This is a genomic window from Streptomyces sp. NPDC091287, assembly GCF_044768525.1.
GTDB lineage: Bacteria > Actinomycetota > Actinomycetes > Streptomycetales > Streptomycetaceae > Streptomyces.
This window is the reverse complement of the sequence record NZ_JBIVUV010000011.1, coordinates 175,017-231,878: the sequence shown is the minus strand read 5'-3', so window position 1 is coordinate 231,878 and position 56,862 is coordinate 175,017. Positions and strand designations below refer to the sequence as shown.

Sequence of the window (56,862 nt, the reverse complement as noted above, 5' to 3'; positions counted from 1 at the left end):
CGCCCCCAAGAGCCTCCGACAGGCTCCGGTTCAGGGGGGACCCCCCGGGGCCCGCTGCCCGCCTGGTCCGAGACCCGGGCCGCGCGCGGGGTGCTGCACCCCGACCACTACGACACCGAGCTGAACTGGCCGGAGCGCTGGGACACCCTGCGCGCCCGGGTCGCCAAGACCGGCATGCGCAACTCGCTGCTGCTGGCCATCGCCCCGACCGCCACGATCGCCTCGATCGCCGGGGTGTACGAGTGCATCGAGCCGCAGGTCTCCAACCTGTTCAAGCGCGAGACGCTCAGCGGTGAGTTCCTCCAGGTCAACGCCTACCTGGTGGACGAGCTGAAGAAGCTCGGCGTGTGGGACGCCCGCACCCGCGAGGCGCTGCGCGAGGCGAGCGGCTCCGTGCAGGGCTTCGCCTGGATCCCCGAGGACGTGCGGGCGCTGTACCGCACGGCGTGGGAGATCCCGCAGCGCGGCCTGATCGACATGGCGGCGGCCCGTACGCCGTTCCTCGACCAGAGCCAGTCGCTCAACCTGTTCCTGGAGACGCCGACGATCGGCAAGCTCTCCTCGATGTACGCGTACGCCTGGAAGCAGGGGCTGAAGACGACGTACTACCTGCGTTCACGCCCGGCGACCCGGATCGCCCGTGCCGCGTCCGGCCAGGCGACGGCCGCCGCCCCCATTCCCGTACAGCAGGCGTCGGCTCCCGACGCGGACGCGATCGCCTGCTCCCTGGAAAACCCCGAGTCCTGCGAGGCCTGCCAGTAATGAGCACCAACGACACCAAGAACCTGCTCGACCCGGGCTTCGAACTGACCCTGCGTCCCATGCGCTACCCGGACTTCTACGAGCGCTACCGGGACGCGATCAAGAACACCTGGACCGTCGAGGAGGTCGACCTCCACTCGGACGTCTCCGATCTCGCCAAGCTGTCGCCGGGCGAGCAGCACATGATCGGCCGGCTGGTGGCGTTCTTCGCGACCGGTGACTCGATCGTCTCCAACAACCTCGTGCTGACGCTGTACAAGCACATCAACTCCCCCGAGGCGCGGCTGTACCTGTCGCGGCAGCTCTTCGAGGAGGCCGTGCACGTCCAGTTCTATCTGACGCTGCTGGACACCTATCTGCCCGACCCGGACGACCGGGCGTCGGCGTTCGACGCGGTCGAGGAGATCCCCTCGATCCGTGAGAAGGCGCAGTTCTGCTTCAAGTGGATGGACTCGGTCGAGAAGATCGACCGGCTGGAGACGAAGGCGGACCGCCGCCGCTTCCTGCTGAACCTGATCTGCTTCGCGGCCTGCATCGAGGGGCTGTTCTTCTACGGCGCGTTCGCGTACGTGTACTGGTTCCGCTCGCGGGGTCTGCTGCACGGTCTCGCCACGGGCACCAACTGGGTGTTCCGTGACGAGACGATGCACATGAACTTCGCGTTCGAGGTCGTGGACACCGTCCGCAAGGAGGAGCCGGAGCTCTTCGACGACGCGCTCCAGCAGCAGGTCACCGACATGCTGAGGGAAGCGGTCGAGGCGGAGCTGCAGTTCGGCCGCGACCTGTGCGGCGAGGGCCTGCCGGGCATGAACACCGAGTCGATGCGCCAGTACCTGGAGTGCGTCGCCGACCAGCGGCTCGCCCGCCTCGGCTTCCCGACGGTGTACGGCTCGGAGAACCCGTTCTCCTTCATGGAGCTCCAGGGCGTCCAGGAGCTGACGAACTTCTTCGAGCGCCGCCCGTCCGCCTACCAGGTGGCCGTGGAGGGCTCGGTCGGGTTCGACGACGACTTCTAGACGCGCCGGCCGACGAGGGTCCTCAGACCCTGGCCCAGCTTCTGAGGTGGGGGCGCCGCGCGGCCGGGACCGGTCGCGCGGCGCTTTCCGTCTCCGGGGGTCCGGCCGCGCGCCGCCCGCGTTCCGCCTCCCGCAGCTGGCGGTCGATGCGGCGTTCGCGGGCGACGCCGAGGGCCACGGGCGCGAGGACGAGGGCGAAAAGTGCTACTACGACCAGGTAGTTCAGGAATGTGTTCATGCCTCTACTCTGGACCGCCGGAACGAAAAACATCAGTGGCAGGACTGCCATGGGACATCAAATAGCTGCCACACTCGGACCATGCTGACCAATGTCGCCGCCCTCCTCCTCGACGAGGTCCACCCCTTCGAACTCGGCGTCCTGTGCGAGGTGTTCGGCCTGGACCGCAGTGAGGAAGGCCTGCCGGTGCACGATTTCGCGGTGGTCTCCGCCGAGGGTCCCGTCCTGAACACCCACGCGGGCTTCACCATCTCCACGCCGCACGGCCTGGAGCGGCTGGAGGAGGCCGACCTCATCGCCGTGCCGGCGGGCAGCCACTTCATGCAGCGTGAATATCCCGAGGAGATGCTCGACGCCCTGCGCCGGGCCGTCGCCCGCGGCTCACGGGTGCTGAGCGTCTGCTCGGGGGCGTATGTCCTGGGCGCGGCCGGGCTGCTGGACGGCCGCCGCTGCACCACGCACTGGCGGCACGCGGCGGAGCTGTCCCGGCGCTTCCCGAAGGCGATCGTCGAGCCGGACGTGCTGTACGTGGACGAGGGCGCGGTGATCAGTTCGGCGGGCACCGCCGCCGGGATCGACGCGTGTCTGCATCTGATCCGGCAGGAGTACGGCCAGGAGGCGGCCAACACCCTCGCCCGGCGGATGGTGGTGCCACCGCACCGGGACGGCGGGCAGGCGCAGTACATCAGCCGCCCGCTGCCCCGGAGCTCCTGCGACACGGTCGGCTCGACCCTGGCCTGGATGGAACAGCACCTCGACCAGGAGATGAGCGTCGAGCAGCTGGCGACGCTGGCGCACATGTCGCCGCGCACCTTCGCCCGGCGGTTCCAGCAGGAGACCGGGACCACGCCCTACCGGTGGCTGCTGCGGCAGCGGGTGCTGCTGGCCCAGCATCTGCTGGAGACGTCCGAGCTGACGATCGACACGATCGCGGGGCAGACGGGCTTCGGTACGGCGGCGACCCTGCGACACCAGTTCGTGCGGTCACTGGGCACCACCCCGAACGCCTACCGCCGCACCTTCCGGGGTCCGGCGACCACCTCCGTGCCCGACGTCGCCTGAGCGCGCCGGGCACGGAGGGACCTATGGGGAGGTGTACGGGGAGGTACGGGGAGGTACGGGAAGGTCAGATACCGCAGCTGGGCGCCGACCAGAAGCGGCTGGGGCCCTGGTTGACGTGCACGTGGTCGTTGTGGCCGCTGTAGCCCGGGCCGAGGATTCCCCGGAAGCCGTGGTAGCGGGCCTGCTTGGCCAGCGTGCACAGCGAGTGCGGAGAGGCGCCGAGGTCGACCGCGTCGCCGTACATGTGGCGGCTGTTGGAAGCTCCGCCCACGACCGCGTTGCAGGAGACGGAGCGGAAGCCGCTGGTGACCCGGATGGACTGGTCGCCCAGCGCGTGGCGCAGCGCCTCCAGCTTCCACATGCTGCTCAGCGCGTTGGCCTTGGCCGTGCCCGCGGCGACCTTCCCGCCGGCCCAGGTGCTGTTGCACTTGTTCAGCTCGGGGTACGTGAAGTGGGCCGGGGTGCAGTCGTTGTCCTGGAGCGCGTAGAGCTTGGACTGGGTGGCGGGGCCGGCGACCCCGTCGGCCGCCAGGCCGTAGGCCGCCTGGAACCGCTTGACGGCGGCGGTGGTGGCGGGGCCGTAGGAGCCGTCGATGGCGAGCACCGCGTTGTAGCCCGGGTAGCCGGCCACCCGGATCTGGAGCTGGGTGACATCGTTGCCGGTGGCCCCGGCCTTCAGGGTGCGGGTCCAGGTGTAGCAGCCGTCGGCCTGGGCGGTGCCGGCGGTCAGCACCGCACCCCCCAGAGCGAACGTAATGGTCATGACAAGTCCGAGCAGAACGCGTGCGGTGCGTCTCAGCACAGGGGCCTCCCTCTGAACGTCACGGTCGATGTGCACGCGAGCCTGGCCCAGACAGCTACGCGCGTCAACTGCCCCTGGGGAAAATGCAGTTATCTGCCAGGGGCGGAGCGAGAACGGACAGGGACCCGGCACCGGCGAACCGGTACCGGGTCCCTGCGTGGGCGTCCTCAGGCGTTCGGGACGACCTCGTAACGCGGAGTGCCCTCGTCCATCTGCCGCAGCGCGTCCTTGCGCTCCCGCTTGGAGAGCCGGTCGATGTACAGGTAGCCGTACAGGTGGTCCGTCTCGTGCTGGAGGCACCGCGCGAAGTAGCCGCTGCCCCGCACCTTGACCGGATTGCCCTGCGCGTCCTGCCCGCGCACCACCGCGTAGTCGGGGCGGGCGAGCGAGGCGTACGCGGTCGGGACCGAGAGGCAGCCCTCGTTGGAGTCGTCCAGCACCCGTGCCTCGGGAGCCAGCTCCTCCAGGACCGGGTTGCAGATGACGCCGGTGTGGCGCACCCCGTCGTCGTCGGGGCAGTCGTAGACGAAGACCTTCAGGTCCACGCCGATCTGGTTGGCGGCCAGGCCGACGCCCTCGGCCGTCTTCTGGCTGGCGAACATGTCGTCGATCAGCCGCGCCAGCTCGTCGTCGAACGCGGTGACGTCCTTGCACTCCTTGTGCAGCACCGGGTTGCCCACGACCGTGATCGGACGGGAGGTGCCGCGCTCGCGGTAGGCCGCCTCGCGCTCCTCGCAGTCCTCCGTGTCGACGAGGAACCCCTCGTCGTCCACGCCGATCCGCCCGTCCGTCTCCTGCTGCGACATGTCCGCCGTACGCCTTCCTGCAAAACCTCAAACTCGGTGACCCGAGAGCACCGGGTACCCGGGCGCTCGGAGGAACAGCACCGCGATCGGTGCGCGTACAGCCTACGGGCTGAGGTCAGCAGACTTCTTCGAGATCCCGCCACTCACGGCTGTCCGGGCTGTCGGCGACCCAGCCGTCCAGCAGCCCGCGCACCAGCCCGGCGGGGGCCGCGAGACCGCACTCGCGCTCCGGGACCCACAGATCTCCGGCGCCCGCGGTGCGGTGGCCCAGCGGCCCGGGGTGGCCCGGCTCGCTGTGATCGTGCGGGTCCAGGTGCTCCCCGTCGCCCTCGTCGCTCTCCATGCGGCTCTCCGAGCACGCCCGGCACAGCAGCCGTACGGAGGAGGACCAGTCCTCGGCGGCGAACCCGGCGTCCGAGGCCAGCTTCTCCAGCGCGTCCCGGTCCTCCTCGGTAGCCGCCTCCAGCAGCACCACCCAGGTCGGCACCGGGGACGGGGCCCACAGCTCGATCTCGTCGAACACCGGATACGAGGGCCCGGCCGCGGTGACCCGCTCGCCGTTGGGCACCCCGTCGTGCAGGACGACCTCGCCCCAGCGCCGCCCGGAGGACGGCAGCGGGATCGAGAGCACCTCGATCCGGGCCGGGTCGAGCCGGCGGCCCCAGACCACCTCGGCCTCGCCCTCTGGCGAGAGCCGCACGGCGGCGCTGCCGAGCTCCATACCGGTCGGCTCGGTGGTGGCAGCGCTGTGCTGACCGCCGCCGGGGACCTTCAGGCCGTACGCCTGCCAGGCCCGCCGCGCCAGCGGCCAGTCCTGGAGCGCGGTGGCCGCGATCCCGACGTTCCACCAGTCCGGGGCGCCCGACTCCCGGTCGAGCAGCGCGACGGCCCGCAGGCCCGCCGCCCTCGCCTGCTCCCAGTCGTGCCGGAACTTGTGCAGCAGCGCCAGATTGAACCAGGACTCCGAGAGCCAGGGCTCCAGATCCGCCGCGCGCGTCAGCAGCGCCCCCGCGTCCTCGTACCGGCCGTCGCCGATCAGCGTGAACGCGCGGTCCGTGGCCTGCCGCCAAGAGGCGGACGGCCGATGCCGTACCTTCCCGAAGATCCTCACGATTCCCGCCTGTCCCGACTGGACACCCTCGTCATCCGCTCTGCTTTCGCATCCAACCATGCCCGGCCGGACGCCCGCTCATTACCCATGGGTTACCCAGCTCCGGCCCGGGTCAGACCGCCCGCGCGAGGGCGCGTCCCGGAGCCTTGGCCACCGGCTGCCGGTGGCTCCGCCCGGTGCCGGGGCCGAGCCGCCCCAGCGCTGCCCCGGACATGCGTGGGCCGCTGTGCCCGGGCGATCGGGGCACAGCGGCCGTCCCACCGGACCTCAGGGATCCGCCGGTGCATCTGCGGGTGAACTACTCGGCGGCGGAGGCCGACCGGTCGGTGTCCTGCACGGTCAGATCCTGCTCGGGCACGGCCTCGCCGGCCCGGATCAGGTCGATCCGGCCCATCACCTTGGAGCGCAGGTCGGTGGGGACGTCGTCCTGTCCGCAGCAGCGCTTGACCAGCTTCTTCACGGCCTGTTCGAGGCCGTACTTCTCCAGGCACGGGGAGCACTCCTCGAAGTGCACCTCGAACTTGGTGCAGTCGCCCTCGGGCATCTCCCGGTCGAGAAACTCGTAGAGATGGTCGAGGACCTCCGAGCAATCCGTCTCGTGCGGCTCTCCGCAGCTCATGAGGCCGAGCCCTTCCGATCGTCCGAGTCACCGGCGCCGGCCGCGACGAGCCCGCGCTCACGGGCGTAGTCCTCCAGCATGCCGCGCAGCTGGCGGCGGCCACGGTGCAGCCGGGACATCACCGTACCGATGGGAGTCCCCATGATGTCCGCGATCTCCTTGTAGGCAAAGCCCTCGACATCGGCGAGATACACGGCGATGCGGAACTCCTCGGGAATCGCCTGGAGCGCCGACTTCACGTCGGAGTCCGGGAGATGGTCGAGCGCCTGGGACTCCGCCGAACGCAGACCGGTCGACATGTGCGACTCGGCCCGTGCCAGCTGCCAGTCCTCGATCTCCTCAGCGGCGCTGCGCTGGGGCTCCCGCTGCTTCTTGCGGTACGAGTTGATGAAGGTGTTGGTCAGAATGCGGTACATCCACGCCTTGAGGTTCGTACCCTCACGGAACTGGTGGAAGGAGCCGTACGCCTTGGCGTAGGTCTCCTGGACCAGGTCCTCGGCATCGGCCGGGTTACGCGTCATGCGCAGCGCGGCCGAGTACATCTGGTCGAGAAAACCGAGGGCGTCCCGCTCGAAGCGCGCGTTGCGCTCGGCGGACGTCTCCGGTGCACGGCCGTCGTCGGTCCCTGTGTCGGTCCCAGTGACCGGACCCACCTCCTCCAACGATGTGGCGGAGCCGAAACCGGACCCGCTCGCATCGGAGAATAGTCGACCTTGCTTCGAGACGGGCTGTCGATCAGCACCGCCCGGCGGCCGCTCGTGGCTGGTCCTCGCCGCAGGCAGCACGGTCCACTCCAGGTCAGCGGCGTTCGAGCGGCTGGGGCAGATGGTCGAACCCATGCGACGGACTCCCTCTCCACGTTGTTCGGGGGTACCACGTATCTGTACCGACGTCCCGAACAACAGCGCCCCCCGGCGGAGCATTCCCGGGGCCTGTGCCACGTGGGTGAGGCCCGGGTCACCCCGGGGCGGATCCGGTCATCCGAGTGACGCGATCCACCCGGCGACCGCGTCGGTGAGGACGCGCATCGTCTGCTCCTCGGTCGCCCCGGACCTCTTCGGCACCGCGAACCCGTGGTCGCCGTGGTCCACTTCGGCCAGCTCGTACGGGCCGGGCGGGAACTCGTCGGGCCGGCCGAACGGATCGTTGCCGCCCTGCACCACCAGGGTGGGCACTCCGGCGCCGAGCAGTTCGTCGGCGCGGGACTTCTCCGGCTTGCCCGGGGGATGCAACGGGAAGCTGAGCGCGAGGACGGCGGCCGCGCCCAGCTCCGTCGCCGTACGGCAGGCGACCCGCGCCCCGGCGCTGCGGCCCCCGGAGACGACGGGGAGCCCGGGAGCCGCCAGGGCGGGCCACAGACCGCGCCAGCCGGTGTCCAGGGTCTTCGGGGCGGGCGCGACCTTCTTTCCGGCCACCCGCCAGGGCTGCTCCACCAGGGCGACGGTGACGCCGTGCCCGGGCAGGGTCGCGGCCAGGGCCTTCAGATCGCGGGCCTCGATGCCGCCGCCCGCCCCGTGGCTCACGGCCAGCACGAGGCGGGGCGCGGGCGCCCGGACCCAGGTGATTCGGGCCTCACCGGCGTCGGTGGTGACGTTCTGCGTACGTGGTTGACGGCTCACGCTGCCATCCTCTCCCGCGCACCGGCCCGGATCCCGCGCGCCGCTCAGAACAGCGTGGACTCCTCCGGCGCGGCCAGCTCCTCCAGCAGTTCGGGCCCGTTGTTGCGCACGTTGCTGACGGTGGTGGCGACCGGGTAGGCGCGCATCAGCCCGCCGGGCGGCGGCTCCAACAGCGCGCGCAGCTCCTCGACACCCGTGTGCGTGGGGTCCAGCCAGGTGTCCCAGCGGTCGGGGGTGAGCATCAGCGGCATCCGGGGGTGGATGTCGGCGAGCGCGCCGGGCCCCTCGGCGGGGGCGACGGCCAGCGGGGTGGTCTCCGCCTCCGTGGTGATCACCGAGCACGTCACCCACCAGGCGTTCTCGTGGTCGCCGGGCAGTGTCGCGTCGCGCCAGAACTCGTACAGTCCGGCCATCGCGAAGACAGACCCGTCGGCGGGGGTCACGAAGTACGGCTGCTTGCGGGCCCGCTTCTTGCCCTTCTTCTCCTCCAGCTGCCGTTCCTCCGAGCCGGTGACCCACTCGTAGTAGCCGTCGGCGGGCAGGATGCAGCGGCGCTGGGCGAAGGCGCGGCGGAAGGAGGGCTTCTCGTGCACGGTCTCCGCGCGGGCGTTGATCATCCGGGCGGCGCCCTCGGGGGTCTTCGACCAGGACGGCACGAGTCCCCATTTCAGGGCACGCAGCTGGCGAACCGGACGCTGGTCGTCGGCGTCCTTAACAGGACGCTCCAGAACCGCGTAGACCTCTTTGGTCGGCGCCACGTTCCAGTCCGGCTCCAGGGTCTCGGTGGGTTCCCACTTCTCGACGCCGAAGAGCCCGGACAGGTCCTCGGGGTTCCGGCTCGCTGCATACCGTCCGCACATAAGTGCCAGACTGCCACGACCGCCCGCCCCGACCGCAAGGAGCCGCCCGGCCGATGAACAGCACCGAATTGGGCGATCTGTGGGATCGCGTCACCGGAACCCAGTCCGCTCCCGAGCAGTGGCTGGTGGTGGTGACGGCCACCCTGGCACTCATCGCCGTCGTGCCGAATCCGCTGTGGCGGCTCGCGCGCAACACCATCACCATCGCGCACGAGGGCGGCCACGGCCTGGTGGCGCTGCTCACCGGGCGGCAGCTCTCCGGCATCCGGCTGCACTCGGACACCAGCGGCCTGACCGTGAGCCGCGGCAAGCCGACGGGGATCGGCATGATCCTCACGGCGGCGGCGGGCTACACGGCCCCCTCGCTGCTGGGCCTGGGCGGCGCCTGGCTGCTGACCAACGGCAGGATCACCCTCCTGTTGTGGGTGGCGACGGCCCTGCTCGCGGTGATGCTGGTGATGATCCGCAATGTGTACGGGGCCCTCACCGTCATCCTGACCGGCACCGCCTTCCTGCTGGTGTCCTGGCTGGCCTCCTCGGACGTCCAGTCGGCGTTCGCGTACGCGGTGGTGTGGTTCCTGCTGCTGGGCGGGGTGCGGCCGCCGTTCGAGCTCCAGTCCAAGCGGCGCCACGGCGGTGCCCCCGACTCCGACGCGGACCAGCTGGCCCGGCTGACCCACGCCCCGGCGGTGCTGTGGCTGTTCCTCTTCCACGCGGTGTCGCTGTGCTCGCTGATCGGCGGCGGGCGGTGGCTGCTGGGGTGGTGAGGGCGGGTTGGGCCACGGCGGTCCGTACCACTCCTTCGTTACGGGGCGGTTTCCGCCCTTTTGGTGACGATCCGGGTTTGCGGGGAGCCACTAAAGTGATGGCCATGACCGAGAGTTCCGTGCACCCCGCCCTCTGGCCCGCCCCCCACGCGAGCGGCGCCGTCGACGCGACCGTCACCGTGCCCGGATCCAAATCGGTCACCAACCGCGCACTCGTGCTGGCCTCGCTGGCCGCCGAGCCGGGCTGGCTGCGCCGCCCGCTGCGCTCCCGCGACACCCTGCTCATGGCCGACGCGCTGCGCGCCATGGGTGTCGGGATCGAGGAGACCGTCTCCTCCTCGTCCGCCTCCAGCCCGTCCGCGGCGGCCTCCCCGGACAGTTCGGGCGAGGCCTGGCGGGTCATCCCGGCGGGGCTGCACGGCCCGGCGGCGGTCGATGTCGGCAACGCCGGCACGGTCATGCGCTTCCTGCCGCCCGTCGCCACACTCTCCGACGGTCCGGTCCGCTTCGACGGCGACCCCCGGTCCTACGAGCGCCCGCTGACCGGCGTGATCGAGGGGCTGCGGGCGCTCGGCGCGCGGATCGACGACGACGGGCGCGGGGCGCTGCCGCTGACCGTGCACGGCGGCGGGGCGCTGGAGGGCGGCCCGGTGGCGATCGACGCCTCGTCCTCCTCGCAGTTCGTCTCGGCGCTGCTGCTGTCGGGACCGCGCTTCAACCAGGGCGTGGAGGTCCGGCACACCGGGTCCACGCTCCCCTCGATGCCGCACATCCGGATGACCGTCGACATGCTGCGGGCCGTCGGCGCGCAGGTGGACGAACCGGAGACGGGCGGCGAGCCGAATGTGTGGCGGGTCTCGCCCTCCGCGCTGCTCGGCCGGGACCTGACGATCGAGCCGGACCTGTCCAACGCCCAGCCGTTCCTGGCCGCCGCCCTGGTGACCGGCGGCCGGGTCACGATCCCCGACTGGCCCGAGCGCACCACCCAGCCGGGCGACGCGCTGCGCGAGATCTTCACCGCGATGGGCGGCAGCTGCGAGCTGACCGAGCGCGGGCTGACCTTCACCGGCACGGGCCGCATCCACGGCATCGACGTGGACCTCGGCGAGGTCGGCGAGCTGACCCCGGGCATCGCGGCGGTCGCGGCGCTGGCCGACTCCCCCTCCACGCTGAGCGGCGTCGCCCATCTGCGGCTGCACGAGACGGACCGGCTGGCCGCGCTGACCAAGGAGATCAACGAGCTCGGCGGCGATGTCACCGAGACGGCCGACGGGCTGCACATCCGCCCGCGCCCGCTGCACGGCGGGGTCTTCCACACGTACGACGACCACCGCATGGCCACCGCCGGGGCGATCATCGGCCTGGCGGTGAAGGGCGTGGAGATCGAGAACGTGGGCACGACCGCCAAGACCCTGCCGGACTTCCCGGACATGTGGACCGGAATGCTCGGGGCCTAGAAGATGCGCCGTTACGGAAAGAACCCCGACGAGGACGACATCCGCGTCCGCCCCAACCGCAAGGGCAACCGGCCGCGTACGCACATCCGGCCCAAGCACGAGGACGCCGAGGACGGCATGGTCCTCACCGTCGACCGTGGCCGGCTCACCTGCCTCGTCGAGGGCCGGACCGTGGTCGCGATGAAGGCCCGCGAGCTGGGCCGCAAGGCCGCCGTGGTGGGCGACACCGTCTCCATCGTCGGCGATCTCTCCGGCGAGAAGGACACCCTGGCCCGGATCGTGCGGATCTCCCCGCGCCGCACGGTGCTGCGCCGCACGGCGGACGACGACGATCCGTACGAGCGCGTGGTCGTCGCCAACGCGGACCAGCTGGCGATCGTCACCGCGCTGGCCGACCCGGAACCCCGCCCGCGCATGATCGACCGCTGTCTGGTCGCGGCGTACGACGGCGGGCTCACCCCGCTGCTGGTACTGACCAAGTCCGACCTGGCGTCTCCGGACAAGCTGCTGGAGGCGTACACCCCGCTCGGCGTCCCGTACATCGTGACCAGCCGGGAGGAGCTGGAGAGCGGGGACGCGGCGGACCGGGTGCGCGAGTTCCTCAACGACCGGGTCACCGCCTTCGTCGGGCACTCCGGGGTCGGCAAGACGACGCTGGTCAACGCCCTGGTGCCGAAGGACCGGCGCCGGACCACCGGCATCGTCAACGCGGTCACCGGCCGGGGGCGGCACACCACCACCTCGGCCCTCGCGCTGCCACTGCCCGGCGACCGGGGCTGGGTGGTCGACACCCCGGGCGTGCGCTCCTTCGGCCTGCACCACGTCGACCCGTCCCGGGTCATCAACGCCTTCCCGGACCTGCAGCCGGGCACCGAGAGCTGCCCGCGCGGCTGCACCCACGACGAGAACCAGCCGGAGTGCGCGCTGGACGCCTGGGTGGCGGAGGGGCACGCCGACCCGGCACGCCTGGACTCCCTGCGCCGACTGCTCGCGACCCGGGAGCGGCGCGAGGGCGACTGACGGCTCACCCGGCCGGATTCGGTCGGGGCGGCGCGGGCATGTTTGCGAGCTTCAACGACCGGTAAAGGCATAATCGCACCGAGCGGGACGAAGCCGTCACCTATGCGGGAGGCAACTGACGATGCCCTGGCTGCTGGTCGTGGTCGCAGGACTGCTGGAGACCGGCTTCGCCGTGTGTCTGAAGCTCTCTCACGGATTCACCCGGATCTGGCCGACCATCGCGTTCGCCGCGTTCGCGCTGGGCAGTTTCGGTCTGCTGACCCTGGCGCTGAAGAAGCTCGACGTCGGTCCGGCGTACGCGGTGTGGACCGGGATCGGGGCGGCCGGGACGGCGATCTACGGCATGATCTTCCTCGATGACGTGGTCTCCACGCTGAAGCTGGTGTCGATCTCGCTGGTGATCATCGGAGTGATCGGCCTCCAGCTGTCCGGCTCGGCCCACTGAGACCCGCCGGAACCGCGGCCCGCGCCCCTTCCCGTACGAGCCCGAGCACACGGCTGTCCGCGGCGTCGTCGCCCGGCACCGGAACCATCACACAGGACAGCGCGAGGCGTAACGCGATCTCGCAGCGCCCGGCGGCGGCCCCGGGCGACACCGCCACCATCCGGTCCCGTACGAGCGCGAGCAGCTCCTCGGGGGCCGGCGGCGGTCTCCCGCCCGTACGTCCCCGGGGGCCCGGCAGACGTTCCGGGCGGGGCAGCCCCTCCGCCCAGTACCCCGTGAGCAGCGCCTTGACCAGCGCATCCTGGCGGGCGGCCCGCACGGTCCAGAGCGCGACGGCGGCCGGACGGTCGAGGTCGGGGGCGGTCAGGGCGCGGTCCACCCCGGCGAGATAGCCGTCGGCGGCCCGTCGCAGCAGGGCCCCGGCCAGTCCGCCCTTGGTGCCGAACTCGTTGTAGAGGGTCTGCCGCGAGACGCCGGCCAGGGCCGCGACGTCAACCATGCGCACCGTGCGCCAGGGCCCCTCGCTCAGCGCCCTGAGGGCGGCGTCCAGCAGTGCCTGCCGCGCTGTCGGCATCGTCTCCTCCCCCGCCCCGGGACCCTGCGGTTCAGAGTTGACGTGCTCTCGGGGGCTGTCAAGGGTCCCGGGCGGCGCGGGGGCGCTGTAGCCCGCGCCCGGCGGCGCTGGATACTGTGACGGCATGCCCGACTACCACGATGATCTGCGCCTGGCCCACGTACTGGCGGACGCCGCCGACGCGGTGACGATGGACCGGTTCAAGGCTCTCGACCTGAAGGTGGAGACCAAGCCGGACATGACGCCGGTGAGCGAGGCCGACAAGGCCGCCGAGGAGCTGATCCGGGGCCACCTGCATCGGGCCCGCCCGAGGGACGCGATCCTGGGCGAGGAGTACGGGATCGAGGGCAGCGGACCGCGGCGCTGGGTGATCGACCCGATCGACGGCACCAAGAACTATGTGCGCGGCGTACCGGTGTGGGCGACGCTGATCTCGCTGATGGAGGCGGGCGAGGAAGGCTTCCAGCCGGTGATGGGGGTGGTCTCCGCGCCCGCGCTGAACCGGCGCTGGTGGGCGGCGAAGGGCGCGGGCGCGTTCACCGGCCGCAGCCTCACCTCCGCGACCCGGATGCACGTGTCGAAGGTGGAGCGGATCGCCGACGCCTCGTTCGCGTTCTCCTCACTCGCCGGCTGGGAGGCGCAGGGTCGCCTCGACGGCCTCCTGGACCTCACCCGGGCCTGCTGGCGGACGCGGGGGTACGGGGACTTCTGGCCGTACATGATGGTCGCCGAGGGTTCCGTGGACATCTGCGCGGAGCCGGAGCTGTCGCTGTGGGACATGGCGGCGACCGCGATCATCGTGCAGGAGGCGGGGGGCCGGTTCACCTCGCTGGACGGGGTGGACGGTCCGGGCGGCGGAAACGCGGCGGCCTCCAACGGGCCGCTCCACGACGAGCTGCTGGGCTATCTGAACCAGCGGTACTGACCGCCGCTTTCGGGTCTGTTCGCAACCGTACGGTCCGCGAGACGTGCCGGGGGGCGCGTTGTGTGCTTTTCGGGCGCCCTCCCCGCACTTCACCCACCCCTTGTCGACCCGCCCCAAGGGTGCAACTCTGAGAGTCCCCCCACTTGTGAACTTGTGAATCGACTCACAGAGTCGGCTCGCCGAGGAGGTGGCTCGTTTCATGCTCGTCCGTGACGCCATGAGCACGGTGGTCCTCACCATCGGCCCCACCCATACGCTCCGCCAGGCGGCCCGGCTGATGTCGGCCCGCCGCATCGGGGCAGCTGTCGTCCACGATCCGGACACCTGCGGGCTCGGCATCATCACCGAGCGCGACATCCTCGACGCGATCGGATCGGGGCTGGACCCCGACCGGGAGACCGCGTCCGCCCACACCACCACCGACGTGGTGTTCGCCGCCCCGGCCTGGACCCTGGAGGAGGCCGCGGAGGCCATGACGCACGGCGGGTTCCGGCATCTGATCGTGCTGGACGGCGACGGCCCGGTGGGCATCGTGTCGGTGCGCGACATCATCCGCTGCTGGGCGCCCGTCCGGCGTACGGTCGCGGCCGCCGGCTGACCGCCCGCCCGGCGTACGGTCGGCGCCGGAAACGACCGGTGGGCCGGACCCCCGCGAGGGGATCCGGCCCACCGTCGACGGCAGGCGCCCGGTCAGCCGCGAAGGGCCTGGACCGCGGCTTCCAGCCGCTTGCCGAAGTCGCCGTCCGCCTGGCGGAAGTTGTTGATCGCGCGCTCGGCGATGTCGTCGCGCGAGACCTTGGCGATGAACCCGGCGAGGTTCTCGATCAGCCGGGTCTTCTCGTCCTCCGAGTAGAGCCGGTAGAGGTTGCCCGCCTGCACGAAGTCGTTGTCCTCGGCGTGGACGGGGGCCTCGGTGTTGCCGGTGGTACCGGTGACCGGGAGCGGCTGCCACAGCGGGCGGTCCGTCTGGATCGGGCCGCCGAAGCTGTTCGGCTCGTAGTTCTTGGCGCCCTGGTGACGGCCGTCGTAGAGGAAGCCGTCCCGGCTGTTGGTCCGCGCCTCGGTGGCGTGCGGGCGGTTCACCGGCAGGTGGTCGGCGTTGATGCCGACGCGGTAGCGGTGGGCGTCGCCGTACGCGAAGAGCCGGCCCTGGAGCATCTTGTCCGGAGACGGACCGATGCCCGGCACGAAGTGCGCGGGGCTGAAGATCGACTGCTCGACCTCGGCGAAGACGTTCTGCGGGTTGCGGTTGAGCTCCAGCTTGCCGATCTCGATCGGCGGGTAGTCCGCGTGCGGCCACACCTTGGTGAGGTCGAACGGGTTGAAGCGGTAGCCGGCCGCGTCCGCCGCGGGCATGATCTGGACCTGCACCGTCCAGGACGGGAAGTCACCGCGCTCGATCGACTCGCGCAGATCGCGCTGGTGGCTGTCGGGGTCGACACCGGAGAGCCGGACGGCCTCCTCGGTGGTGAGGTTCTTGATCCCCTGGTCGGTCTTGAAGTGGTACTTGACCCAGAAGACCTCGCCGGCCTCGTTGTTCCACTGGTAGGTGTGCGAGCCGTACCCGTTCATGTGGCGCAGCGTGGCCGGGATGCCCCGGTCGCCGAAGAGCCAGGTCACCTGGTGCGTCGACTCGGGCGACAGCCCCCAGAAGTCCCAGACGTTGTCCGCCTCCTGCGAGCCGGTGTACGGGTCGCGCTTCTGGGTGTGGATGAAGTCGGGGAACTTGATGGCGTCCTTGATGAAGAACACCGGGGTGTTGTTGCCGACGAGGTCGTAGTTGCCCTCTTCGGTGTAGAACTTCAGCGCGAAGCCGCGGGGGTCGCGCACGGCGTCGGCGGAGCCGAGGTTGCCCGCGACGGTGGAGAAGCGCAGGAAGGTCTCGGTCTGCTTGCCGACCTCGGAGAGGAACTTCGCCCGGGTCCACTGCGAGACGTCGCGGGTCAGCGTGAAGGTGCCGTAGGCACCGGCGCCGCGGGCGTGCACGACCCGCTCCGGGATGCGCTCGCGGTTGAAGTGGGCGAGCTTCTCCAGCAGCGCCTGGTCCTGGACGAGAACCGGACCGCCGACGCCAGCGGTCTCGCTGTTCTGGTTGTCGGCTACCGGCGCGCCGGCCTCCGTAGTGAGCGGTCCCTGCGTCACGTGCGCCTCCTGCGTCATGTCCTGCACTTCCAAGATCGGCCGACCTCGATCGTCGGTCCGATGTTCCGCACAGCCTGTCCCTTGGCGTATGCCGGTCTCGATCCTACAATGGACATTGTCTAAGTCAAGTGAACATCCAAAGTCACACCTCATCGGGACTCGGTTCCCCCACTGTTAGGCTGGGCTGCATGAGCGACCTGCTGGAACGACTTCGTGGACGCGGCTGGCGTATGACGGCACAGCGGCGCGTCGTGGCCGAGGTCCTCGACGGGGACCACGTACACCTGACGGCGGACGAGGTCCACGCGAGGGCCGTTTCCCGGCTGCCCGAGATCTCGCGCGCCACCGTCTACAACACCCTCGGCGAGATGGTGTCCCTCGGTGAGGTGCTGGAGGTCTCCACCGACCGCCGGGCCAAGCGCTACGACCCGAACGCCCACCACCCGCACCACCACCTGGTGTGCGCCCGGTGCGGCGCCATCAGGGACGTGCACCCCGCGGGCAACCCGTTGGCGGACCTGCCGGCGGACGAGCGCTACGGCTTCATGGTCTCCGGCGTCGAGGTGACGTACCGGGGCATCTGCCCGAGCTGCGCCGCGACCGCCTGACCCGACCCCTTCGGGCCCGCCTCCGGGCGGGCCCGGCTTCTCGCGGTCTCCGGACATGACGAAGGCCCGGATCTCGATGAGATCCGGGCCTTCGTGTTTTCAGTAGCGGGGACAGGATTTGAACCTGCGACCTCTGGGTTATGAGCCCAGCGAGCTACCGAGCTGCTCCACCCCGCGTCGGTGAATGCAACATTACGTCAGCAGGTCGGGCGGCGCAAATTCATTCACGTCGGCCGGTGGAGCTGGGCCCGACGGGGTTACGCCGTCAGCTCCTGGTGCAACGCCTCGCGCAGCCGCGCGGCCCGCTCGGCCACCTCGGCCGGGCCCAGCTCCACCGCCCGGGCGCACCAGCGCTGCCCCTCGGTGAGCTCGCCCCGGCGGGCGGCGAGGAGCGCCAGGCGCAGCGCGGCACGGCCGTGCCCGGCGGCGGCGGCACGGCTCCACCACAGGGCTGCCTCGCGCTCGCTGCCCTCTCGGGCCAGCAGCAGCCCGAGGTTGAAGGCCCCGTTGCGGCTGCCAGCCTCGGCGGCCTCCCGGTACCAGTGGGCGGCGCTCTCCACGTCCCCGCGGGCCGCGGCGAGCATGCCGACCCGGACCTGGGCACGGCGGTGCCCCTGCTGGGCGGCCCGCTCGTACCACTCCTCGCACTCGGTCTTCTCCGGCATCGGCTCGCCCAGCGCGGGCGGTCCCGGCGGCGGCTGGCGTGCGTCCAGCACCCCGGCCAGCCGGAACGCGGCCTCGGCGCTGCCACCGCCCGCCGCGCAGCGCAGGTGCCGCTCGGCCTCCCGGTCCTCGCCGTCGCGCAGCAGGGCCATGCCGACCTGGAGCGCGGCGTCGGTGTGCCCGGCCGCCGCGGCGCGCTCGTACCAGCCCAGCGCCGTACGGTCCTCGTCGCGTCCGGCGTGCAGGATGCCGAGGTTGAAGGCCGCGTCGACGCTGCCCGCCTCGGCCGCCTTGGAGAACCAGGGCTCGGCACCGGTGTGGTCGCCGGCCTGGAGGAGCAGCACCGCGAGCGCGTTGGCGGCCTCGCGGTGTCCGGCGTACGCGGCGCGGCGGTACCACTGCTCGGCCTGCGGGGTGCGGTCCTGGGCGGCACAGAGCAGCCCGAGGTTGTACGCCCCGTTGACGTCGCCCGCGTCCATGGCGGCCCGGTACCAGCGCTCGGCGGTCTGCTGCTCACCGCGTGCGGCGTGCAGCGCGCCGAGCGCGTTGGCGGCGTTGCCGTCGCCGTCCTGGGCGGCGCGCAGCCACCACACGGCGGCGCTCTCCTCGTCGCCCGCGTCGCGCAGCAGGAAGCCCAGCGCGCAGGCGGCGCGCGGCTCGCCGTCCTTGGCGGAGGTGAGGTACCAGCGTCCGGCCTCCTTGAGCTCGCCGCGCTGCTCCAGGATCGCGCCGAGGTGCAGGGCGGCGCGCCGGTGACCCCGGGCGGCGGCCTGGCGGTACCACTGCTCGGCCTCGCCGACCCGGCCGGCGGCGGGTCCCGCCACGGGGCTGTCGCCGTCGGCCGCGCTCCTGGCACCCGCGGGACCCCTCGCCCGTCCGTCATGGGCGGGTGCGGGCGGGTCGCCGGGAAGGCCGAGGCCCGTTCCGGTTCGCCCGGAAGCGGCGCCCCGGCCCAGGCCGAAGGCGTCGTGCGGGTCCTCGACGGCCTTCCGCTCCAGGGCGCGGGCCAGCCGGTAGGCGGCCTCACGGTGCCCCTGTTCGGCGGCGGCGCGCAGCCAGCGCTCGGCGCCGACGTCGCCGCGGTGCTCCAGCAGGTCGGCCAGCGCGTACGCGCCCAGCGCGTGGCCCTGCTCGGCGGACTGGCGCAGCCAGTACTCCGCGCCGGGCTCGTCGCCGCGCTCGCGGAAGTGCCGGCCGAGCGCGTGCGCGGCGGCGGCGGATCCGGCTACGGCGGCGATGCGCCACCAGCCGGCGGCCTCGTCCGGGTAGCCGCGCTGGTGCAGCAGGACGCCCAGGTTGTTCGCGGCGGCGCGGTCCCCGTCGGCGGTGGCGGCGCGCAGATACCGCTCGGCGCCGTCCAGCTCGCCGCGGCGCAGCAGCAGCGCGCCCAGGACGCTCATGGACGCGGTGTCCCCCGCGTCGGCGGCGCGCCGGTGGCGCGCCTCGCTCTCGGCGCTGTCCGCGGCGTCGACCGCGTCCGTGGTGTCCTCGTCGGACGCGCTCGCGGTGGCGCTCGCGTCGATGGCGCCGGTCCGCTGGACCGGCGCGCCCACCCCGGCGATGGCAGCAGCGAAAGCCGCGTCTACCGCGCTTTCCCCATCTTGGCCGCGCTGCTGCACAAACCGCCCTGTCTCCAACAGAGTTGCCCTGTCCCCCATAAATACCATCGTCGCACCACCTGTAACCCGCGTACACCTGGTATATCGCGGGCAGTAAGGTCACTACAGCGTTTTGTCGACATGCCCACAGGGAGACAAGTCAAACACGTTCGGAAGCAACTGCTGCCCAGCGAACCGCACTTCACGCCCACAGCTTGGGACCGACACGGCCTGCACGCACAACAGGCACGACGAAGGCCCGGATCCCAAGGGATCCGGGCCTTCGTCTTTTCAGTAGCGGGGACAGGATTTGAACCTGCGACCTCTGGGTTATGAGCCCAGCGAGCTACCGAGCTGCTCCACCCCGCGTCGTTGTGTTCAAACCGTACCACGACGCGGGGTGGACTCTTCTCAGCTGCCCTGGTCGGAGCCCTTCTCGGCCCCTTCGGCCGCATCCGGCTTCCTCGCCGGATCCGCCGTGTCCGCGTCCGCCGGCTTATCGGCGCTCGCGGGCTCGGCCGAGCTGTCCGGCTTGGCGTCGCCCGCCGGCTTCTCGGAACCGTCGGCCTTGTCCCCCTCGCTGCCCGCCTTGGGCTGCGCGGCGGCGGCTCGCTCCAAGGCGTCCTGAAGGGCCTCCTGGGCCTTGCCGTAGGCCGGCCAGTCCTGCTCCTGCAGCGCCTTCTCACCGTCGGAGTACGCCTTCTGGGCGTCCGCGATGGCCTTCTTGAGCGCTGCACTGCCGGTGGCCGGGGGCTCATCGGTCTCGCCCGGCGGCTCATCGGTATCGGGCGGTGTCGTGACCCCGTCGTCCTCGACCCCGAAGACGGCGTTGAGCGCCTCCCCGAGGCTGTTCTCGAAGACGATCTTCGAACCGTACGAGGCGGCCACCTTGCGCAGCAGCGGGTAGTTCTGGTTGCCACCGCGCGTGTAGACCGGCTCGATATAGAGGAAACCGCCCTCCAGCGGCACCGTCAGAAGGTTGCCGTACTCGATGTCCGAGTCGGTGCCCTTGAGGTTCCTCACGAACTCGGCGACGTCGTCGTTGCCGTTGAGCTCACTCTGTACCTGGCCCGGGCCCTTCACGGTGGAGGTGACCCGCAGCAGCCGCATCTCGCCGTAGTCCTTGCTGGCCGCGTCTGCGTTCACCGCCATGAAGGCACCCAGGTTGGGGCGCCCTCGGGGAGTGAAGGTGGTGGTCAGCGAGAACTGCTGCTCGTCCTGGCCCGGCATCTTCATGCTCAGGTAGTACGGCGGGACGGAGCCGGGCTCCTTGTTGGTCGGGTCGTCCGGCACCTGCCATGCGTCACTGCCGCTGTAGAACTGCGCGGGGTCCTCGACGTGATAGCGGGTGAGCAGCTCGCGCTGGACCTTGAAGAGGTCCTGCGGATACCGCAGGTGGTCCATGAGCTCCTGCGGAATCTCCCCGCGGGACTCGACCGTCCCCGGGAACGCCTTGCGCCAGGTCTTGAGGACCGGGTCCTTGGTGTCCCACTCGTAGAGCTTGACCTTGCCGTCATAGGCGTCGACGGTGGCCTTCACCGAGTTGCGGATGTAGTTGACCTGGTTCTGCTGGGCGACGACCGCGCGCTGGTTGGTGGTCAGCGAGTCGGCCGTGGTGTCGCCGAGCGTGGTCCGGGACGCGTACGGGTAGCCGTTGCTCGTGGTGTACGCGTCGACGATCCACTGGATCCGGCCGTCGACGACCGCCGGGTAGGCGTCGCCGTCGATGGTCAGCCACGGGGCGACCGCCTCGACGCGCTCCTTGGGCGTGCGGTTGTACAGGATCCGCGAGCCCTCACCGATGGCTCCCGAGTACATGATCTGCGGCTCGCTGAAGGAGACCGCGTACGCGGCACGGTTGAAGGTGTTGGAGAGACTGACCCCGCTGTCGCCCTTGTAGCTGGTGGTCTTCTCGCCGTCCTCCTCGTAGTCGAGCTCCTTCTGGGGGCCGCCGACGATGGAGTACTGCTGGGTGTTCTCGCCGTAGTAGATCCGCTGCTCGTACTTGTCGAACTCACCGGTGGTCGGCAGCCCCGACTCGGTGAAATCCGGGGATCCCGACGGGTTCGTCCCGGTGGTGGTGCCCCGGGCCGCGATGGCTCCGTAGCCGTGGGTGTACGTGAAGTGGTCGTTGATCCAGTTCCGCTTGGGCAGGCCCTGGATGTTCAGCTCACGCAGACCGATGACGGTGTCCTGCTCCTTGCCGTCCTTGTCCTTGTAGCGGTCGACGTCCAGCGTCTTGGGGAACTGGTAGTAGTTCCTCCGCTGCTGGAGCTGCTGGAAGGCCGGGGAGACGACGTTGGGGTCCATCACCCGGTAGCTGGCGGCCGTGTTGGCCGCCGCCCGCAGCTTGCTGTCGTCCTCCGTCGTCGCCTGGCCCTCGTAGTCGTCCACCGTGGCGTCATCGATGTCGTACGCGTCGCGTGTGGCATCGATGTTCTTCTGGATGAACTCCGCTTCCTTGGCCTGCTCGTTCGGCTGGACCTGGAACTTCTGCACGATCGCCGGGTAGAGCCCGCCGATCAGGATCGCCGAGAGCACCATCAGGCCGAAGCCGATGACCGGGAGCTGCCAGGTGCGGCGCCACAGCGTCGCGAAGAACAGCACGGCGCAGATGGCCGCGATGCAGAACAGGATGGTCTTCGCCGGGAGGTAGGCGTTGGCGTCGACGTACCGCAGGCCCGTCCAGTTGTCCGCGGCCTTGAAGTCACTGGACTTCACCGCCAGCCCGTACCGGTCGAGCCAGTACGCCACGGCCTTCAGGGAGACGAAGATGCCCAGCAGCACCGAGAGGTGGCCGGTGGCCGCCCCGGTGGCACGGGCGCCGGGGCTGGTGATGCGCAGCCCGCCGTACAGATAGTGGGTCAGCGCGGCGGCGATCAGCGAGAGCACGGTCGCCGCGAAGCCGAAGCCCAGAAGGAAGCGGTAGAACGGCAGGTCGAAGGCGAAGAAGGCGACGTCCAGCCCGAACTGGGGGTCCTTCTGGTTGAACGGCACGCCGTTGACGTACAGCAGCCATGTGCGCCACTGACCGGAGGCGGAAGCTCCGCCGATCAGTGCGACGAGCGCCGTGACGGCGAGCAGCACCCACTTCTTGTAGGGGGCGATGCTCATCCGGTAGCGGTCCAGGCTCTGCTGCTCCAGAGACATCGCGCTCAGCGGCGGCCTGAGCCGGTGCGCGAGCCAGATGTTCACACCGATGGCGATCGCCATCAGCAGTCCGAAGACGAGGAACAGCCCGATCTTGGTCCACAGGGTGGTGGTGAAGACGGATGAATACGCGACCGACCTGTACCAGAGCCAGTCCGTCCAGAACCCGGCGAACATGACGAAGGCCATGGCGAGAACCGCCAGGACGCCCAAAGTCATGAGCAGGGTACGGGCGCGCCGGGACGGGCGGCCGACTCTGATCCGTGGCCCGGTCGGGCCTCCGCCGCGGTCCGGCATCTGGAAAGCCAACGTGCGCACCTCGTAGTTCGCGGTCGTGTGGACAGGCCCAGCGATCCTGGAACCCACCTATGCAACTTACTGAGGCTTTACCTAGTTCCCGTTCCCGGGGCGGAAGGAGGCAGGATATTGCCCATGCCCAACGTTTCCCCCGCAGGACCCCCGATGGCCGCGAGTCCGCTCACCGTCGCCGTCCTCGAAATCGACGCCTATGCCTCCAACCTCGGCTGGGACCAGCCCGCCCGGCTGTTCGCCCTGGTCGACACCGCACAGCTGCGGGTCCAGGAGCCCTCTCTCGCCGCTCAGCTGGGCCTTGAGGATCCCAGCTCCTCCGTCGCCGCGCTCACCCCGATCGAGCAGGACGAACTTCCGCCGGGCACCGCGCTCGACGACTTCCTCGGCACGATCGCCTGGCCCGACGCCGTGGTCGGCTGCGCCATGACGGTGGAACGGCTGATGCTGCCGCCGTCCGCCGAGGCCTCCGTGCCGGACGGTCTGAACGACAAGCAGCTGACCCAGTGGGTCGCCAAGCACCCCGACCGGCAGGAGGTACGGATGACCGTGGCCGTCCTGCGGGACGGGGCCCGCGAGTCCGCCGTACGGCTGCGCGAGAAGGACTCCCCCACCGAGGTGCTGACCGGCGCCGGTCTGGTGCCCGGCCTCGCCGAGGCGCTGGCGGCGACGTTCGAGTCCTGATCGGGCCGCTGCCCGGGGCCGTCGTACGGTTCCCGGGCGGCGCGGCCGTCAGCCGGTCGAGCAGCTCGGCAGACCCGCGGTCTTCCCCGTACGGATCTGCTCCATCGACTTCGTGGCGTCCTCGATGGTCTTGACCCGCACCAGGGTGAGCCCGTCAGGCGTGTCGGCGGCGGCCGACGCGCAGTTGTCGTCGGGCGTGAGGAAGTAGCGGGCGCCGGCGTTCCGGGCGCCGACCAGCTTCATGTTGATGCCGCCGATCGGTCCGACCGTGCCCGCGTCGTCGATGGTGCCGGTGCCCGCGACGAACTTGCCGCCGGTCAGGTCACCCGGGGTGAGCTTGTCGATGATGCCGAGGGAGAACATCAGCCCGGCGCTCGGCCCACCGACGTCCGCGAGCTTGATGTCGATCTCGAACGGGAACGTGTGGTCCGTCCCGGCCCTGATCCCGACGATCGCCCGGTCCTTCCCGCCCTCCTCGCCGTCGCCCTCGGCGGCGGGGGCCTTCGCGGTCCTGATGGTGATCTCCTCGCCGCCCTCGGGGGCGCGCCCGGCCTTCTCGGCCGCGGCGGCGGTCTTCGCCGGGATGATGGTGAAGGTGACGTCTTCGCCGGGCTGGTGCTTGGTGACGAGCTTCGCGACGTCGCCGGGCTCCTTGACCACGGTGCCGTCGACGGCCTTGATGACGTCGCCCGCGTGCAGCTTGTCCTCGGAGGGGCTGTCCTTGACCACCGTGGAGACCACGACCTGGGTGGCGACCGGGAGGTCCAGCTCCTTCAGGGCGGCCACCTTGGCGCTCTCCTGGGACTGGCTGAACTCCTCGGCGTTCTCCTGGGTGGACTGCTCCTCGGTCTTGCCGTCCGGGTAGAGCGTGTCGTGCGGCACCACGACGCTGTCGTGGGCCAGCCAGCCGTAGACGGCCTCGAAGATGTTCATCCGGTAGTCCGCCCCGGTGACGCGGACCGTCGTCATGTTGAGGTGCCCGGATGCCGGGTACGTCTTGCGACCGGAGATCTGCAGGACGGGCTCGCCACGCGCGTCGCCCAGCGTGTTCACCGTCGGTCCGGGGGACATCTCCGAATACGGCACTTTGATCAGCACGCCTGCGCAGAGCAGCGCGATGAGGACGAGGGCGGAGGCGAGCATCGTCGCGGTGCTGCGTGGCATGGAACGACAGTACGGGAAGGGCCTGTCAGTGCACCGCCGGGGCCGGTCCGTACGAGGAGACCGGAACGCGGCGGAAGGTGGTCACGCGGCGTGCGTCGGTCTTCAGAGAGCCCCGGAACCGGAGTGCGATTTCTCCATCGCGTCACGGAACCTGGCGTAGCCGGCGAGTTCGGTGACATCGCCGGTCGTGCGATTGCGGGCAGCCCAACTCGCCCATATCGCACCACCGACAGCAGCGAAAAGTGGAATCAACAGCCAAGCGAGTGCCGCCATCACGACCTCCCTACCCCATGAGCGACCGGATGCCCGATCAGCAGATTAACGATCCGGAAGACCAACGCTCATGGCGGGGGTGCGGTTACGCAAATCGGGGCTGATGCGCCCCGGTCCGGTTTGCGCTCAGCAGGCTCCGACCCACTCCTCCGTGCCGTCCGAGAAGCGCTGGTGTTTCCAGATCGGAACCTCGTGCTTGAGGTCGTCGATGAGCTTGCGGCAGGCGTCGAAGGCCTCGGCGCGGTGCGGGCAGGCGACGGCGACGACCACGGCCAGGTCGCCCACCTCCAGTTCACCCACTCGGTGGACGGCCGCCAGTGCGCGGACCGGGTGGTCGGCGACGACCTTCTCCGCCACTCGGCGCAGTTCGTCCTCGGCCGAGGGGTGACAGGAATAGCCGAGCGCGCCGACGTCCTGTCCCGCGTCGTGGTTGCGCACGGTGCCGACGAAGAGCGCGATGCCGCCCGCCGCGTCGTCGCCGACCGCGCGGAAGACCTCGTCGACGGAGAGCGGGGTGTCCCGGATCGCCAGCAGCCGGATGGGGTCGGCCGCCGCGTGCTCGCCGGGATGGTCGTGGGTGGGTGCCATGCTCCCATCGTGCCGTACGGCTCCGACATCCCGGAATTGCCTGTTCTTCCGGCGGCCGGCCGGCCGGTTTGGAGCCTCCTACAGGGCCTCGGGCGAGGTTGAGCGGTCAGATGCGGCGGCGGGCCTTGCGGGCGCGGCGCACCACGGCGGCCGCGCCGAGCAGGGCGACCGTCGCTCCGGCGGCTCCGGCGGCGGTGGCGTCCTTACGGCCGAGGCGGCGCCCGGCGAGCGTGTGGCGGCCCTCGACCTCTTCGAGGAGGGCTCCGAGCACCTCCTCGTTCGTCCATTTCGGCCGCCAGCCCACGTCGTGCAGCCTGCTGACGCTGACCACCCAGGGGTGCATCGTGTACGCCAGGTCACCGGCCGGGGACGGGGTGAGGCCGATCCGGTGCAGCCGGGCGGCGGCCCCGAGCGCGACGGCGGAGGGCAGCTCCATCCGGCGCACACCGCTGAGCTCCTCGACCTCCTCCTGCTCCAGCCAGCCGTCGCAGCCGACCGCGAACTCGCCGTCGATCTTCTCCAGGGCGGCGTACTCCAGCGCCGTCACCAGGTCCTCGACGTGGCAGAACTGCCAGGTGGGGCGCGATCCGGCGACGACCAGAAGGCGCGGGGACTCGAAGTAGCGGGTCAGGGCGGTGTCGGTGCCGCCGACCAGGACGGTGGGGCGCACGACGGTGACATTGAGCCCGGGGTGTGCGCGCGGGGCCCGGCGGCCGAGCCGCTCGATCTCCAGAAGGTCGCCGACGCCGGTGGCCTCGGCGGTGGCACGCAGTTCGGCGTCCTCGGAGAGCGGCACATCGTTGTCGGCGAGCGCCCCGTAGACCATCGCCGAGGTGCACAGCACGACCCGGTGGACCCCGACGGCCGCCGCGGCGGTGAGCACGGTCTGAGTGCCGCGTACGTTGTACGCGGTGCGGGCGGCGGCGTCGGTCTCCAGGTCGAGATCGAGGGCCAGGTGGACGACGACGTCCGCGCCGCGCAGCTTCTCGGCGATCGCGGGATCCCGTACGTCCAGGATGTGCCAGGTCGCTTCGGGGACCTCTCCCCGGCGCTCGTCGATCGCGATGACCTGCTTGATCGCGTCGGATGCGGCGAGGTGGGCGGTCAGCAGTTCGCCGATGCCGGTGGCGGCGCCGGTGACCGCGACGACGGGGCCCCGGTTTCTGGGGGTCCTGGGGCGTTTCGTCTCGGGTGTGCTCTCGGGCGAGGGGTCGGTCAGGTTTCGCGCTGCGCGAACCTGCGGATCTGGGGAACTCACCGGGCGTCTCCAGCGGTTGTCTTCAGTACGTACCCGAATGACGCGTACGTACCAGGTGGCGTCCATCCTGCCGCAGGCCGGGAGTCGGCGGAGCACTGAGGCCCGAAGCGGGCGTGGTGTCTACGCTGGATGGTGATGTCGGGCAGTCGCCGTCGGTTCGAGCCGGCGGCCCTACGAGCCGAGGAAACCCGTGAGTGACACCCCATTCGGATTCGGCCTTCCGCCGGAGGAGCCGGAGAACGGCGACGAGGGCAAGAAGAAGGACCCCACCGAAGGTGGGCAGAGCGCGGGCGGGCCCGGGGGCCCGTTCGGATTCGGACCGGGAGCGGGCGGGGACAACCCGTTCGCCGCAATGTTCGGCTCGATGAATCCGAACGATCTCGGCGCCGCCTTCCAGCAGCTCGGTCAGATGCTGAGCTACGAGGGCGGTCCCGTGAACTGGGACATGGCCAAGCAGATCGCCCGCCAGACGGTCTCGCAGGGCGCCCCGGACGGCTCCAAGGACGCCAGTGTGGGCCCGTCCGAGCGCACGGCGGTCGACGAGGCGCTGCGGCTGGCGGACCTGTGGCTGGACGGCGTGACGTCGATGCCGTCCGGTTCGGTCTCCACCGTGGCGTGGAGCCGCGCGGAGTGGGTCGAGGCCTCGCTGCCGGCCTGGCAGCAGCTGGTCGACCCGGTGGCCGAGCGGGTGGGCCTGGCGATGGGCGATGTGCTGCCCGAGGAGATGCAGGCCATGGCGGGCCCGCTGATCGGCATGATGCGGTCGATGGGTGGCGCCATGTTCGGCCAGCAGATCGGGCAGGCCGTGGGCGTGCTGGCCGGTGAGGTGGTCGGTTCCACCGACATCGGGCTGCCACTGGGGCCGGCGGGCAAGGCCGCGCTGCTCCCGCTGAACGTGGAGAAGTTCGGCAAGGACCTCAGCGTCCCGCAGGACGAGGTCCGGCTCTATCTGGCCCTGCGCGAGGCCGCTCACCAGCGGCTCTTCGCCCATGTGCCGTGGCTGCGGTCGCATCTGTTCGGCGCCGTCGAGGCGTACGCCCGCGGCATCAAGGTCGACACCAGCAAGCTGGAGGACGTCGTCGGCCAGTTCGACCCCTCACAGCCGGAGCAGTTGCAGGACGCCCTTCAGCAGGGCATGTTCCAGCCGGAGGACACGCCCGAGCAGAAGGCGTCGCTGGCTCGTCTGGAGACGGCTCTCGCGCTGGTGGAGGGCTGGGTGGACGCGGTGGTCCACGAGGCCGCGAAGTCCCGGCTGACCTCGTCCGACGCGCTGCGCGAGACGATGCGCCGGCGTCGTGCCTCCGGTGGGCCGGCCGAGCAGACGTTCGCCACGCTCATCGGTCTCCAGCTGCGCCCGCGCCGGCTCCGGGACGCCTCGCGCCTGTGGGCCTCGCTCACGGACGCCCGGGGTCTGGAGGGCCGGGACGCGCTCTGGGCCCACCCGGACATGCTGCCGACGGCCCACGACCTGGACGACCCGGACGGCTTCGTCCATCACGAGCAGGCCGACTTCTCCGAGCTGGACAAGATGCTCGGCGAGGCGGCGAAGGGCTCGCGGAAGCCCGAGGCGGAGGACGAGCCGAAGCCGAAGCCCGTCGAGGGCAAGGACGACGGCAAGGACGAAGGCGACGACGAGGGCACGAGCGAGGGCAAGGACGGCCGCGACCAGTGACCCTGCGCGACGACGCCGTTCTCGTACTGAAGGGCTATGCCCCCGGGGACGAGGCCGGTGATCAGGCGGAGCTGCGTCAGGCCTACCTGGATCACCTGGCACAGCACGACGACGGCATGTGGAAGGCGTGCGGGGCCGGGCATGTCACGGCCAGCGCCCTGGTGATCGATCCGGAGCGGGAGAGGGTTCTGCTGACCCTGCACCGGAAGCTGCGGATGTGGCTCCAGATGGGCGGCCACTGCGAGGAGCGGGACGTCTCCCTGGAGGCGGCGGCGCTCCGCGAGGCGACGGAGGAGTCCGGCGTCACGGGGCTCACCCTGCTGCCCGGCGGACCGGTCCGGCTGGACCGACACCCGATTCCGTCTCCCTGTAACTGGCACCTCGATGTGCAGTACGCCGCGCTGGCCCCGGCCGGAGCGGCGGAGCGGATCAGCGAGGAGTCCCTGGAGCTGCGCTGGTTCGGCTACGCGGACGTGCCGGGGGTGGCCGACGCGTCCGTAGTACGCCTGCTGGAGGCGACGCGGTCCCGGTTGTAGCGGCAGGCCGCGTGGATGTGCGTAAGGGGCGGCCTCTGGGAGGCCGCCCCTTACCGCTGTGGCTCGCTAGTGCCGGTCAGTTCCAGGCGTTGTTCTGGTTCTGGCCGTGGGAACCCTGCTGGCCCACGCCGAACTGGGCGCGGGCGCCCTGGCCGATCTGGGCGTTCTGCGGGGGCATGACCTCGCTCGGCTGGACCAGGGCGAAGCCCTGGCCGAGGAAGCTCAGCTCCCAGCCCTCTCCGGTGTTGCCGCGGCGCCTGAAGACACCCGAGGAGTGCGTCTGGGCCTGCATCTGCACGCGCAGGGAGCTGGACCAGGCGACGATCGCGTCGGCGTCGGCGTTGACGTACTTCTCGGGCGTGACCTGCATCATCAGGGGCTGGCCCGAGGTCATGAGGGCGACCTTGCCCGAGCCGGAGATGTTGAGCTGGTACTTGCCGCTGCCGGAGATCCCGTACTGGCTGTCCACCGCGATGACCTCGGTGTGCAGCGCGGAGTCGAGCGCGAGGACGTAGGAGCTGTCCACGGTCATCCCCTCGCGGTCGACGTCCACGACGTGGATGTACTGCGCGAGGTTGGCGAGGTAGACGGTGCCCTGGCCGGACACGCGCATCAGGTCGAGGCCCTCGCCGGTGTTCGCGCGGGCGCGGCGCTGGCCCTGGGACTGGTATTCCCCGTCGAAGTCCATCAGGCCCTGGTAGGCGACCATGGCGCCCTTGCGGGCGAGGACGTCGTCGTGGCCGGTCAGCGAGACCCGCAGGAGCTGCGGGTTCTGGATCGCGTAACGGTCCTGGGTCTGCTGCTCGGTGTGGCTGAAAAGCGGACTCTGCATGGTGTGTTCTCCCTCCCCGTCAGTTCCGGATCCGCAGCCGGTCCGTGCTGTCCTCGCTCGGCTGGACGACCACGATGCCCTGGCCGGAGAAGGCCATCTGGTACGCCTCGCCGCTGCCGCGGCCGATCAGCGAGCCGGCCTTGAAGCTCCGCTTGCCCTTCACCTTGAGGTTCGGGGACCAGGCGACGAGCGCGTCCGGGTCGACGTACGTCTCGTCCTCGCCGCGTCCGCAGTCGACGACGATCGGGGTGCCGCGCGAGGTGATGGCGACCCATCCGGTGCCCTGGACGACGACGTTCCACAGGCCCTGGCCGGCGAACTTGGCGAGCCCCTTGACCTTCTCGACACCCCAGGTGAGGTGGGCGTCGAACGCGAGGAGGTTGGTGCCGTTGACGGAGATGGAGTCGTTGTCGAGGTTGATGACGACCACGTCGGCGCCGTAGTCGGCGAGGTAGAGCAGTCCGTCGCCGGAGCACTTCATGACGGGCGCGCCCTCGCCGGTGATCCACTGGGAGGCGATCTGCCGGGCGGCGGGCGGGTTGGGCTCGTACTGGATGAAGCCCTCGTACGCCACCATCGAGCCGGTGCGCGCGAAGAGGTCCTGCCCGGAGGCCATGGCGACCTTGAGCATGGTCTTGCCGTGGTTCTCCATACGGGCCGTGACAGGGGTCGGGGCGAAGCCCGCGAGTTGCTGGTTCATGACGGGCTCCCTCAGACCTCGTAGGGCTGGACGACGATGAAGTTGCCGGGGGCTCCCCGGAACTGGAGGTTCACGGTCTCGCCGCTGTGTCCGGGGTACGCGTTGCGGCGCAGCCGGACCTGGGTGGAGACGATCACCTGGGAGGCGGCCGACCAGGCGACCACCGCGTTGCAGTCGGCGAACGTGGTGGGCGTGACCGGCAGGACGACCGGGGTGCCGTGGGTCTTCACGATCACGGTGCCGGTGCCCTGGAACTGCATGGTGAACAGGGCCCCGCCGGGGATGCCGTGCCCTTCGACCCTGCGGACCTCGTACTGGAGGGACTCGTCGAACGCGAGGACGCTCTCGGCGGAGACGCAGATGGCATCGCCCTGCAGCTCGATCGGGTGCAGGTGCGAACCCTCCTCGGCGAGGAAGACCTGGCCGCGGCCGGTGCAGCGCATCAGCTGCATTTCCTGGCCGGTGGCATTGCCCACGGCGCGGCCGACGAACCCTGCGCTCTTGTAGCCGAAGTCCACCTTGCCCTGGTACATCACCATGCTGCCCTGGCGGGCCAGGACCCCGGCTCCGCCCATGGTCAGGTCGACCCGCATGAGCTGCTGGTTCTGCGGGGTCCAGCGCTGCCCGGTCGCGGTCTCCTTGTACGGCTGCAGAGCCGCCTGGAGACCCGCGCCCGTGGCCGGTACTCCTTGGGGCACGCCCTGCGGGGCACCCGGCGGCATGCCGACGGGGGGCTGCTGGCCGTACGGGGCCGGCGCGGGCTGACCGTAGGGAGCGGGGGCCTGCTGGCCGAAGGGAGCGGCGGGCGGCGCGCCCTGGCCGGGGACCTGGCCGAACTGGGGCTGCTGGGGCTGGTGCGGCTGCTGGGGTTGGCCGTACGGGGACGGTCCCTGGGGCGGCTGCGGCGTCTGGGGAGCCAGCGGGGCCGCGATCGTCGGCGCCGCGTGCATCGGCTGCTGCGGTGCGGGCGGCGGCGTGGGCGCGGACGGGGCGCCGAAGGCCGGTGCGGGCTGCGGGGCCGGGGCCGCGGGCGGCGCGCCGAAGGCGGGGGGCGCTGCGGCCTGGGCCGGCGGGGCGAATCCCGGGGCGGCGGCCGGTGCGGCGGCGGGCGGCGCCTCTTCCTCGGCGACCTCGCCCCCGAAGTTCTTCAGGAGCGCGTCGAGACCGCCGTCGAAGCCCTGGCCCACGGCGGCGAAGCGCCAGACGTCCTTCAGGTAGAAGTCACCGAGCATCACGGCGCGCTCGGTGGTGAACTCCGAGCCGGTGAAGGCGTACCTCACCACTTCCTCGCCGCCCGCCACGATCCGGATGTATCCCGGACCGATCTGGGACATCTGCCCGGAACCGTCGAGCGTCGCGGTGAAGGAGAGCTTCTGGATGGCCGCCGGAATGCGGTCGAGCGTGACGCGGAAGGACTCGGTGTCACCGGACTGCGCACCGAGGAGCTGAATGGACTCCTCGGGCGATTTCGGCTGATTGAAGAAGATGAAGTACCGGTCGTCGGAGAGCTGCTCATGGGCGTCGAGGCCGAAGCAGCTGATGTCGAAAGTCAGCCCCGGGGCCGCGATCTGCACGCCTACGTACAGATCCGTCCCTGGCGTGAGATCACTGATCTTGGCCTTGTGGCCGCGTTGGAATTCCCTGGCCATGCGTAACGACCGTCCCCCATCCCGAAGGTAAATGCGTCGCGTCAGGCTAACCGCAAACGACGACATCGGACCAAGCCGGTACAGACCCGGTACAGAATCGGCGAACGCGGCCGGCCCCGGTCACTCCTCGCGGGCGGCGGGCAGGTGGGGCAGCCGGTCGGCCGCCACCACGCCCTCCAGATACCCACGGGCGCGCTCGGTGCGCGGATACGCCTCCAGCAGCCGCCAGAACCCCGGACCGTGTCCGGGAACGAGCAGATGTGCCAGCTCGTGGAGGAGCACGTAGTCCACCACGTACTCCGGCATGCCCTGGAGCCGGTGCGAGAGCCTGATGCTGCCCTCGGCAGGAGTGCACGAGCCCCAGCGGGTGTTCTGGTTGGTCACCCAGCGCACCGAGACGGGCCTGGCACGACCGTCGAAATACTGGGCCGACAGCCGTACGGCACGCTCCGCGAGTTCGGTGTCGCCCAGGACGCGCTTGTTCTCCTGGGCGGCGAGCTTGTCCAGCATCACGCCCACCCAGCGCCGTTCCTCCGCCTCCGACATCCGGGCGGGGATGAGCACGATCGTGCGGTCGCCCTCGCGGTACGCGGAGACCGACTTCCGGCGCCGGGTGCTCCTGCGGACCTCGACCGCGCTCGTCGCCGAAGCGCGGGCCGGATGGGCTGCCGCGCTGCGCTGATGGCTACCGGCGCTGGGCACGGGGTTCTCCCCGGCGAAGCCGGACGACGGGTCGGCGGGCACGCCACGACGTTACCCGCTGTCCGTGGGGGAAGTCCCGCCCCCGGGAACGGTTCGCGGCGATCCGCACCACGGCACGCACCACGGCACGCACCATGCGAACGACCACACGCTTGAACGACCAAGGGATTGAACGACTAATGACCTGTGCCTGTGGACAACTCCGGGCACGGCTCGGCGCGAGCCCGCATTCTGACTGAGGTCCCGCGGAAAGATCCGTGGATCAACCGGTCTGCGAGCACAGCTGTGCCCGCGACACCGCTCGGGGGGAGAAATCATGTATCCGATGCTGAAGCCCGCACTGCGCCGCGCCTGGCGCGGACGGAACACCGTGCAATTCGGTGTGACACCCGCACATGCCGTGACGCTCGGACCGGTGGACCTCGCCACGGGGAGCTTTCTGGAACTGCTCGACGGCACGCGAGGACTGCCGCTGCTGCACGAGGAGGCCCGCGCCCTGGACCTGTCGGAACGTCATGTGGACACCCTGCTGAAACGGTTGGCGGAGGCCGGGCTCCTGGACGACCCGAGGTCGGCCGGTCCGGTAGCCGATGTCCTGTGCCGTCGAGCCGAGGTGATGGACCGCCAGCGTCCTGATGTGGCCTCCCTGTCGGTCGTCCGTCCCGAGCCGGGCGGCGGCACTCTCCGGATGGCGGCCCGGCGGGCGATGCGGGTCCAGGTTCGGGGAGCGGGCCGGGTCGGGGCGTCCATCGCCTCGGTGCTGGCGGGTGCCGGAGTGGGGCACGTGGAAGTGCTCGACGGGGGCCGGGCCGAGCACTGGGACGTGGCGCCCGGGGGGCTCCCCCCGGCATCCGTGGGGGAACGGCGCGACGTGGCGGCCCGCCGGCTCGTCCGCCGGTGCGCGCCCGGGCCGGCCCCCCGTCGGGCGAGGACGGACGGAGCGGCGGCGGACCTGCCGGGGAGCGCCGGGCAGCCCGGGCTGTCCCTGATCGTCGTCGCTCCCCGGGACGGCCTCGCGGTGTACGCGCCCGTCGCGGACACGGCCGGTCCCTGGATCGCGTCGGGCACTCCCCATCTCTACGCGGGTGTGATCGAGGCCACCGGGGTGGTCGGGCCTCTCGTCCTGCCCGGGGGCACCGGGTGCGCGGGCTGCCTGGAGCTGCACCGCGCGGACCGGGATCCGCAGTGGCCCCGGATGCTGGCGCAGTGGCGTTCCGGGCGGCGGGGAGCGGTGCCCGCCTGCGATCTGGGGCTCGCGACGGCGGTCGCCGGTCTCGCCGCGGCACATGCCCTGGCCTTTCTGGACGGGGACCTCCCTGCGTGTACCGGAGCTCGATGGGAGGCCGCTCTGCCCTTGCTGGACTGGCGTTCCGAGCCGATCGGCCCGCATGCGGACTGCTCCTGCGGGGCGGCCGGGGGCGCTACGAGGGAACGGCCCTCCGGTGCTCTTCCGGCGCAGGACACAATGGCGGGGTGACCGCCGTCGCCGGAGAGACACCAGAGGCACGAGCGGCACGGCAGTCTGGGAACTGGAGGGGCACATGTCTGATCTTCCCCGGAAGGCGGTTACGCGTACGGCCAAGCTGGCCGCGCTTCCGCTCGGCTTCGCCGGCCGTGCCACATGGGGTCTGGGCAAGCGGATCGGCGGAAAGTCGGCCGAGCTGGTCGCCCGTGAGGTGCAGCAGCGCACGGCGGACCAGCTGTTCAAGACCCTGGGTGAGCTGAAGGGCGGGGCCATGAAGCTGGGCCAGGCCCTCTCCGTTTTCGAGTCGGCCCTGCCCGAGGAGGTCGCCGGCCCGTATCGGGCCGCGCTGACCAAGCTCCAGGAGGCCGCGCCGCCGCTGCCCGCGCGCACGGTCCACGGGGTTCTCGCGACACGGATCGGGGAGGACTGGCGGGAGTATTTCCTGGAGTTCGAGGACACGCCGGCGGCTGCCGCCTCGATCGGGCAGGTGCACCGGGCGGTGTGGCACGACGGCCGCGAGGTCGCGGTGAAGGTGCAGTATCCCGGCGCGGGCGAGGCGTTGCTCTCCGACCTCGCCCAGCTCAGCCGCTTCGCCCGGCTGCTCGGCCCGCTGGTCCCGGGGATGGACGTCAAGCCGCTGATCAAGGAGCTGCGGGACCGGGTTTCGGAGGAACTGGACTACGAGCTGGAGGCCCGGGCGCAGCAGGAGCACGCGGCGGAGTTCGAGGATGACCCGGATGTGGTGGTCCCTCAAGTGGTGCACCAGTCCGACCAGGTGCTGGTGACGGAGTGGATCGACGGGATCCCGCTGTCCGAGGTCATCGCGGAGGGGACGGCGGAACAGCGGGATCGTGCGGGACAGTTGCTGGCCCGCTTCCTCTTCTCCGGTCCGGCGCGCACCGGCCTGCTGCACGCCGACCCGCACCCGGGCAACTTCCGGCTGCTGCCCCCGGCGGCGGAGAACGCGGAGCATACGGAGGACGCGGGGCTCCCGGAGGAGGACGGCGGTTCGATCGGGTCGTGGCGGCTGGGGGTGCTGGACTTCGGCACGGTCGACCGGCTGCCGGGCGGGCTGCCGCGGAACATCGGCGACTCCCTGCGGCTGACGCTGGAGGGCGACGCGGCGGGCGTGTACGGGCTGCTGCGCGAAGAGGGCTTCGTGAAGGAGTCGATCGACCTGGACCCGGACGCGGTGCTCGACTATCTGCTCCCGATCATCGAGCCCACGCAGGTGGAGGAGTTCACCTTCAGCAGGGGCTGGATCCGTGAACAGGCGGCCCGGATAGCCGATCCGCGCTCCCCCGCCCACCAGCTCGGCCGGCAGCTGAATCTGCCGCCGTCCTACGTCCTCATACACCGGGTGACGCTCAGCACGATCGGGGTGCTGTGCCAGCTGGGCGCGACGGTCCGGCTGCGCGACGAGCTCGAGGCGTGGCTGCCGGGGTTCCTTGCGGAGGAAGCCGAGGACACCGAGGTGGAGGGGACGGGGTACGCCGAGGAGGAGGGGGAGCCGGAGGGGGAGCCCGTCCAGGCGTAGGAGAGGCCAGGGCCTCGGTCACCACCAGAGTGAGTCGAGGCGGCTCTCGATCGCGCGGATGTGGAGGCGGGCGCAGCCCTCGCAGAAGAGGAGACGGCGTCCGTCCTCCACGGAACAGAGCCAGGTCGGAGGGGCTGTGTCGCCGTCGGCGGCGGTGCCGCAGCGGGCGCACACCACGCGGTGCTCGGCGGGTTGTTCGGGGGGATGGGTCTCCTCGTCCACCTCCTGACGATATCCCCGGGACCGGATGGGCGGCGGTACAACGCACCGCGGGGCCGTCCGTGTCCGGACGGCCCCGCGGTGAGGTGGTGGGTGCACGGTCAGTGCATGACCGCCATGGCCAGCGCGCGGCGGGCGCGCAGTGAGGCGCGCTCCGCTCGGCGCTGCATCCGGCGGGCGGCGATCAGGCGGACCGACTGGCGGTCCTCCTGGGCCTCCCGCAGGCGGTCGCGCATATGCGCACGCGCCATGGCTTCTGGGATGAGTTGCATTTCGCGGGTCCTGTTCTGACGCGAGTCGTTCGCGCCGATGATGGTGACGTCGGGGGTGGCGGAGCCGACGGGCTCCTTCGTGGGGGTGATCATCGGTGCCTGATTCCGGGGGTCATGGGTCTGGGGACGGTCGATCGTTCCGAGGCGGAGCCTGCGTGTGGGGGCGGGGACCCCACAGGTCGCGGTCACGCTGCGACCGGGTTCTTGCGCGGACGGCCACGCGGACGCTTGCGGGCCACGACGACGCCCTGGACGAAGAGCTCGCCGCCCCAGACACCCCACGGCTCGCGGCGGTCCTTCGCCCCGGCGAGGCAGGCCTCGACGAGCGGGCAGGTGCGGCAGAGGGACTTGGCGTACTCGACGTCGGCGGGCGACTCGGCGAAGAAGACCTCCGGGTCGTAGGAACGGCAGGGGACGGGTACGCCGAGGTTCTCGATGGCGTCGTCGAGCGCGGTGAGCGTGGTGAGCGGGGTCAAGGCGGAGTCCTCCGTGGAGCCGGGCGGCGAGATCGGGGTGGAAAGCGGTACTGACGGGGCGTGCGTTTCGATGTGCACGGTGGGTGGTGTCCTCGTCTGGTCGTGCCGGCCTGTTGGCCGGTTGGCGGCTGCTGGTACCAGGTCCTGCTTGTCCCGAGGCTCCTTCGCTCCGTCCTGTCCGTTCGGACAAAACAAAAGGGCCGCGGATCCCGAGTGGGGTTCCGCGGCCCTGAAGGCGCCGGCCTGATGCTGGATCAGGCTGGATCGCTCCAGGGTTCAGGCCCACGGAAGGCCCACATCGTGTGGTGGTGCTGCGTCTGCTTCTCGGCTCCGGCACCGGCTGCCGCAAAGGCATAGGCCTGAGCCTGTGCTGCCTTCGCTACTGCTGCCGCCGGTGCCTCGATCGGTCGCTCATTACGCTCCCGCGTCACGGGGAGGCTCACCAGGGACAGCGGACGGACGGCGGAGACGCCGGACAGACCGGTGGCGCGAAGCGAGGCAACCGAGGAGCGGGTGAGGCCGAGCGAGCAGGCGGAGACGACCGAGAGATCGGTCATTTTCTGGGTTTCGATGATGCTGATCACTTCAATCGCCTCCTCTCGGCGTCTCAGGGGGACCGGCCGGGACCGGTCCTGCGTATTCGGATAAGTACAGCACGGAATCAGGGCTTCAGAGAAGTCGCTGTTCCCGTGGTTAAGAACCTATGGTGACGACTGGGGCGGGCGCAAACTATTTTCTGGACGAGTTTTCCTCAGGTCTCGTCCGCGCCCTCCTCGGGCTCACCATCAAGCGCCTCACCTGCGCAGATGGCCAGAACATCGGTGCCGAAGCGGCTCAACTTCCGGTTGCCGACGCCGGCGATGACGACCAGCTCGCCCTCGGTGGACGGCACGGCCTCGGCGATCGCCATGAGCGTCTTCTCGGTGAACACGCAGAAGTCCGGCTGCCCCAGCAGGGCCGCCTGGCCGGCACGCCAGTCGTAGAGCCGCCCGTAGAGCGCCTCGTCCATGTCCGATGGGCACTCCTCGCAGCGCATCAGCTTCATCTCGCCCGCGTCGGTGAGCGTGCGTCCGCAGACCCGGCAGCGCACCGGGCTCCTGGGCTTGCGCTCGACGGCCGGGGTCCGCTCGACGGCGGCCCGGCCGGTGCCCCGGTCGATCCCGCCGCCGCCGCCGGCACCGCTCCGCGCGCCCGAGGCCGTCGAGCCCGGGCGCAGCCCGTTCAGGAAGCGGGTCGGCCGCCGGCTCGCCCGGCCGCCGGGTGACCGGGACAGGGCCCAGGAGAGCGAGAGGTGGACGCGGGCGCGGGTGATTCCGACGTACATCAGGCGCCGCTCCTCCTCGACCTGCTCGTCGGTCTTGGCGTAGGCGATCGGCATCATGCCCTCGGTAAGGCCGACCAGGAACACGGCGTCCCATTCCAGGCCCTTCGCCGAGTGCAGCGAGGCCAGGGTCACCCCCTGGACCGTCGGGGCGTGCTGGGCGACGGCCCGCTCGTCCAGCTCACGGACCAGCTCGGTCAGGGTCGCCCCCGGTTTCGCCGTCTCGAAGTCCTCCGCGAGGCGCACCAGCGCGGCCAGCGACTCCCAGCGGTCGCGCACGGCTCCCGACCCGGCGGGCGGCCGGCTGGTCCAGCCCTTGGTGGAGAGCACCGCCCGCACCTGGGAGGCCAGGTCCTCCGCCCCGTCGAGGAGCGAGTCGTTGCCTCCGGCGCGGGCCGCGCCGCGCAGGGCGGTGCCCGCCTCGCGGACCTCGGCCCGCTCGAAGAACCGCTCGGCGCCGCGCAGCTGGTAGGGCACCCCGGCGTCCGCGAGTGCCTGCTCGTAGACCTCGGACTGGGAGTTGACGCGGTAGAGGACGGCGATCTCACCGGCCGGCACGCCCGCGGCGACGAGATCGCGGATCCGCCGGGCGGTGCCCTCGGCCTCGGTGGGCTCGTCGGAATACTCCGTGTAGACGGGCTCGGGCCCCTTGTCGCGCTGTGAGACCAGCTCCAGCCGGTGGTCGGCCGCCTTGCCGTGGGCCTGGCTCAGCAGGCCGTTGGCGAGGTGGACGACCTGAGGGGTGGAGCGGTAGTCCCGCACCAGCTTGACCACGGTCGCCCCGGGGTGGCGGGTGCGGAAGTTCAGCAGGTGGTCGGGGGTGGCCCCGGTGAAGGAGTAGATCGTCTGGCTGGCGTCGCCGACGACGCAGAGATCGTCCCGGTCCCCGACCCAGAGGTCGAGCAGCCGCTGCTGGAGCGGGCTCACGTCCTGGTACTCGTCGACGACGAAGTGCTGGTACTGACCGCGCACGTGCTCGGCGATGTCGCTCCGGTCCTGGAGGATGCCGACGGTGAGCAGCAGCACGTCCTCGAAGTCGATCACCGAGCGGTCGCGCTTGAGCTGTTCGTACGTGGAGTAGATCTGGGAGAGGACCGCCGGATCGCGGGGGGCGTCCCGCTGGGTCTTGGCGACGGCCGCCGGATAGTCGGCGGGGACGGTCTGGGTGACCTTGGCCCACTCGATCTCGCTGGTGACGTCCCGCAGCTCGTTGCGGTCGAGCCGGAGCTCGCAGCGGGCGGCGGCCTCGGCGACCAGCTGCACCTTCCGCTCCAGCAGCCGGGGCAGCTCGCCACCGACTGCTTTCGGCCAGAAGTACTGGAGCTGACGGAGGGCGGCGGAGTGGAAGGTCCGTGCCTGGACGCCGGTCGCGCCGAGCTGTCGCAGCCGGCCGCGCATCTCTCCGGCGGCCCGGTTGGTGAAGGTGACGGCGAGCACGGTGGCCGGCTGGAGGATGCCCGCACGCACCCCGTACGCGATGCGGTGCGTGATCGCGCGGGTCTTGCCCGTACCGGCTCCGGCCAGCACGCACACCGGTCCGTGCAGGGCCAGAGCCACCTCGCGCTGCTCGGGGTCGAGCCCGTCGAGCACGGCGTCCGGGGTCTCGGGAACCTGGGGGAAGAGGGTGGAGTGCGTTGCTGCTGTCACCCCGCCATGCTGCCAGGTCCCAGGGGGCGGATGCGGCGGTTGTCCACAGGGGTGAGGTATTCGTCGTACCGGCTACCGCGCCATGGGGGCCGGTACGGGGGCGTGGTGGGAATGGTGGCCGCGTCCCGTACGTTCCTTATCCATGCGGAAGGGCCGCCGACAGCGGCCTGGCCGCGAGTGACGCTGCCGGCCGCGCAGCGTACGGACGAGACGAAGGAGCGCCAGCGACATGGCGGGCACTGTGACGATGTACAGCACCACCTGGTGCGGCTACTGCCGTCGGCTGAAGAGCCAGATGGACCGCGAGGGCATCGCGTACAACGAGGTCAACATCGAGCACGACCCGGAGTCGGCCGCGTTCGTCGAGAAGGCGAATGGCGGAAACCAGACGGTCCCCACGCTGCTGATCGTGGCCCCCTCGGGCACCGAGTCGGTCATGACGAACCCGTCCCTCGCCCAGGTGAAGCAGGCGCTCGCCGCCTGATCCCGGCCGATGGACGACCGCCCGTCGCGCGTACGACTGCCCCCGGCACCGCCGGGGGCAGTCGTGTGTCCGGGGGTGCTCAGTCGGTCCGCTTCGCGCTGCCGGGCCTCGGGAGCGGCTTGCCGTACCAGAGCTCGATCAGGCGGGCCGCGATCGAGATGCCGAACGGGGGCATGACCTCGCCGGACTCGAAGGCGGCGGTGAGGTCCTCGCGGGAGAACCAGCGGGCCTCCTCGATCTCCTCGCCGTCGACGGTGATGTCGAAGGTGGTCGCCCGCGCCATGAAGCCGAGCATCAGGCTGGAGGGGAACGGCCAGGGCTGGCTGGCGATGTACTCGACCTCGCCGACGGTGACCCCGGCCTCCTCGTAGACCTCGCGGGCCACGGACTGTTCGATCGACTCCCCCGGCTCGACGAACCCGGCGAGCGTGGAGAAGCGGCCCTCCGGCCAGTGGACCTGGCGGCCCAGCAGGGCCCGGTCCTGGTCGTCGGTGACCAGCATGATGACCGCCGGGTCGGTGCGCGGGTAGTGCTCGGCGCCGCAGGCCTGGCAGCGGCGGATGTGACCGGCCGCCGCGATGACGGTGCGCTCGCCGCAGCGGGAGCAGAAGCGGTGCAGCCGCTGCCAGTTCTCCAGGGCGACGGCGTGCGCCATCAGGCCCGCGTCGCGGGGGCCGAGGAGAAGCCCCGCCTCGCGGAGCCCCGCGGGCCGGGCCGACTGGTCCATGCGGCCGGGCAGCGAGTCCTTCTGGAGCGCGAAGTAGCTGACGCCGTCCTCGTCGGTGCCGAGGAAATACCGGTGGGTCTCGGTGACCGGGGCCTCGAAGGCCTGGGTCATGACGATCTCGGTGCCCCCGTCGGGGGTGTCGTCGATCAGCACCTGCCCGCCGGAGACGACGAAGACGCGGGTCGTCGGGTGGCTCCACGCCACGGCCAGCCACGCCTCGTCGAGGCGGTGGTGTGCCGCGCGGTCGATGCCGCTCGGCGCGGTGAGGCCGATCGGGCGGTCTGCGGTGGCGTTGTCGAAGGTGCTCACAGGTGCTTCCTACTCCCCCTGGGTGGATCGGGTGGGCACAGGTACGTGGAGGGTGTGCAGAGGATTCAGCGGAGTTCCGGTTCCGGGCGTTCAGCGGTTCCGGGCATTCAGCGCAGTGCCGTGGCCAGCTCGCCCCACAGGTGGGCGGTCGTCTCCACACCCTTGAGCAGCAGGTCGAGCTCGACCTTCTCGTCGGGGGCGTGCCAGCCGTCGGAGGGTACGGAGATGCCGAGGAAGAGGACGGGTGCGCCGAGCACGTCCCTGAGGTCGGCGGCGGGGCCGGAGCCTCCTTCGCGGGTGAAGAGGATCTTCTTCCCGAAGGCCCGGCCCATCGCGCGGGCCACCGCCTGGAGGGCGGGGTGGTCCAGCGGGGTCAGGCAGGGGCGGGTGGCCGGCTGGAAGGCGATCCGGTGGCGGACGCCCGCCGGGATACGGGACTCGGCCCAGCTCCGGACGGCCTGCTGCACGCGGTCGGGGTCCTGGCCGTCGACCAGCCGGAAGCTGATCTTCACCAGGGCCGAGGAGGGGATGATCGTCTTGCTGCCGGCGCCCTGGTAGCCGCCGCCGATGCCGTTGACCTCGGCGGTGGGGCGGGCCCAGACGCGCTCCAGCGTGGAGTACCCGGCCTCGCCGGCCGCGGCCCCCGACTTCGCGGTGCGCAGCCAGGTGGCCTCGTCGAAGGGCAGCTCGGCGAAGAGGGCCCGCTCGGTGTCGGTGAGGTCGGTGACCCCGTCGTAGAAGCCGGGGATCGCGACCTTGCCGTCCGCGTCGTGGAGGGCGGCGACGAGGCGGGCGATCTCGGTGGCCGGGTTGGGGACGGCTCCGCCGAACGATCCGGAGTGGATGTCCTGGGCGGGTCCGTGCAGCTCGATCTCGCACTCCGCGAGGCCGCGCATGCCGGTGCAGACGGTCGGGGTGTCCTCGTCCCACATGCCGGTGTCCGAGACGATCACCGCGTCGGCGGCGAGCCGGTCCGCCTGCCGCTCGGCCAGGGCGCGGAAGTTCGGGGAGCCCGACTCCTCCTCGCCCTCGATCAGCAGCTTCAGGTGGACGGCGGGGGTGGAGCGGCCGGTCGCCGCGAGGTGGGCGCGGACCCCGAGGGTGTGGAAGAACACCTGGCCCTTGTCGTCGGCCGCGCCGCGTCCGTACATCCGGCCGTCCCGGATCACCGGCTCGAACGGGTCGGTCGCCCAGCCGTCCTCGCGGGCGGCGGGCTGCACGTCGTGGTGGCCGTAGACCAGGACCGTCGGGGCGTCCGGGGCCTCGCTGGGCCACTCGGCGAAGACCGCCGGCGCTCCGGGGGTCTCCCAGATCTCGGTGACCGGGAAGCCGGTCTCCTTGAGCTTGGCGCTCAGCCACTCCGCGCTGCGCCGTACGTCCCCGTCGTGCTCCGGCTGCGCGGAGACGGACGGGATGCGCAGCCACTCCGCGAGGTCGTCGAGGAAGGCTGCGCGGTGCTGTTCGGTGTACGTACGGACGGCGCTGTCCGGGGTCTCGCTCATGCTCTTGAGCCTATCCGTCCTCGGGGGCGGGCTCGTCCAGCAGGATCCGCTCCAGCTCGGCCCGGCCGGGCAGCCCCTGCGGGTGGACGGTCTCCCCGCTGCGTACGTAGAGGAAGGTGGCGGTGACCTCTTCGAGCGGCAGATCGTGCAGCTCGGCCCAGGCCAGCCGGTAGACGGCGAGCTGGAGCGGGTCGGCGGTGCGGTGGCGGGTGGTCTTCCAGTCGACGATCTCGTACCGGTCGCCCGTGCGGTAGACGGCGTCGATGCGGCCCCGGATCACGCGGCCCGCCAGGGTGATCTGGAACGGGGTCTCCACCCGGTACGGCGTGCGCCGGGCGTACGCGGTGCGCTCGAACGCTTCCTTCAGTTCGGCGAGGTCCCGCTCGTCGGCGATCTCCGCGTCGCTCTCGTCGCCCCCGGGCAGTTCGTCGGGGCCGAGCATGGGCAGCGGCAGTTCCTCGTACCGCGACTCCACCCAGGCGTGGAACCGGGTGCCCCGGCGGGCGGCGGGCTGGGGCGGGCGGGGCATGGGCCGGGCCAGCTCCCGGGCGAAGGCGTCGGGGTCCTCGGCCAGGCGCAGCAGCTGGGTGGCGGAGAGCGCGGCGGGCACGAGGACCTCGCGCACGGTGGCGCGGGCGCGGCGCAGCTCCCCGGCCAGGGAGTCCAGGTCCCGGTCCCAGGAGGCGAGGGTGCGGCCCTCCTCGGGGGTAAGCCGTTCCGCGGGACCGGCCTCCTGGGGGTGGCGGGCGGCCGGGATGTGCGGGGGCGGTGCGGTGTTCTGCCCGGTCTCCGGTGCCGTCTCGGGTGCGCCCGGGGGGCGTTCGGTGGGGAGCGCGTCCCAGTCCCAGTCCTCGTCGACCGGCTCCTCCTCGAACAGCGCCTCGTCTACCGGTACGTCAGCGGGCTCGTACGAAGGCTCACCGGTGGCCAGCCGCTCCAGGTGGGCCAGCACCGTGTCCCGGGCGGCGCGGCGGCGGGCGAGGGCGTCGGCGTCCAGCGGGAGAGGCCAGGCCAGGTCGGCGTCCCGTTCCGCGAGGGCCGGGTTCTCCTCGTCCTCGGCGGGCTCGTCCGCCCAGGCCTCGATCTCCCCGTGGCCCGCCGCGCAGTGCTCGTACAGCGCGTCGAGGAAGGCGGACGGGCCCCGCGTCCGCTTCTGGGACGGGCCCCACCAGTGGCCGGAGCCGAGGAGCAGGGAGCGGGGGCGGGTGAAGGTGACGTAGCCGAGGCGCAGTTCCTCCGTGTGCTGGTGCTCCTTCATCTCCGCCTTGAACGCCTTGATCCCCTTGGCGTCGAGGCCGTCGTGCGTGTCCAGGGCCGGGAGCGTCGCCGCGTCGCCGCGCAGGGCGTGCGGGAGCACCTGGGCCTGGGCGGTCCACGCCTCCCGGGCCCGGTCGCTCGGGAACTGGCCCGTGACCAGTCCGGGTACGGCGACGACGTCCCACTCCAGGCCCTTGGACTTGTGGGCGGTGAGGACCTTGACGGTGTTCTCGCCGCCGGGCAGCGCGTTGTCGAGGCCTTTCTCGTACTGTGCGGCGGTCCGCAGGAAGCCGAGGAAGGCGAGCAGGGTCGCCTCGCCGTCCAGGGAGGCGAACCGGGCCGCGGTGTCCAGGAAGTTGGCGAGGGTCTCCCGGCGGCGAGCGGCCAGCGCCTGCGGGGACGCGGACAGCTCGACCTCCAGTCCGGTGGTGGCCAGGACCCGGTGCAGGACGTCCATCAGGGGGTCCGCGAGCGAGCGGCGCAGGTCGCGCAGCTCCCGGGCGAGGCGGGCGAAGCGAACGCGGGCCTCGGCGGAGAACGGCAGCCCGTCGTCGGCCGCGTCCCCCACGACCAGGAAGGTGTCCAGCGCGTCCGCGAGCGATATCACCTCGGCCGGGTCCGTGCCCTCGACCGCGTCCGCGAGCCGCTGGTCGGCGTCGGCGTCGTCCGCGTGACCGGCCCGGTGCACGAGGAGGCGGGCGCGGCGGCCCAGGAGGGCGAGGTCCCGGGGGCCGATGCGCCAGCGCGGTCCGGTGAGGAGGCGGACCAGGGAGGCGTTGGCCCCCGGGTCCTGGAGGACCTCGCAGACGGCGACCAGGTCCGCCACCTCGGGCAGGTGGAGCAGCCCGGCGAGGCCGACGACCTCGACCGGGATGTCCCGGGCGACCAGCGCCGCCTGGATCTCGGGGAAGTCCCCGGCGGTGCGGCACAGGACGGCGATCTCGCCCGGCGGGGTGCCGGTGCGCACGAGGTGGGCGAGGGAGTCGGCGAGCCAGTCGATCTCCTCGGTGTGCGTGGTCAGCAGGGCGCAGCGGACCATGCCGTCCCGCTCGGCTCCCGGGGCGGGGCGCAACGCCTCGACGCCCTCGTGCATCGCCCGCAGGGGTTCGGCGAGGCCGTTGGCGAGCTGGAGGAGCCGGCCGCCGCTGCGCCGGTTCTCGCTGAGGCTGTAGCGGGTGGCGGGGGCGCCGTCGGCGTGCGGGAAGTGCTCGGGGAAGTCGTCGAGGTTGGCGACGGACGCGCCGCGCCAGCCGTAGATCGCCTGGCAGGGGTCGCCCACGGCGGTCACCGCGTGGCCGGTGGGCCTGGGGCTGCCCTCCTCGGTCTCCGTACCGGCTCCGAACAGCGCGGAGAGCAGCAGCCGCTGGGCCACCGACGTGTCCTGGTACTCGTCGAGGAGGACCACCCGGAACTCCTCGCGCAGGATCTTCCCGACCTCGGGCCGGGTCAGGGCCAGCTCGGCGGAGAGGGCGATCTGGTCGCCGAAGTCCAGCAGGTCCCGGCTGCGCTTGGCGGTTCGGTAGCGCTCGGTGAGGCCGAGAAGGGAGCGGCGGGCCTCGGCGGTCTCGGGGATCTTGCGAAGGTCGGCGTTGCTGAGTTTCGTGTGCTCCAGGGCGCTCAGCAGCTCGGTGTCGTGACGGTGCAGCGCGCCGGGCCGTACGAGGTGTTCGGACAGCTCCCCGTCGAGCGCCAGGAGATCGCTGACCAGGGTGGGGAAGGACCGGGTGAGCGCCGGATAGGGGCCCGGGGCCTCGCGCAGCACCTTCGCGGCGAGCTGGTAGCGGGTGGCGTCGGCGAGGAGGCGGGTGGTCGGCTCCAGGCCGATGCGCAGGCCGTGCTCGGTGAGGAGGCGGCCGGCGAAGGCGTGGTAGGTGGAGATGGTGGGTTCGCCCGGGGGGTTGTCCGGGTCGATGACGTCGGGGTCGGTGACCCCGGCGGCGATGAGCGCCCTGCGGACGCGCTCGGCCAGTTCGCCCGCCGCCTTGTTGGTGAAGGTGAGGCCGAGGACCTGCTCCGGCGCGACCTGTCCGGTGCCGACCAGCCAGACCACGCGGGCGGCCATCACCGTGGTCTTGCCCGACCCGGCCCCGGCCACGATCACCTGCGGGGCGGGCGGCGCGGTGATGCAGGCCGTCTGCTCCGGGGTGAACGGGATCCCGAGGAGCTCCTTGAGCTGCTCGGGATCGGTGATGCGTGGGGACACCCGGACAACGGTAACCGGAGCCACTGACAACCCGGGCCGATGCCCACGAAAGGGCCCACCGCGGCAAAGGGGGGCTACTCCACCACCTGGCGCCCCTCCGGCTGCGCGCTGCACGAGGCGCGGAAGGTGCAGTGGGCGCAGTGGGTGCCGGTGGTGGGGGTGAAGCGTTCGTCCAGGACCTTTCCGGCGGCGGTGGCGAGCAGGCCGGAGACCCACTCCCCCGCCAGCGGCTCCTGGGCCTGGACCTTGGGGAAGGCGTCGCCGCCCTCCTTCTTGGGCGCGGGCTGGCGGAGCTGGACCAGCTCGGCGCCGCCCGGCTCGGGGCGCTTGCCGTCGAAGACCTCGTCGACCGCGCCCTCGCGGACGGCGAGCTGGTAGACGGCGAGCTGGGGGTGGGCGGCGACCTCGTCCTTGGTGGGCGCGCCCTTGCCGGTCTTGAAGTCGACGACGTACGCCCGGCCCTCGGCGTCCTGTTCGACCCGGTCCATCGAGCCCCGGATGCGGACGGCGTACTCGCCCGCCTCCAGGGTCACGTCGAAGTCGTGCTCGCTCGCGGTGGGGGTGCGGCCGCCCCGGTCCAGGACGTGCCAGTGCAGGAAGCGTTCCAGGGCGGCGCGGGCGTGGTCCTTCTCCTGGTCGGACTTCCAGGGGGCGTCGAAGGCGAGGCCGTTCCACACGGAGTCCAGGCGTTCCATGAGGACGTCCAGGTCGGCGGGGGTCCGGCTGGAGGCGACCTCGTCGGCGAGTACGTGGACGACGTTGCCGAACCCCTGGGCGGCGGTGGCCGGGGCGTCGGCCTTCACCTCGCGGCCCAGGAACCACTGGAGGGCGCAGGTGTTGGCGAGCTGGTCCAGCGCGCTGCCGGAGAGGGTGACGGGCTGGTCGCGGTCGCGGAGCGGCACGGCGGAGCGGGTCGGCTCCTCCAGGCCCCACCAGCGGTACGGGTGGGCCGCGGGCACCAGCGGCTGCCCCTCGTCGTCGGTGAGCGCGGCGAGCCGGGCGAGGCGGTGGGCGGCGGCCTCGCGCAGCGCGTCGGACGCGGCCGGGTCGACCGTGGTGGCGCGCAGCTCGGCGACGAGCGCGGCGACGGCGAGGGGGCGGCGGGGGCGGCCGGTGACGTCGCGGGGTTCGACGCCCAGCTCGGTCAGGAAGCGGGAGGGCTGGTCGCCGTCGTCGGCGGGGGCCTTCACGGCGGTGACGACGAGGCGGTCGCGGGCGCGGGTGGCGGCGACGTAGAAGAGCCGGCGTTCCTCGGCGAGGAGGGCCCCGGGCGTGAGGGGTTCGGCGAGTCCGTCCCGGCCGATCCGGTCGGCCTCCAGGAGGGAGCCCCGGCGGCGCAGGTCGGGCCAGACGCCTTCCTGGACCCCGGCGACGACGACGAGCCGCCACTCCAGGCCCTTGGAGCGGTGGGCGGTCATCAGGCGTACGGCGTCGGGGCGGGCGGTCCGCCGCGAGAGGGTGTCCGCGGCGATGTCCTGGGCGTCGACCTCTTCGAGGAAGTTGAGGGCCCCGCGCCCGCCGGTGCGCTCCTCGGCGCGGGCGGCCGTCTCGAACAGGGCGCACACCGCGTCGAGATCGCGGTCGGCGTTGCGCCCGCCCGCCCCACCCCGCAGCGCGGCCCGCTCCAGCCTGCCGGGCCAGGGGGTGCCGTTCCACAGGGTCCACAGGGCCTCCTCGGCGGTGCCGCCGCCTTCGAGGAGCTCGCGGGCCTTGCGCAGGAGCGCGCCGAGGCGCTGCGCCCCGTGGGCGTACGCCGGGTCGTGGGTGACGAGTCGTTCGGGTTCGGCGAGGGCGCGGGCCAGCAGGGCGTCGGAGGGGGCGGGGACGCGGATCCCGGCGGCGCGCTCCTCGTCGCGCAGGGCCCGGCCGAGGCGGCGCAGGTCGGCGGCGTCCATGGAGCCGAGCGGGGAGGTGAGGAGGGTGAGAGCGGTCTCGGAGTCGAGCCAGGGGGCCGCTTCGTCCTGCTCCTCGTCGGCGCGGACGGTGTCCTGCTCGTCGTCGGCGCGGGCGGTGTCCTGCTCCTCGTCAGCGCGCACGGTGTCCTGCTCCTCGTCAGCGCGGGCGGTGTCCTGCTCCTCGTCGGCGCGGGCGGTGTCCTGCGCTTCGTCAGAGCGGGCGGTATGCAGCTCCTCGTCGGCACGGACGGTGTGCAGCGCGGCCGCGGCCACCGTCCGCAGCGCCGTCAGCAGCGGGGCGACGGCCGGTTCGTGGCGCAGCGGCAGGTCGTTGCCGTCGACCTCCAGGGGGACTCCGGCGGAGGTGAGGGCGCGGCGGACGGCGGGCAGCGAGCGGCCTCCGGCCCGTACCAGCACGGCCATCTCCTGCCACGGCACCCCGTCCTCCAGGTGGGCGCGGCGCAGCAGGTCCGCGATGTTCTCCAGCTCCGTGGAGGCGGTCGGGTAGGTGTACGTCTCGACCTGGCCGCCGTCCCGGACGGCGGCCGGGTCGCGGTGGGCGCGGACCATGTCGGCGGGCAGCCGGGTCAGCGGCATCCGGCGGGTGAGCAGCCGGGTCGCCGCGAGCAGTCCGGCCCCGGAGCGGCGGGAGGTGGTGAGGACCCCCACGGGCGCGGGGCCCCCGTCCGCCCGGCGGAAGGTGTCCGGGAAGTCGAGGATGCCGTTCACGTCGGCGCCCCGGAACGTGTAGATCGACTGGTCGGGGTCGCCGAAGGCGATCAGCGTCCGCCCGCCGCGCGCAGCCGCCCCGCGCTCCTCGGCGTACCCCGGCGCGCGCCCCCGGTTGCCCGCCAGCGCGTGCAGCAGGCGCACCTGGGAGGGGTCGGTGTCCTGGTACTCGTCGACGTACACCGCGTCGTAGCTCCCGGCCAGCCGCTCCGCCACCTCGGGGCGCTCGGCGAGCAGGACCGCGCGGTGCACCAGCTCGGCGTAGTCCAGGACGCCCTGGGCGTCGAGGATGTCGAGGTACTCGGCGAGGAACTGGGCCGCCACCGTCCAGTCCGGGCGGCCGGTGCGGCGGGCGAAGGCGGCCAGCGCGTCCGGGCCGAGGCCCAGTTCACGGCTGCGGGCGAGCACGGCGCGCACCTCGTCGGCGAAACCGCGGGTGGTCAGGCAGGACCGCAGCTCGTCCGGCCAGCGGACGTGGGCCAGGCCCTCCTTCTCCAGATCGAGCTGGCCCGCGAGCAGCTCGCGGACGGTGACGTCCTGTTCGGGTCCGGACAGCAGGCGCAGCGGATCGGCGAACAGATCGGCGTCCTGGTGGGCCCGGACCAGGGCGTAGCAGTACGAGTGGAACGTGGTGGCCTGCGGGCCCCGGGCAGCCCCGAGGCGGGCGGCCATCCGGTCACGCAGCTCGACGGCGGCCTTGCGGCTGAAGGTGAGGACGAGGATGCGGGCGGGGTCGGTGCCCCGGTTGACCCGCGCGGCGACGGATTCGACGAGGGTGGTGGTCTTCCCGGTGCCGGGCCCGGCGAGGACCAGCAGCGGGCCGCCCGGGTGGTCAACCACCGCGCGCTGGCCTGCGTCCAGGAGGGGGGGATCCACGGAACCCGGCGGAGTGCGGACCAGGCGGTACGCACCCGTGGTCCGCGGCCGTGACTCACGGTGCGGACTGTGCCGGGTGGAGGAGGAGCTCACGTGGATCGCCGGTCCTGGTGGGTGTACGCGGGTGTACGGGTGATGAGGGACGGGGTCGGGGTCGGTGCGGACGGGGAAGAGGGAAGGGGCGGAGCGTGCCGCGCGATGACGACGCTACGCCAGCGACGGGACGGGAGGCAGCGGCTGTGCCGCGTCGCTCGTCACGTGCGCTGCCGCCGTCATGTGCTCTGCCGCGTCGGGCCGTATCCGCCGGGGGCCGATGGCGGAAGCTGTCAGGTGTGAGCTTTCTCGCCCCGACCGCCCGCGCCACCGCCCCGACCGCCCGCGCCACCGCCCGCACCGCCCGCGCCACCGCCCCGACCGCCGGCGTCACCGCCCGCACCGCCCGCGCCACCGCCCGGTTGCACGCCGCCGTCCCAGCGGGCGCGCCGCATGTCGATGCGCGGGATGTGCCCCTCCGCCCGGTGCGACGCCTCGCGCAGCGGGGTGCCCTCTGCGCGGTAGTGGTCCAGCGCCCGCAGCTCGTGGGCGGGGAGCAGGGTCCCGTCGGAGCGGACGACGCGCCACCACGGCACGGCCGATCCGTACAGCGCCATGACCCGGCCGACCTGGCGGGGTCCCCCCTCGCCCAGCCACTCCGCGATGTCTCCGTACGTCATCACCCGGCCGGGCGGGATCAGGTCGGTCACATCGAGGACGCGCTCCGCGTACTCCGGCAGTTCGGCGCCGGTCGGGGCGGTGCCGGACCCGCCCTCGTCCGTCTGGTCCTGGCTCATCCGTCCCATCCTGCCGTACGCCACCGACAGCCCGGCCGAAACGGTATCCGTCCGGGCACACAGCGTGCACACGGGTGGAAAGGAGCGTATGTTGCGCTTCCCGCGCCCGTGCGATGCACCCTGATGCCCTCCTCTGTCTACGGGCCGTGCCACCATCATGCGGGCGGTGACCGGTGATACCAGAACACGAAGACGAACCAGAGGCGATGAAGGAGCAGGGCGTGCAGCCACCGAAGGCGGCGGACGCCTCCGATGCCGGGGAGCGCCCGCAGGGTGATTCCGAGACCTCCGGAGCGCCCCGTGCCGACGGCCCCACGACGTCCACCACCGGACATCTGGCCGGCTCGACCCTGGCCTCGGCCGAGGCCGCTCTGACCGACCGCGTCTCCGGCGACGAGCCGCTGCTCCCCGCCCGGGTGCACCGCCCCTCCGACCTGATGCGGCTGCTCATCGGGGTGCTCGCGATCGCGGTCCTGTTCTCGATCGCCGCGTTCGCCCAGGGCACCACCACCGGCCTGGAGGACGACATCTCCAAGGGCACCGAACAGGCGCCCGATCTGTTGATCAAGATCGCCGGCCTGGTGTCCAGCATCGCCGTGCTGCTGGTGCCTGTCGCCTTCGCCATCGAACGCCTCATCAAACGCGACGGGCTGCGCATCGCGGACGGTGTGCTCGCGGCCGTGCTCGCCCACGGGGTGACGCTCGCCACCGACCTCTGGGTCTCGCGGTCCGCGCCCGGCACCATCCAGGACGCGCTGACCCAGCCGCAGACGGCCGGCGGTCTTACCGACCCGGTGCACGGCTATCTCGCGCCGGTCATCGCGTACATGACGGCGGTCGGGATGGCACGGCGGCCGCGCTGGCGCGTGGTGCTGTGGGTGGTGCTGCTGCTCGACGCGTTCGCGATGCTGGTGGGCGGGTACACCACCCCGTTCTCGATCATCCTCACCGTGCTGATCGGCTGGACCGTGGCGTACGGGACGCTGTACGCGGTCGGCTCGCCGAACGTCCGCCCCACCGGCCAGCACCTGATGGCGGGGCTGCGGCACGTGGGCTTCCGCCCGGTCGCGGCGATGCGCACCGAGGACGCCCCGGACCACGCCGACCACAACGACCGGGGGCGGCGCTATCTGGTCACCCTGGAGGACGGCCCCCCGCTGGACGTCACCGTCGTCGACCGGGAACAGCAGGCCCAGGGGTTCTTCTACCGGGCCTGGCGGCGGCTCACGCTGCGTGGGATCACCCAGCGGCGCTCGATCCAGTCGTTGCGCCAGGCGCTGGAGCAGGAGGCGCTGCTCGCGTACGCGGCCATCGCCGCCGGGGCGAACGCGCCCAAGCTGATCGCCACCTCGGAGCTGGGCCCCGACGCGGTGATGCTCGTCTACGAGCACATCGGCGGCCGGACGCTGGACTCGATGGAGGACGAGGAGATCACCGACGATCTGGTGCGTGGCACCTGGCGTCAGGTGAAGGCTCTCCAGTCCCGCCGGATCGCGCACCGCAGGCTGACCGGTGACGCGCTCCTGGTGGACCGGTCCGGCAGGGCGTTCGTGACGGATCTGCGCGGCGGCGAGATCGCCGCCGGTGATCTGGTGCTGCGGATGGACGTGGCCCAGTTGCTGACCACGCTGGGGCTGCGGGTGGGGGCCGAGCGGTCGGTCGCCGGGGCGCTGGCCGTGCTCGGACCGGACGCGGTGGCGGACTGTCTGCCGCTGCTCCAGCCGATCGCGCTGAGCCGCTCCACCCGGGCGACGCTGCGCCGGATCGCCCGCGAGCGTTCGCAGCGCGAGCGGGAAGCGGTGGTCGAGGCCTCGCAGGCGGCCAAGCAGGCGAAGGCGCAGGCCGCCGCGGAGTCCGCCGAGGGTGCGCTCCCGGATCACGGCGCGGACCCGAAGGCCGAGCAGAAGGCGGAACAGAAGGCGGAGCGCAAGTCTCTGCGCACCGAGAAGCAGGCCGAGAAGCGCGCCATCGACGACGCGCTGGAGGAGGCCCGCGAGGAGGATCTGCTCGCCCAGATCCGGCGTCAGGTGCTGCTGATCCGCCCGCAGGCCCCGGTCGAACCGGTCCGCCTGGAGCGCATCAAACCGCGTACCCTGTTCAGCTTCATCGCCGGGGCCATCGCCGCGTACTTCCTGATCTCGCAGGTCACCCAGGCCAACTTCGGGGTGGTCGTGGAGCAGGCGGAGTGGGGCTGGGTGGCGGCCGCCCTCGGATTCTCGGCGCTGAGCTACGTGGCGGCGGCGATGAGCCTGCTGGGCTTCGTCCCGGAGCGGGTGCCGTTCCGCAAGACCGTGCAGGCGCAGGTGGCCGGCTCCTTCGTGAAGATCGTCGCGCCGGCCGCCATCGGGGGCGTGGCGCTGAACACCCGCTTCCTCCAGCGGGCCGGGGTGCGCCCCGGGCTCGCGGTGGCGAGCGTCGGGGCCTCGCAGCTCTTCGGGCTCGGCGCCCACATCATGCTGCTGGCTCTGTTCGGTTATCTCACCGGTACGGAGCGGACCCCGGACTCGCTGACCCCGTCCCGGACGGTGATCGCCGGTCTGCTGACGGTCGCGGTGCTGGTGCTGGTGGTGACGGCGATCCCGATCCTGCGGAAGTTCGTGGTGACCCGGGTGCGCTCGCTGTTCGCGGGGGTCGTGCCACGCATGCTGGACGTGGTGCAGCGGCCGCAGAAGCTGCTCACCGGCATCAGCGGCATGCTGCTGCTGACCGGCCTGTTCGTGCTCTGCCTGGACGCCTCGATCCGGGCGTTCAGCGGCCCGGGCGTCCCCCAGCTGAGCTACGCGAGCATCGCGGTGGTCTTCCTGGCGGGGAACGCGATCGGCTCGGCGGCCCCGACGCCGGGCGGGATGGGCGCGGTCGAGGGCGCGCTGACGCTGGGCCTGATCGCGGTCGGGCTGCCGGCGGAGGTCGCGGCTCCCGCGGTGCTGCTGTACCGCGTGATGACGCTGTGGCTGCCGGTGCTGCCGGGGTGGATCTGCTTCAACCAGCTCACCCGCAAGGGCGAGCTGTAGCCGAGCGGGGGCCATGCGGCGGCTGCGGGCCTCCGCCACCCGCATGGACCGCGCCCGGCCGCGCTCCCCGGCGCCCCGTCGCACGATGGGGGCATGAGGACTTCCCCCGCTCTGCGTGCCGCCGCCCTCGCCGCCACCGCCGCCGTGCTGCTGCCGGTGGCCGCCTGTTCGGACGACGGTGACGGGGAGGGGTCCTCGACGCCCACCGGGGCCTCGACCGCCTCGCCGTCCTCCACCCCCGAGGACCTGGCGTCGCAGCAGCTCGAATGGTCCCCGTGCCCACCCCCGAACTCGGCCCAGGGCGGTGGCGAGTCGCCGTCGCCGCTGCCCGGCGGCGTGGTGTGGGAGTGCTCCTTCATGGACGTACCCCTCGACTACGCGGAGCCGGACGGCCGCACGATCGAACTGGCGCTGGTGCGGGCGAAGGCCAAGGACCAGAAGCGGCGGATCGGCTCGCTGGTGTTCAACTTCGGCGGACCCGGCGCGTCCGGCGTCGCGACGCTGCCCGCGTTCGGCACCGAGTACGACAAGCTCCGCACCCGGTACGACCTGGTGAGCTTCGACCCGCGCGGGGTCGGCCGCAGCGAGGGCGTCGAGTGCGCCGACGACGCCCAGCTCGACGCCTTCTACCAGGAGGACTCCACCCCGGACGACGCGGCCGAGGAGAAGCAGTTCGTCCAGGGGCAGAAGGACTTCATCGCGGACTGCGAGGAGAACTCCGGCCCCGAACTCCCCTTCGTGGGCACGACGAACGCCGCCCGCGACATGGACCTGATGCGCACGGTGCTCGGCGACGACAAGCTGCACTACTTCGGCATCTCGTACGGCACCGAGCTGGGCGGCGTCTACGCCCACCTCTTCCCCGACCAGGTCGGCCGGGCGGTCTTCGACGCGGTGGTCGACCCCACGAAGGACGCCGAGCAGTCCTCCATCGGCCAGGCCCAGGGCTTCCAGTTGGCTCTGGACAACTTCACGAAGGACTGCGCGGAACGCGACGACTGCGCGCTGCCCGGGGCCACCCGGCAGGAGGTCGAGCAGGGCATCGCCGATCTGCTGGCCGAGCTGGAGGAGGAGCCCGTCGACGGGCTCGGCGACCGGGCGCTGACGCAGACGCTCGCCACCACCGGCATCGCGTCCGCGCTGTACTCCAAGGAGACCTGGCCGCTGCTGGAACAGGGCCTGGACGAGGCGGGCGGCGGGAACGGCGGGCTGCTCCTCGCCCTGGCCGATTCGTTGAACGGCCGCTCGGAGGACGGACGGTACGACAACTCCAACGCCGCCAACATCTCCATCAACTGCGCGGACAGCGAGCAGCGGTTCTCCCTGGAGCAGACGAAGGCGGCGCTGCCCGCGTTCCGCAAGGCGTCCCCGCTGTTCGGGGACTACCTGGGCTGGGGCCTGATGAGCTGCACCGGCTGGCCGGTGGCGGGCGCCTGGAAGACGCCGGACGTCAGCGCCCCCGGCGCCGCCCCGATCCTGGTCATCGGCAACACCGGTGACCCGGCGACCCCGTACGCGGGCGCGAAGGCGATGGTGGAGAAGCTGGGCAAGGGCGTCGGCGTCGAGCTCACCTACAAGGGCGAGGGGCACGGGGCGTACAACAGCAAGGACGCGTGTGTGCAACGGGCCGTCGACGGCTATCTGTTGAACGGTACGGTGCCGAAGTCCGGCACCGTCTGCGGGTGACTCCGACCCCCGACTCCCCTGTCGCGCAAGGCGGTTAGCATGGCCGCACATCACAGCCGCCCGTCGCGTCGCCACCGGCTTCGGGCCCCGGGGAGGGAAGCCGGATCATGCGTGCGCACCGTCGTGTCCAGCGGGCCGCCGCCTCGTCAGGAGCAGCCCTCCTCGCGGCGGGACTGCTCGCCGGCTGCGGCCTGTTGAGTTCGGAGCCGGACGTGAGCGATCCGGCGGGCGGCCGTCCGGCCGACGCCTCCGCCGCGCCCACGCCGACGGACCTCAAGGACTCTCCCAAAACGCCGGAGCTGCCCTCCGCCCTCACTTCGCAGCGCCTCGACTGGAAGCGCTGCCCGGCCCCGGGGGCCGGCAAGGCCCCCGGTTCCGCCTGGCGTTGCGCGAACGTGGACGTACCGCTGGACTACGCGGAGCCGTCGGGGGAGACACTCTCCGTCGCGCTGGTCCGCAAGGAGGCCCGGGACAAGAAGCGACGGCTCGGCTCGCTGCTGTTCAACTTCGGCGGGCCCGGCGGATCCGGCGTCGGGATACTGCCGCGCTCGGCCGACGCGTACGCGAAGCTCAACTCCCGCTACGACCTGGTGAGTTTCGACCCGCGCGGGGTCGCGGCCAGCTCCGGGGTGCACTGCCGCACCGACAAGGAGCAGGAACAGGCCCACCGGAGCGTCGACCTGACTCCGGACACGGCGGCCGAGGAGACGGCGTTCATCGAGGACGCCGCGGACTTCGGCGCCGGCTGCGAGCGCCGCTCGGGCGCGATCCTGCCGCACGTCGGCACGGTCAACGCCGCCCGCGACCTGGACCTGATCCGCGAGGTCCTGGGCGACGAGAAGCTGTCCTACTTCGGCTTCTCCTACGGTACGGAGCTGGGCGGAACGTACGCGCACATCTTCCCGCACAAGGTGGGACGTACCGTGCTGGACGCGGTCGTCGACCCGACGGCCGACGGGACCGGGCACGCCCGCAACCAGACCACGGGCTTCCAGCGCGCCCTGGAGAACTACCTCAAGGACCGCGGCCAGGACCCGGAGACGGGCTCCGAGCGCATCGCCCGGCTGCTGGCCCGCATAGACCGGAGTCCGCTGCCGACCGACTCGGGCCGCGAACTGAGCGAGTCGCTCGCCATCACCGGCATCGTCACCCCGCTGTACTCCGATTCGGGCTGGCCCGCCCTGACGGCCGCGCTCGACGAGGCGGAGAACGCCGGAACGGGCAATGGTCTGCTCCGGCTCGCCGACTCGTACAACGGCCGGGACGAACAGGGGCGTTACGACACCCAGAACCACTCGCAGCGGGCGATCTCCTGCGCCGACTCGGCGTCCCGCCCCACCGTGGACGAGGCCCGTGCGCTGCTGCCGGAGTTCCGGAAGCTGTCGCCGGTCTTCGGCCCGTTCCTGGCCTGGGACACCGTGGGCTGGTGCGCCCAGTGGCCGGTCGAGGGGGAGCACGAGACGCCGGAGACCAGCGCGCCGGGCGCGGGCCCGATCCTGGTCGTCGGGACGACCGGCGACCCGGCGACCCCGTACGAGGGGGCGCGGCGGATGGCGGACGAGCTGGGCAAGGGCGTCGGCATCCTGCTGACCAACGAGGGCGAGGGTCACGGGGCCTACGGCGGCAACGACTGTGTGACCTCGACGATCGACGACTACTTCCTGGACGGGAAGGTCCCGGAGGACGGCACGACCTGTTCGTAGCCGGGGCCCTGGAGGCCGGGCACACGGAAGGGGGCGGGGGGGGCCCGGGGGCGGGCCGGCCCCGAACCGCACAAAGTGGTGAGGGACGCGGGTGTTAACCCG

48 protein-coding genes and 2 tRNA genes (1 of these 50 cut by a window edge) are annotated in these 56,862 nt (G+C 71.8%); 19 read left to right on the top strand and 31 right to left on the bottom strand.

The annotated features are described in order from the left end of the window. Together ACIQRW_RS20560 and ACIQRW_RS20555 are read left to right on the top strand one after the other, a co-directional pair. Window positions 1-762: the end of a ribonucleoside-diphosphate reductase subunit alpha gene (locus ACIQRW_RS20560; RefSeq protein ID WP_403762156.1), read on the top strand. It extends 1,695 nt beyond the left edge of the window; 762 of the gene's 2,457 nt are visible here — the last part of the coding sequence; the start codon falls outside the window, past its left edge; the stop codon is at window positions 760-762. After that, complete coding sequence (locus tag ACIQRW_RS20555; RefSeq protein WP_403762153.1) at window positions 762-1,778, top strand: ribonucleotide-diphosphate reductase subunit beta; 1,017 nt, start codon at window positions 762-764, stop codon at window positions 1,776-1,778. Before ACIQRW_RS20560 ends, ACIQRW_RS20555 begins: the two co-directional genes overlap by 1 nt. A gap of 22 nt (window positions 1,779-1,800) precedes the next feature. On the opposite strand, the gene ACIQRW_RS20550 is transcribed toward ACIQRW_RS20555, so the two are convergent. Continuing rightward, window positions 1,801-2,016, bottom strand: coding sequence for a hypothetical protein (locus tag ACIQRW_RS20550; protein WP_403762150.1), 216 nt, complete (start codon window positions 2,014-2,016; stop codon window positions 1,801-1,803). Between the two features lie 81 nt (window positions 2,017-2,097). On the opposite strand from ACIQRW_RS20550, the gene ACIQRW_RS20545 reads away from it, so the two are divergent. Beyond that, complete coding sequence (locus tag ACIQRW_RS20545; RefSeq protein WP_403762147.1) at window positions 2,098-3,078, top strand: helix-turn-helix domain-containing protein; 981 nt, start codon at window positions 2,098-2,100, stop codon at window positions 3,076-3,078. A gap of 64 nt (window positions 3,079-3,142) precedes the next feature. Here the strand turns inward: ACIQRW_RS20545 and ACIQRW_RS20540 are convergent, their stop codons facing one another. The 7 genes from ACIQRW_RS20540 to ACIQRW_RS20510 form a co-directional block, all read right to left on the bottom strand. Further along, a complete protein-coding gene (locus tag ACIQRW_RS20540; RefSeq protein WP_403762144.1) occupies window positions 3,143-3,880 on the bottom strand; it encodes a D-Ala-D-Ala carboxypeptidase family metallohydrolase in 738 nt (245 codons plus the stop codon). A 167-nt stretch (window positions 3,881-4,047) separates the two neighbouring features. Beyond that, the gene (gene def / locus ACIQRW_RS20535; protein WP_018959148.1) at window positions 4,048-4,686 is read right to left on the bottom strand and encodes a peptide deformylase; all 639 of its coding nucleotides are present in this window, start codon (window positions 4,684-4,686) and stop codon (window positions 4,048-4,050) included. Between the two features lie 115 nt (window positions 4,687-4,801). Next, window positions 4,802-5,797 carry a tetratricopeptide repeat protein gene (locus ACIQRW_RS20530; RefSeq protein WP_371625829.1) on the bottom strand — a complete coding sequence of 332 codons (996 nt, stop codon included), beginning with the start codon at window positions 5,795-5,797 and terminating at the stop codon, window positions 4,802-4,804. Window positions 5,798-6,095: 298 nt separating this feature from the next. Further along, the gene (gene rsrA, locus ACIQRW_RS20525; RefSeq protein ID WP_018959150.1) at window positions 6,096-6,416 is read right to left on the bottom strand and encodes a mycothiol system anti-sigma-R factor; all 321 of its coding nucleotides are present in this window, start codon (window positions 6,414-6,416) and stop codon (window positions 6,096-6,098) included. Next, the gene (locus tag ACIQRW_RS20520) at window positions 6,413-7,069 is read right to left on the bottom strand and encodes a sigma-70 family RNA polymerase sigma factor (RefSeq protein WP_007458152.1); all 657 of its coding nucleotides are present in this window, start codon (window positions 7,067-7,069) and stop codon (window positions 6,413-6,415) included. Before ACIQRW_RS20520 ends, rsrA begins: the two co-directional genes overlap by 4 nt. A 324-nt stretch (window positions 7,070-7,393) precedes the next feature. Beyond that, window positions 7,394-8,035: an alpha/beta family hydrolase gene (locus ACIQRW_RS20515; protein WP_398062497.1), complete on the bottom strand. Its 642-nt coding sequence runs from the start codon at window positions 8,033-8,035 to the stop codon at window positions 7,394-7,396. A gap of 44 nt (window positions 8,036-8,079) precedes the next feature. Next, window positions 8,080-8,895: an SOS response-associated peptidase gene (locus tag ACIQRW_RS20510; protein ID WP_403762141.1), complete on the bottom strand. Its 816-nt coding sequence runs from the start codon at window positions 8,893-8,895 to the stop codon at window positions 8,080-8,082. 53 nt (window positions 8,896-8,948) lie between these two features. Between ACIQRW_RS20510 and ACIQRW_RS20505 the strand changes: the two genes are divergently transcribed. From ACIQRW_RS20505 to ACIQRW_RS20490, 4 genes are all read left to right on the top strand, one after another. Continuing rightward, entirely contained in the window at window positions 8,949-9,662 is a 714-nt protein-coding gene (locus tag ACIQRW_RS20505) for a M50 family metallopeptidase (RefSeq protein WP_215104583.1), read from the top strand. Between the two features lie 104 nt (window positions 9,663-9,766). Beyond that, on the top strand, window positions 9,767-11,119 hold the full coding sequence (aroA, locus tag ACIQRW_RS20500; protein ID WP_403762138.1) for a 3-phosphoshikimate 1-carboxyvinyltransferase: 1,353 nt from the start codon (window positions 9,767-9,769) through the stop codon (window positions 11,117-11,119). Window positions 11,120-11,122: 3 nt separating this feature from the next. Then, window positions 11,123-12,139, top strand: coding sequence for a ribosome small subunit-dependent GTPase A (gene rsgA / locus ACIQRW_RS20495; RefSeq protein WP_403762135.1), 1,017 nt, complete (start codon window positions 11,123-11,125; stop codon window positions 12,137-12,139). Window positions 12,140-12,260: 121 nt separating this feature from the next. Continuing rightward, window positions 12,261-12,584, top strand: a complete 324-nt coding sequence (locus ACIQRW_RS20490) for a DMT family transporter (RefSeq protein ID WP_403762132.1) — start codon at window positions 12,261-12,263, stop codon at window positions 12,582-12,584. On the opposite strand, the gene ACIQRW_RS20485 is transcribed toward ACIQRW_RS20490, so the two are convergent. Next, window positions 12,541-13,158 (bottom strand): TetR/AcrR family transcriptional regulator, encoded by a 618-nt coding sequence (locus ACIQRW_RS20485; RefSeq protein ID WP_403762129.1) that lies wholly within the window; start codon window positions 13,156-13,158, stop codon window positions 12,541-12,543. The genes ACIQRW_RS20490 and ACIQRW_RS20485 overlap by 44 nt on opposite strands. Window positions 13,159-13,282: 124 nt before the next feature. On the opposite strand from ACIQRW_RS20485, the gene hisN reads away from it, so the two are divergent. Both hisN and ACIQRW_RS20475 read left to right on the top strand, forming a co-directional pair. Beyond that, entirely contained in the window at window positions 13,283-14,083 is an 801-nt protein-coding gene (gene hisN, locus ACIQRW_RS20480; RefSeq protein WP_403762126.1) for a histidinol-phosphatase, read from the top strand. 199 nt (window positions 14,084-14,282) lie between these two features. Beyond that, window positions 14,283-14,681 (top strand): cyclic nucleotide-binding/CBS domain-containing protein, encoded by a 399-nt coding sequence (locus ACIQRW_RS20475; protein WP_398614633.1) that lies wholly within the window; start codon window positions 14,283-14,285, stop codon window positions 14,679-14,681. A 92-nt stretch (window positions 14,682-14,773) separates the two neighbouring features. Here ACIQRW_RS20475 and ACIQRW_RS20470 read toward each other — a convergent pair whose 3' ends face one another. Continuing rightward, window positions 14,774-16,243 carry a catalase gene (locus ACIQRW_RS20470; RefSeq protein WP_403762123.1) on the bottom strand — a complete coding sequence of 490 codons (1,470 nt, stop codon included), beginning with the start codon at window positions 16,241-16,243 and terminating at the stop codon, window positions 14,774-14,776. Window positions 16,244-16,413: 170 nt separating this feature from the next. Between ACIQRW_RS20470 and ACIQRW_RS20465 the strand changes: the two genes are divergently transcribed. Next, window positions 16,414-16,833, top strand: a complete 420-nt coding sequence (locus tag ACIQRW_RS20465) for a Fur family transcriptional regulator (RefSeq protein ID WP_026290746.1) — start codon at window positions 16,414-16,416, stop codon at window positions 16,831-16,833. A 103-nt stretch (window positions 16,834-16,936) separates the two neighbouring features. Here ACIQRW_RS20465 and ACIQRW_RS20460 read toward each other — a convergent pair. The 4 genes from ACIQRW_RS20460 to ACIQRW_RS20445 form a co-directional block, all read right to left on the bottom strand. Continuing rightward, window positions 16,937-17,010 (bottom strand) — tRNA-Met (locus ACIQRW_RS20460). A gap of 80 nt (window positions 17,011-17,090) precedes the next feature. Continuing rightward, window positions 17,091-19,163 (bottom strand): tetratricopeptide repeat protein, encoded by a 2,073-nt coding sequence (locus ACIQRW_RS20455; protein ID WP_403762120.1) that lies wholly within the window; start codon window positions 19,161-19,163, stop codon window positions 17,091-17,093. A 226-nt stretch (window positions 19,164-19,389) separates the two neighbouring features. After that, window positions 19,390-19,463, bottom strand: a tRNA-Met gene (locus ACIQRW_RS20450). Between the two features lie 42 nt (window positions 19,464-19,505). Continuing rightward, entirely contained in the window at window positions 19,506-22,541 is a 3,036-nt protein-coding gene (locus tag ACIQRW_RS20445) for a UPF0182 family protein (RefSeq protein ID WP_403762318.1), read from the bottom strand. 135 nt (window positions 22,542-22,676) lie between these two features. On the opposite strand from ACIQRW_RS20445, the gene ACIQRW_RS20440 reads away from it, so the two are divergent. After that, window positions 22,677-23,237 (top strand): PPA1309 family protein, encoded by a 561-nt coding sequence (locus ACIQRW_RS20440; protein ID WP_241835773.1) that lies wholly within the window; start codon window positions 22,677-22,679, stop codon window positions 23,235-23,237. Window positions 23,238-23,285: 48 nt separating this feature from the next. On the opposite strand, the gene ACIQRW_RS20435 is transcribed toward ACIQRW_RS20440, so the two are convergent. The 3 genes from ACIQRW_RS20435 to ACIQRW_RS20425 form a co-directional block, all read right to left on the bottom strand. Continuing rightward, window positions 23,286-24,401 carry a PDZ domain-containing protein gene (locus ACIQRW_RS20435; RefSeq protein WP_403762117.1) on the bottom strand — a complete coding sequence of 372 codons (1,116 nt, stop codon included), beginning with the start codon at window positions 24,399-24,401 and terminating at the stop codon, window positions 23,286-23,288. 399 nt (window positions 24,402-24,800) lie between these two features. After that, the gene (locus tag ACIQRW_RS20430) at window positions 24,801-25,262 is read right to left on the bottom strand and encodes a molybdenum cofactor biosynthesis protein MoaE (RefSeq protein WP_215104556.1); all 462 of its coding nucleotides are present in this window, start codon (window positions 25,260-25,262) and stop codon (window positions 24,801-24,803) included. Between the two features lie 106 nt (window positions 25,263-25,368). After that, entirely contained in the window at window positions 25,369-26,520 is a 1,152-nt protein-coding gene (locus ACIQRW_RS20425; protein ID WP_403762114.1) for an SDR family oxidoreductase, read from the bottom strand. Window positions 26,521-26,710: 190 nt separating this feature from the next. Here ACIQRW_RS20425 and ACIQRW_RS20420 point away from each other — a divergent pair, with 190 nt between their 5' ends. Together ACIQRW_RS20420 and ACIQRW_RS20415 are read left to right on the top strand one after the other, a co-directional pair. Further along, window positions 26,711-28,192, top strand: coding sequence for a zinc-dependent metalloprotease (locus tag ACIQRW_RS20420; protein WP_403762111.1), 1,482 nt, complete (start codon window positions 26,711-26,713; stop codon window positions 28,190-28,192). After that, window positions 28,189-28,728, top strand: a complete 540-nt coding sequence (locus tag ACIQRW_RS20415) for an NUDIX hydrolase (protein ID WP_403762108.1) — start codon at window positions 28,189-28,191, stop codon at window positions 28,726-28,728. The genes ACIQRW_RS20420 and ACIQRW_RS20415 overlap by 4 nt, the downstream gene beginning before the upstream one ends. Window positions 28,729-28,804: 76 nt before the next feature. Here the strand turns inward: ACIQRW_RS20415 and ACIQRW_RS20410 are convergent, their stop codons facing one another. From ACIQRW_RS20410 to ACIQRW_RS20395, 4 genes are all read right to left on the bottom strand, one after another. Further along, a complete protein-coding gene (locus ACIQRW_RS20410) occupies window positions 28,805-29,560 on the bottom strand; it encodes an AIM24 family protein (RefSeq protein WP_403762105.1) in 756 nt (251 codons plus the stop codon). A gap of 19 nt (window positions 29,561-29,579) precedes the next feature. Further along, window positions 29,580-30,260 carry an AIM24 family protein gene (locus ACIQRW_RS20405; protein ID WP_097935650.1) on the bottom strand — a complete coding sequence of 227 codons (681 nt, stop codon included), beginning with the start codon at window positions 30,258-30,260 and terminating at the stop codon, window positions 29,580-29,582. An 11-nt stretch (window positions 30,261-30,271) separates the two neighbouring features. Beyond that, window positions 30,272-31,909 (bottom strand): TerD family protein, encoded by a 1,638-nt coding sequence (locus ACIQRW_RS20400; protein WP_403762102.1) that lies wholly within the window; start codon window positions 31,907-31,909, stop codon window positions 30,272-30,274. A 120-nt stretch (window positions 31,910-32,029) separates the two neighbouring features. Next, window positions 32,030-32,653, bottom strand: coding sequence for a M48 family metallopeptidase (locus tag ACIQRW_RS20395; protein WP_403762099.1), 624 nt, complete (start codon window positions 32,651-32,653; stop codon window positions 32,030-32,032). A 274-nt stretch (window positions 32,654-32,927) separates the two neighbouring features. On the opposite strand from ACIQRW_RS20395, the gene ACIQRW_RS20390 reads away from it, so the two are divergent. Both ACIQRW_RS20390 and ACIQRW_RS20385 read left to right on the top strand, forming a co-directional pair. Continuing rightward, window positions 32,928-34,088: a ThiF family adenylyltransferase gene (locus tag ACIQRW_RS20390; RefSeq protein WP_403762096.1), complete on the top strand. Its 1,161-nt coding sequence runs from the start codon at window positions 32,928-32,930 to the stop codon at window positions 34,086-34,088. Between the two features lie 64 nt (window positions 34,089-34,152). Further along, the gene (locus ACIQRW_RS20385; protein ID WP_403762093.1) at window positions 34,153-35,613 is read left to right on the top strand and encodes an ABC1 kinase family protein; all 1,461 of its coding nucleotides are present in this window, start codon (window positions 34,153-34,155) and stop codon (window positions 35,611-35,613) included. An 18-nt stretch (window positions 35,614-35,631) separates the two neighbouring features. On the opposite strand, the gene ACIQRW_RS20380 is transcribed toward ACIQRW_RS20385, so the two are convergent. From ACIQRW_RS20380 to ACIQRW_RS20360, 5 genes are all read right to left on the bottom strand, one after another. Beyond that, on the bottom strand, window positions 35,632-35,835 hold the full coding sequence (locus ACIQRW_RS20380) for a hypothetical protein (protein WP_403762091.1): 204 nt from the start codon (window positions 35,833-35,835) through the stop codon (window positions 35,632-35,634). A gap of 98 nt (window positions 35,836-35,933) precedes the next feature. Further along, on the bottom strand, window positions 35,934-36,293 hold the full coding sequence (locus ACIQRW_RS20375; RefSeq protein ID WP_398614649.1) for a hypothetical protein: 360 nt from the start codon (window positions 36,291-36,293) through the stop codon (window positions 35,934-35,936). Next, window positions 36,290-36,658 (bottom strand): WhiB family transcriptional regulator, encoded by a 369-nt coding sequence (locus ACIQRW_RS20370; protein ID WP_007460056.1) that lies wholly within the window; start codon window positions 36,656-36,658, stop codon window positions 36,290-36,292. The genes ACIQRW_RS20375 and ACIQRW_RS20370 overlap by 4 nt, the downstream gene beginning before the upstream one ends. Window positions 36,659-36,834: 176 nt before the next feature. Beyond that, window positions 36,835-37,164, bottom strand: a complete 330-nt coding sequence (locus tag ACIQRW_RS20365; protein ID WP_361879145.1) for a hypothetical protein — start codon at window positions 37,162-37,164, stop codon at window positions 36,835-36,837. Window positions 37,165-37,331: 167 nt separating this feature from the next. Beyond that, window positions 37,332-39,548 carry an ATP-dependent DNA helicase UvrD2 gene (locus tag ACIQRW_RS20360; protein WP_403762088.1) on the bottom strand — a complete coding sequence of 739 codons (2,217 nt, stop codon included), beginning with the start codon at window positions 39,546-39,548 and terminating at the stop codon, window positions 37,332-37,334. Between the two features lie 229 nt (window positions 39,549-39,777). Between ACIQRW_RS20360 and ACIQRW_RS20355 the strand changes: the two genes are divergently transcribed. After that, window positions 39,778-40,032, top strand: a complete 255-nt coding sequence (locus tag ACIQRW_RS20355) for a glutaredoxin domain-containing protein (protein WP_006127421.1) — start codon at window positions 39,778-39,780, stop codon at window positions 40,030-40,032. Between the two features lie 79 nt (window positions 40,033-40,111). On the opposite strand, the gene nudC is transcribed toward ACIQRW_RS20355, so the two are convergent. The 5 genes from nudC to ACIQRW_RS20330 form a co-directional block, all read right to left on the bottom strand. Continuing rightward, complete coding sequence (nudC, locus tag ACIQRW_RS20350; RefSeq protein ID WP_215102605.1) at window positions 40,112-41,068, bottom strand: NAD(+) diphosphatase; 957 nt, start codon at window positions 41,066-41,068, stop codon at window positions 40,112-40,114. A 107-nt stretch (window positions 41,069-41,175) separates the two neighbouring features. Then, window positions 41,176-42,570, bottom strand: coding sequence for a dipeptidase (locus tag ACIQRW_RS20345; RefSeq protein WP_403762083.1), 1,395 nt, complete (start codon window positions 42,568-42,570; stop codon window positions 41,176-41,178). 10 nt (window positions 42,571-42,580) lie between these two features. After that, on the bottom strand, window positions 42,581-46,030 hold the full coding sequence (locus ACIQRW_RS20340; protein WP_403762080.1) for a UvrD-helicase domain-containing protein: 3,450 nt from the start codon (window positions 46,028-46,030) through the stop codon (window positions 42,581-42,583). A gap of 74 nt (window positions 46,031-46,104) precedes the next feature. Then, entirely contained in the window at window positions 46,105-49,623 is a 3,519-nt protein-coding gene (locus ACIQRW_RS20335; protein ID WP_403762077.1) for an ATP-dependent helicase, read from the bottom strand. A 233-nt stretch (window positions 49,624-49,856) separates the two neighbouring features. After that, window positions 49,857-50,360 (bottom strand): MGMT family protein, encoded by a 504-nt coding sequence (locus ACIQRW_RS20330; protein ID WP_403762074.1) that lies wholly within the window; start codon window positions 50,358-50,360, stop codon window positions 49,857-49,859. A 206-nt stretch (window positions 50,361-50,566) separates the two neighbouring features. On the opposite strand from ACIQRW_RS20330, the gene ACIQRW_RS20325 reads away from it, so the two are divergent. From ACIQRW_RS20325 to ACIQRW_RS20315, 3 genes are all read left to right on the top strand, one after another. Continuing rightward, entirely contained in the window at window positions 50,567-53,371 is a 2,805-nt protein-coding gene (locus ACIQRW_RS20325) for a lysylphosphatidylglycerol synthase domain-containing protein (protein WP_403762071.1), read from the top strand. A gap of 93 nt (window positions 53,372-53,464) precedes the next feature. Further along, window positions 53,465-55,057, top strand: coding sequence for an alpha/beta hydrolase (locus ACIQRW_RS20320; protein ID WP_403762068.1), 1,593 nt, complete (start codon window positions 53,465-53,467; stop codon window positions 55,055-55,057). Between the two features lie 107 nt (window positions 55,058-55,164). Further along, window positions 55,165-56,760: an alpha/beta hydrolase gene (locus tag ACIQRW_RS20315; protein ID WP_403762065.1), complete on the top strand. Its 1,596-nt coding sequence runs from the start codon at window positions 55,165-55,167 to the stop codon at window positions 56,758-56,760. The last annotated feature ends 102 nt before the right edge of the window (window positions 56,761-56,862 follow it).

Bases quoted from the DNA above. Each gene is read 5' to 3' on its own strand.
- ACIQRW_RS20455 (WP_403762120.1), bottom strand. From the start codon at position 19,163: ATGGTATTTATGGGGGACAGGGCAACTCTGTTGGAGACAGGGCGGTTT.
- ACIQRW_RS20545 (WP_403762147.1), top strand. From the start codon at position 2,098: ATGCTGACCAATGTCGCCGCCCTCCTCCTCGACGAGGTCCACCCCTTC.
- rsgA (WP_403762135.1), top strand. From the start codon at position 11,123: ATGCGCCGTTACGGAAAGAACCCCGACGAGGACGACATCCGCGTCCGC.
- ACIQRW_RS20510 (WP_403762141.1), bottom strand. From the start codon at position 8,895: ATGTGCGGACGGTATGCAGCGAGCCGGAACCCCGAGGACCTGTCCGGG.
- ACIQRW_RS20465 (WP_026290746.1), top strand. From the start codon at position 16,414: ATGAGCGACCTGCTGGAACGACTTCGTGGACGCGGCTGGCGTATGACG.
- ACIQRW_RS20490 (WP_403762132.1), top strand. From the start codon at position 12,261: ATGCCCTGGCTGCTGGTCGTGGTCGCAGGACTGCTGGAGACCGGCTTC.
- ACIQRW_RS20330 (WP_403762074.1), bottom strand. From the start codon at position 50,360: ATGAGCCAGGACCAGACGGACGAGGGCGGGTCCGGCACCGCCCCGACC.
- ACIQRW_RS20315 (WP_403762065.1), top strand. From the start codon at position 55,165: ATGCGTGCGCACCGTCGTGTCCAGCGGGCCGCCGCCTCGTCAGGAGCA.
- ACIQRW_RS20550 (WP_403762150.1), bottom strand. From the start codon at position 2,016: ATGAACACATTCCTGAACTACCTGGTCGTAGTAGCACTTTTCGCCCTC.
- ACIQRW_RS20440 (WP_241835773.1), top strand. From the start codon at position 22,677: ATGCCCAACGTTTCCCCCGCAGGACCCCCGATGGCCGCGAGTCCGCTC.
- ACIQRW_RS20390 (WP_403762096.1), top strand. From the start codon at position 32,928: ATGTATCCGATGCTGAAGCCCGCACTGCGCCGCGCCTGGCGCGGACGG.
- aroA (WP_403762138.1), top strand. From the start codon at position 9,767: ATGACCGAGAGTTCCGTGCACCCCGCCCTCTGGCCCGCCCCCCACGCG.
- ACIQRW_RS20320 (WP_403762068.1), top strand. From the start codon at position 53,465: ATGAGGACTTCCCCCGCTCTGCGTGCCGCCGCCCTCGCCGCCACCGCC.
- ACIQRW_RS20430 (WP_215104556.1), bottom strand. From the start codon at position 25,262: ATGGCACCCACCCACGACCATCCCGGCGAGCACGCGGCGGCCGACCCC.
- rsrA (WP_018959150.1), bottom strand. From the start codon at position 6,416: ATGAGCTGCGGAGAGCCGCACGAGACGGATTGCTCGGAGGTCCTCGAC.
- ACIQRW_RS20405 (WP_097935650.1), bottom strand. From the start codon at position 30,260: ATGAACCAGCAACTCGCGGGCTTCGCCCCGACCCCTGTCACGGCCCGT.
- ACIQRW_RS20470 (WP_403762123.1), bottom strand. From the start codon at position 16,243: ATGACGCAGGAGGCGCACGTGACGCAGGGACCGCTCACTACGGAGGCC.
- ACIQRW_RS20435 (WP_403762117.1), bottom strand. From the start codon at position 24,401: ATGCCACGCAGCACCGCGACGATGCTCGCCTCCGCCCTCGTCCTCATC.
- ACIQRW_RS20355 (WP_006127421.1), top strand. From the start codon at position 39,778: ATGGCGGGCACTGTGACGATGTACAGCACCACCTGGTGCGGCTACTGC.
- ACIQRW_RS20400 (WP_403762102.1), bottom strand. From the start codon at position 31,909: ATGGCCAGGGAATTCCAACGCGGCCACAAGGCCAAGATCAGTGATCTC.
- ACIQRW_RS20485 (WP_403762129.1), bottom strand. From the start codon at position 13,158: ATGCCGACAGCGCGGCAGGCACTGCTGGACGCCGCCCTCAGGGCGCTG.
- ACIQRW_RS20445 (WP_403762318.1), bottom strand. From the start codon at position 22,541: ATGCCGGACCGCGGCGGAGGCCCGACCGGGCCACGGATCAGAGTCGGC.
- def (WP_018959148.1), bottom strand. From the start codon at position 4,686: ATGTCGCAGCAGGAGACGGACGGGCGGATCGGCGTGGACGACGAGGGG.
- ACIQRW_RS20385 (WP_403762093.1), top strand. From the start codon at position 34,153: ATGTCTGATCTTCCCCGGAAGGCGGTTACGCGTACGGCCAAGCTGGCC.
- ACIQRW_RS20345 (WP_403762083.1), bottom strand. From the start codon at position 42,570: ATGAGCGAGACCCCGGACAGCGCCGTCCGTACGTACACCGAACAGCAC.
- ACIQRW_RS20475 (WP_398614633.1), top strand. From the start codon at position 14,283: ATGCTCGTCCGTGACGCCATGAGCACGGTGGTCCTCACCATCGGCCCC.
- ACIQRW_RS20325 (WP_403762071.1), top strand. From the start codon at position 50,567: ATGAAGGAGCAGGGCGTGCAGCCACCGAAGGCGGCGGACGCCTCCGAT.
- hisN (WP_403762126.1), top strand. From the start codon at position 13,283: ATGCCCGACTACCACGATGATCTGCGCCTGGCCCACGTACTGGCGGAC.
- ACIQRW_RS20555 (WP_403762153.1), top strand. From the start codon at position 762: ATGAGCACCAACGACACCAAGAACCTGCTCGACCCGGGCTTCGAACTG.
- ACIQRW_RS20410 (WP_403762105.1), bottom strand. From the start codon at position 29,560: ATGCAGAGTCCGCTTTTCAGCCACACCGAGCAGCAGACCCAGGACCGT.
- ACIQRW_RS20505 (WP_215104583.1), top strand. From the start codon at position 8,949: ATGAACAGCACCGAATTGGGCGATCTGTGGGATCGCGTCACCGGAACC.